The sequence below is a fragment of the Streptomyces sp. NPDC096205 genome (genome assembly GCF_044763135.1).
GTDB lineage: Bacteria > Actinomycetota > Actinomycetes > Streptomycetales > Streptomycetaceae > Streptomyces.
On the sequence record NZ_JBIWFS010000005.1, the window covers coordinates 114757 to 170450 of the forward strand.

Consider the following 55694-nt stretch of genomic DNA (forward strand, 5'->3'; position numbering starts at 1 on the left):
CCGAGCGCCGCCTCGTATAGGTGCCGGCTCACGTCACGCCCCGTGCCGATGCGGACGGTCGGGATCGGCGGGACGGGCGAGCCGCCGAGGTGGAGCAGGGTGGCCAGCTTGTCGTTGCCGATCAGCGAGGTCTCGGGCGGGAAGGGCAGGTAGAAGCCGGCCTGCTGCAGCACCGCGCTGAGGGCGTACTGGTTGAAGATGTCCATCTGCTGGTACGGCAGCGAGTAGAGCGCCGTGATGAAGAGCGTGTCCTCGGGCGTGACGACTTCGTCGTCCACGTAGACGCGGGGCCGGCCCCGCTGCGTGCAGTCGACCGCGACCGCGTCGGGCGAGTGCCGGGTCCAGCTCATGCCGAGGTCCTCGGCGACCTCCGCGTAGAGGTCCCAGAACATGGCGTGCCAGACATCGGTCGCGCGGGTCGACTCCCGGTCGGGGAAGATCCAGCACATCCGGCGCAGCGGGCCGGCGTCGGGGCGGGGCGGGGGGAGATTCACGGGCTGTCCTCGGGTGCGGTGGGGGCGGAAGGTGCGCCAGGCCGAGTCCCCGGGGCGGTGCCGGTCCGGCTGTCCTGGTCCGGGGTGATGCCGGTCCGGCCGTCCTGGCCCCGGGCGATGCCGGTCCGGCCGTCCTGGTCCGGGGCGTGCTCCGTCCACCAGCGGCGGCCGGACTCGGGGAGCGTGTCCAGCGGGTCGTAGTACGGGTGGCGCCGGGTCAGCGTGGCCCCGGGGTCCGCGTCGGGCGACTGCCGGACCTCCAGCTCGGTGCGGTAGTTCTTCGTCCAGTACGAGATGCCGCGCTCGCGGTCGTAGGCGACGGCCTGGTGCACCCAGCGTTTGCCGACGTGCGGTACGTCGCACACGATCCGCGGGGTGGCGTAGCCGGGGAGGTACCCCATGATCGCTTCCTGGAGCCACTGGGCCTGGTGGAGCGGGGTCCGCCAGTGCTCGGCGTGGGGTATCACGTCGCAGAGGTAGAAGTAGTACGGGAGGATGTTCGCTTCGCCCTGCAGTGCGAAGCAGAGGTCGAGCAGGTCCTCGGGGGTGGCGTTGACCCCGCGCATCAGCACGCCCTGGTTGCGGACGTCGCGGACGCCCGCGTCGAGGAGGGCGCGGGCGGCCTCGGCGACCAGAGGGGTCACGGACTGCGCGTGGTTGGCATGGGTGTGCACCGCGAGGTTGACCGCACGGCGCGCCGCGACCGCCGCGACCCGCCCCAGGCCCTCGACGACCTCCGGCTGGAGCCAGTGCTGCGGCAGGCCCACCACGGCCTTGCTCGCCAGCCGGATGTCACGTACCGAACCCAGGTCCAGCAGCCGCATGAGGAACGTTTCCAACTGCGGCCAGGGCACATTGGCGACGTCTCCGCCGGACACCACCACGTCGCGCACGGCCGGCGTGCGCTTGAGGTAGTCGAGCATCTGCTCCTGCCGGTCCCGGGGCCGGAGCACGAGTTTGGCCTTGGTGACCTGGGGCGTGGAGGTGCCGACCAGATCCATCCGGGTGCAGTGCCCGCAGTACTGCGGGCAGGTGGCGACCAGTTCCGCCAGGACCTTGGTCGGATACCGGTGGGTGAGGCCCTCCACCACCCACATCTCCGCCTCGTGCAGCGAGTCCCGTCCCGCCTTCGGATGGCTCGGCCACCGGGGGTGGCGGTCCGAGCGCACCGGCAGCATGTACCGGCGGACCGGATCGGCGAGGAACGCCTCGGTGAATGCTGCGGGCACCGGATCGGCCCCGGGTGCCATGGTGTTGAGCATCTGCGGGGTGAGGAGCATCGCCATGGTGGCGAACTCCGCCCGGTCGGCCGCGAGATCGTCGTAGAAGCGGTCGGTGAGCAGGTCGCCGACGACGGCCCTGAGCTGACGCGGGTTCTTCACGCAGTGGGCCCTCTGCCACTGGGCGTCCCGCCATTCGCGTTCCGTGACACGGCGCCAGCCCGGCAGCCGTCGCCAGTCCGGCTCGGTCAGCGGGCTCCGCGCGTACTGGTACGGCTGCCGGATCATCTGACGCCCCCGGCCTAGCGGCCGGTCAGGAGGGTGGCGAAGCGGGTCCGCAGCTCTCGCTTGAGCACCTTCCCGGTGGGGCCGAGCGGGAAGTCCTCCGGGGTGCGCGCGACGCTCACCGCGGCGAGCGGGGTCAGCCCTGCGGCGGTCAGGGCCTTGTTGGCCGCCTCCTGGACCTCCTCCGCCGTGCTCCCGTCGGCCTGCTCCTGCAACCGGACGACGGCGACGGGCAGTTGGCCACGGCCCGATCCGGCGGGGACGCCGATCACCGAGCAGTCCTGCACCAGGGCGGCGCAGTCGGCGAGCAGCACCTCCTCGATCGGCAGGCTGTACGCCGGCCCGTCCGCGGTGTCGATGACGTCGACCGTGCGGTCGAGGTGGTAGAAGCGTCCCTCGGCGTCACGGCGGGCCACGTCGCCGGTGAGCCAGTAGCCGTTCACCTCGAAGGTGCGGGTGAGCTTGTCGTCGTTCCAGTATCCGGGGGTCCGGGACGGCGTGACGACGCCGAGCATCCCGACCGTGCCGTCGGGTACCTCCTCGCCGTGTTCGTCGAGCACCGCCGCCTTCTCGACCACCTCCAGGGGCTTGCCGACGCAGCGGTCGTCGCGCTCGCTCTCCGGTGTGGTCAGCTGCCCGAACAGGGCCATGCCCATCTCGGAGGAGCCCAGTCCGTCGACGAACTGCGAGCCGGGCAGGGCGGGCTGCTCCTCCCTCTCGCGGGGCAGCAGCCAGGGCCTGATCAGACCCGCCGGCCGCTCGCCGAGCTGCACCAGCCGCCGGATGTGTCCGTAGTGGGCGCTGTCGCCGGTGTTGAACCAGGAGTGCACCTTCGCGGCGCCCTTGACCGGGAGTTCGCCCGTGGCCAGTTCCACGAAGGTGCGCGGGAAGGAGGCCACCATGGTGGGCTGGAAGGCCTCCATGACCGGCTCGACGACCGCACGCCGCCAGTCGGACATGACGACGGTCGGCAGGCCGAGCAGGGTGGCGGTGAGGAAGTAGCTGAGGCCGCCCGCGTGGGTGTGCGGCATGAGCGACATCAGCCGGTCGTACGGCTCGGCAGGGAAGCGCACCATGCGCGGCTGCTTGCCCTCCCAGAACTGACGGTGCGCCAGCTTGGTGGACTTCGGTGTGCCGGTGGTGCCGGAGGAGTGGATGAGCGCGACCACGTCGTCGGCGGCGTGCCGGTACGGGTACACCTCGGGAAGCTCCGCCGCCTCCGCGTCGAAGGCGTGGAGTTCGGCGGCCATGGCGATGAAGCGGGGACGGCGGTGCGGCGTCTCGCGGTACGCCGCGGCCAGCCGCGTGGGGTCGTCCGCGACCACTCCCACGACACCCACGTGGTTGAGGTAGCGCACCATCACCTCGTGCCGCATGGCGTCGTTGACGAGGGCCGGTACGGCTCCGAGCGCGGACAGCGCGAGGAAGTGGAGGACGGGCTCCAGACCTTCGCCGACCACCACGCCGACCGGGTCACCGGGCCGGACGCCGTTGGACCAGTACCACTTCGCGTACTGGTCGCGCAGGGCGGCCAGGTCGAGCAGGCTGTGGCCGCGCAGTTCGACGGCGCCCCGGTGGTCGACGCGGTGGGTGTAGGCGTAGGGGACAGCGCGGTTCGGGTTGACGGCGATGGCGCGGTCGAAGAAGTTGCCGGCTCCGAGCCCGGGCTCGGCCATCAGTTGCTCTCTGGCCGCGAGAGGGGCGATGGAGGTCTGGTCGCTCATGACGTTCTCCCGTTTCGGTGTCGCCGGGAGGTGGCCCTGGTGGGGCCGGGGCCCGGCGACTGGTCGAAGGCTTGCTGTACTCGGCGGAACGGTGGTTCGGCTGCCGTGCTGCTGTGCCTTGCTGCGGTGCCATGCGGCGTACGGCCTGGGGCGTCCGGCCCGGCGTACGACCGGCTCAGTGGCGCCCCGGTCGGGGCGGAAGCCGGGTGGGGGCGTAAGGGAAGGAGGGGAGGGTGGACGGCGGCGCCCGCCCGGGGCGCTGGGAGAGCATGAAGGGCCGGGGCAGCGGCGTACGACGGCCCCGCCGGGTTGCTTGAGCGGGCCGCGGCGCTACGGGCGGGCGAGGACCTCCGCCGCCACCCGGCGGCCGGAGCGGATCGCCCCCTCCAGCAGACCGAAGAACTCGCTGCTGGTCTCCGTGCCGGCCCAGTGCACCCGCAGGTGCGGTGCCGTCAGCGTCGGACCGTGCCGCAGCCAGTCCCCCGGCCCGAAGAGCGCGGCGTAACACCCCTTGCTGTAGGGGTCGTTGACCCAGTCCGTCACATGGACACCCACGGGTTCGGGCAGCATCGGGAACAGCCGGGCCGCCTGCTCGACCGCCGTCGAGCGCTGTTCCCGCGGATCGAGCGCCGCGTAGCGGTGGGCCTCGCCGCCCGTGACGAATCCGGTGAGCACGCCGACCCCGGCTCCGGCCGGCGAGTCGTCGACGGTGGACAGCAGCGGCCCTTCGGCGTTCACCGACCACCCCGACAGGCCGTGGTCCCGCCACAACGGCGCCGGATACACCAGGTGCACCTTGACCGCGCAGCCCCGCGCCGTGCGGTCGCTCGCCCGACGCACCGGCAGCCCGGGCCGGTAGTCGACGGCGTCGGCGAGCAGCGGCGGCAGCGCCATCACCGCGACATCGGCGCGGTATTCCCCGCGCGCACTGCGCACCGTGACGCCCTGGTCGTCCTGGTGTACGGCGAGCACCGGCGCACCGAGCCGCACCCTGGAGCCCAGCCGGGCGGCGAGCCGCTCGCACACCTGGTGGGCGCCTTTGTCGATCCGGTCCTGCTGGGCGCCGCCCTCGAAGGCGTTCAGATAGCGCAGGCCTCCGCCCGACCGCAGGTAGAAGGCGACGTGCAGCATGGACACCCGCGCCGGGTCGGCCGCCATCATCTCGCCCAGGAAGAGCGGGAAGAAGAGCCGGGCGTCCGGGTGCGTGAGGTGCCGCTCGGCCCATTCCCCGGCGGTCAGGACGTCCAGCTCCTCGGCGCCCGGGGTGAGCCACGGCGCGTCGCACCGTACGGTGGCCGTGAGGTCGTCGAGCCTCTCGAAGAGGTCGCCGAGCGCCACGGCGTTGAGCGGAGGGAACCGGCCGTCCCGCGTGGTCTCCTCGCTCCCGAGCGCGAAGCGGCTGGCTCCGTACATGGTGGTGGGCGTCGCCTTGAGATCCAGCTCGGACATGAGGGCGTGCAGTTGGGTGTGCCGGTCCCCGAGGTACGCGGCGCCCGCGTCCACCCAGCCCTCTGCTGAGACCTTGAGTCCATGGGCCCGGCCGCCGACCCGGTCGCGCGCCTCGAGGACGGTCACGTCGACCCCGCCGGCCGCCAGCTCGGTCGCGGCCGTCAGCCCGGCGTACCCGGCTCCGACCACCACCGCGCTGGTGACACCACCGGAAACCCACGGGGCACCCGGGTCGCGAGGCGTATCCGGGCCGGTCACCGGGCGGCCGCGATCTTCGCCGCGAGCCGCTCGGGGGTGGGCGCGTCGAGGAAGTCCTCGAAGGTCAGCTCCACCCCGTAGGAGCGGGCGACGGCGCTGAGCACACGCGTCGCGACCAGCGAGTCGCCACCGAGGAGGAAGAAATCGGAGTCGGCGGAGACCTCGTCGGCCTCCAGCACGCGCCGGAACATCGCCACCACGCCTTCGGTGTCGGCAGGGGCAGGCGCTCTCCCGGCGGCTGAGGCAGTGGTGTCAACGCTCATCAACGGTCTCCTTTGACCTGTTCACGGTGGCGTATCGCTGGTGTGAGGCTCTTCTGTCGACCTTGCCGCTCGTGGTCAGCACGAGCTGCGGGACGACGGTGATCCGGCTCGGCACGAGATGGGCGGGCACCCGCTCGCGCAGATAGGACCGCAGGTCGACGTCGAGTTCCCGGGTCCCGGTGTGGGGCCGGGGCACCACGTAGGCGACCAGCGCGGTGCGGCCGGCGGCGGTCACACCGGTGACGGCCACCGTGTTCACCGCGGGATGGCCGGCGAGGTGCGCCTCCACCTCGGCCGGATCGACACGGATGCCCCGGATCTTGATCTCGTCGTTCAGCCGGCCCTCGTGGGCGAGGAGGCCGTCCGGCGTCCTGCTGACCCGGTCGCCGGTACGGAACCGGCGCTCGCCGTCCACCACCACGTACGCCTTCTCGGTGGCCTGCGGCATCCCGAGGTAGCCGAGGGCCACGGCCGGACCGCCGATCAGCAGCTCGTCGTCCTCGCCGATGTCCTCGACGACATGGGCCAGGGCCCGGCCGATCGGCGCCCTCGTGCCGGCGTCCCAGTCCCAGCCCGGGACGGAGGCGCGAGGGCCGTGGAGATCGACGGCGTGGGTGATCAGGGTGGTCTCGGTGCACCCGTAGGTGTTGACCAGGCGGATCCGGCCGGTGTCGAGACGGCTCCAGTCGGCCAGCCGCGCAGGGCTGACCGCCTCCCCGCCTATGACCATCAGCCGGACGCAGTCCGCAAGGCCCGTCCCTTCCTCCGTGAGGTGGAGGACGAGCTCATGCCAGAAAGCCGTGGGCAGGTCGAGGACGCTGACGCGCTCGCGCTCGACCATCCGCAGGAACCGCGGGAAGGACCCCGAGTGTGCCTCTCGGTCGAAGACGAGGGTGGCTCCCGAGGTCAGGGTCGGAAGGATCTCCTCCAACGAGGTGTCCCAGTTGAGCGAGGCGAACTGCAGCACCCTGTCCTCTTCGGTGAGGCCGAACAGTCCGCGGAGCGAGCGCACGGACGCCGTGATCGCCCGGCGGGGGGTCACGACCGGCTTCGGGCGGCCGGTGGAGCCCGAGGTGAAGAGGATGTACGCGGCGGCTTCGGGGTCCTGGTCCCTGTCGGGCCCGGAGCCATCGCTGCTCGCCCCTCCCTCTTCCCAGCTGAAGTGCGAGGTCGGCAGCCCGAGCCGGAGATCCGGTGCCGTGTCGGTGGTGACGGCAGCGCGGCATTCGGCCGCGGACACCATGTCCTGCTGACGCGCCGGCGGAAAGACCGGGTCGACGGGACAGTAGGCGCCCCCGGCCGCCAGCACGCCGAGCATCGCCACCACGGTTTCCGGGCTGTGCGTCGCCGGCACGGCCACCGCTCCGGGCCGGGGCCCGAGCCGCTCCGCGAGGGCGTACACGAGCCCGTACAGCCGGCCGTACGTCACGACCCCGCCCTCGTGCACGAGGGCCGCGCGCTCCGGGTCGCGGAGAGCGGCTTCCGTGAAGGCCTGGACGAGGTCCGGGGTGTTTCCAAGGGTCTCGCACTGCATCGACTTGTTCGCCCCAAAAAAGCTTGAAAGCGCCTGTCCGTGCCCGACGAACGGGGACTCTACAGCCGAACATGTGTGGCCACAACGGAAGTTGAAAGGAATAGTGGGTTCCTTGTGCACGCGCCTTCACCGCCCGCGCTCCAGCAGGTCAGGGCCCCTGCGAAGGCTCCGCTTCCACTTCTGCGGAGCCCTCGCTTCCGATCCACGAGGCGCCCGGAATGCGGTCGGTGGAGGAATACCTCCCGGAGGCGGCCCCACCGGGGTCGCGTGCCTGGTGCGGCTGAAAACGGAGGGCCAGTTCGCAAATCCGTAGGGGCGTGGTGGCCCGCACATTGCTCTGGTTTGTTCTCCGTCTGCCCACACACCAAACCGCCTGCGGGCCCGCGCCTGTCCAGCCGCACCGGAGTGGTCCTTCACACCGGCGGTCCCGCCGCTCGGCACACCACGTCGCCCGGGAGATCACCTGACGCATGCCACCCCTGACCGCGCGAAACCCGGGAAATCGAAGAAGCCGGGAGGCGTACCGGCGGCTGCCCATGCGGCCGTATCCGAGCACCCGACGACACCAGCGGCACGGACCCGTGTGCCCATCCACGCGCCTTCTCGCGGCAAGACCGATCGCCGACTCACCGGCGGCTGCGGGAAGGGCCGCCCCGGCAAGTACTGCAGGGACGCCTGCCGTCAGGCCGTCACCGGCTTCGCCCGATGCTTCGTCTGTTCGCGCCGCTCCTGCAGCGTCACCGGCTCCTGACGCGCCGACGGTCGCGGCCCGCGGTAGACGGACCCGTCGCCGCAGCGGCAGCACTGGCAGGAACCTCTGACGCATGACGGGCGCGGGGACGACGGCGGGCATGGGTTCGGCGGTCCCCTCTGCAGGTCCGCCCCATAATTCACGGAATTCGCGGGGAGCCCTGGAAGGCACCCGGCCCCGGCCTCGACGCGCCGCCTGTCGGCGGGTCGTCTCCTCCGGCAGAATCGCCAGGCCGCACTTTCCTAGGGGGGACCACGATGGCGATACCCGAGCTCACGGGACTGCCACTGCTCGGCTCACTGCTCGACCTCAAGAACGACGCCCTCGGCACCTTCCTCAGAGCCCAGCGCGAGCACGGGGACGTCGTGCGGATCAGCGCGGGGCCGCCCGGCATGCGGGCAACCGTACACTGCGTGTTCTCCGCCGAAGGCGCCCAGCAGGTCCTGGCCTCGGACGCCGCCAACTTCCGCAAGGACAACGCCTTCTACCAGGAGATCCGCGAGTCCTTCGGCAACGGGCTGCTCACCAGCCAGGACGGCGACTATCTGCGTCAACGGCGGCTCGTCCAGCCGCTCTTCACCCGCCGCAGCGTGGACACGTACGACGGCGCCGTCGCCGCCGAGGTCACCCGGCTCACCGACGGCTGGCGGGAACGGGCCGAGGAGAGCGTCGACGTCGTCCAGGAGATGACCGGGCTCGCGCTGCGGGCCGTCGCCCGAATCCTGTTCGGTACCGACGTCGAGGAGACTGTCGGCATCGTCGAGCGCTGCTTCCCCGTCCTCGGCACGTACGTGACCAGCCGCGGCTACGCGCCCCGCAAGCTTCCTCGCCACTGGCCCACCCCGGCCAACCGGCGGGCCGCCGCTGCCCACGAGGAGCTCTACGCCGTCTGTGACCGGATCATCGCCGAGCGACGGGCGGCCGGAGACACTGGTGCGGGGCGGGACCTGCTGACCCTTCTGGTCGCGGCCGGCAGCGACGAGGACGGCGGCTTCGACGCGGCCGAACTGCGCGAGCAGGTCCTGGTGTTCCTCCTCGCCGGCCACGAGACGACCGCCACCTCGATGGCCTTCGCACTGCACCTCCTCGCCCGCCACCCCGAGGAGCAACGACGCGTACACGAAGAACTCGACCGGGTCCTGGCGGGCCGCACGCCCGACGCCACCGACCTCGACGCGCTACTCCACCTCACCCGGGTCCTCAAAGAGGCCATGCGGCTCTTCCCAGCAGCCCCGGCCATCGGCCGCCGGGCCGTCACCGCCACCGAGATCGGCGGCCGCACCATCCCCGCCGGCGCCGACGTCATCGTCTCCCCCTGGGTGACCCACCGCCACCCCGCCTACTGGGACGACCCCGAGCGCTTCGACCCCGACCGCTTCACCCCCGAAGCCGAGGCCGCGCGCCCCCGCTACGCCTGGTTCCCCTTCGGCGGCGGCCCCCGCGCCTGCATCGGCCAGCACTTCTCCATGCTGGAATCGGCCATCGCCCTCGCGATGATCCTGCAGTCCTACCGGCTGGAGGCCGTCGACACCCACGTCCCACTGGGCTCCGCCATCACCCTCCAAGCCCTCGGACCCGCCCGCTGCCGACTCAAAACCCGCACCTGATCGACGTGCTGAGGGGCGTACCGCCACCGCACCCGAGGCCGGGTGCGGACCGCTTCGCGGCGATCGGTGAACTCGAGGTCGGTGTCGTCCGGGGTCCCCCTCCGTGGGCCGAGCACCCCCTGCTGTTCCACGGAGGCCGAAACTGATGGTCGGGCTCTGCAGGGTGCGCTGTTCGACCGGCGGATACTGGGGGTGGGCAGCCCGGCGGGGTGTCGCCGTCGAAGCGCGGCGGCCTCGGCGATCGTGCCGACCGTGACCAGGCGGGGCGCTCGCCGACGATCAGGACGAGAGCACCCCGAACGGAAGTGAGCGAACCCCCATGCCTCTGCGGCTGTGGGGCACCGACCCGTGGACCCAGGACTACGTCACCCAGTGGCCGCCGGGCGAGGTGATGGCCGTCGGGCCGCTGCAGGGCACGCACCAACCGCCGTTCGACGTCTGCCGCTCCGACCAATGGGTCACCGGAATTGCGGTAGTTCGCCGGGGCCGCCCGCAATCTGCCGGGCGCGGCGGCCGGGGCAGGACTGCAGGGCCGCGACCAGACTCCTGGTCGACCGCCGCGTCCACGACTCCTTCCTGACCCGCTTCACCGAACGGACGTCGCGCCGGAGGCCCGGGTCCCCGGACGACGAGCACGCGGACTTCGGCCCGCTGGCCAACGCCGCCCAACTCCACACCGTGGGCGGAATGCTGGAGCGCCTTCCGGGCCACGCCGAGATCGTCACGGGCGGAACGGCTGTGGACCGGCCCGGCTACTTCCACCAGGCCACCGTGGTCGCCGGAGTACGGCAGGAGGACGAGATCGTGCAGGGCGAGGTGTTCGGCCCGGTCGTCGCCGTCCAGTCCTTCACCGACGAGGCCGAGGCCGCTCGGTTGGCCGACGGCGTCCCGCAGGGGCTCGCCGCGAGCGTGTGGACGCGCGACCACGACCGGGCCATACGCGCGTCACGGGCCCTGCGGACCGGCATCGTCTGGGTCAACACCCATGACACGACGGTGTCCGAGATGCCGCACGGCGGGGCGGGTCACTCCGGCTACGGCAGCGACGTCTCCCTCACCGGCCTGCTCGACTACACCCAGGCCAAGCACGTCATATTGTGACGCCTTGTGGCCGCCACCCGGCCGGGGCGGGGAACGTCCTGCCGGGCACTGCTCTGAGTGCCCGTGTGCTGTTCCAGGTCGTGCCCAAGAATGCCCCGCCGGACGACACCAGCAGCAATCGGTGGGGGCTGAGCACGCTCTCGGCGTATCGGCGGCAGCTCGCCGAGGACGCGCGACCACGTGCGCGTCACCCGGATGGCCTCACCTCTGCGGCACGCGGTCTCTATGGCAGCGAAGGTAGAAGAACAACACCGCTCTCACCGTGGGGGACATGTATGTATGAGATGCACGTCGGCGCCGCCGCCACCGGCACAGGCCTGGTGTGGCACGTCGTTGCCCCGGGTCACTCCGCGACACTGTGCGGCCAGTCCCTGCGCCGCGAGGAGCCCTCGGATACGGACCGTCATTGCATGCCATGCATGACTCGCTTCCAGGACCTTGTCCACAAGGATGCCCGCAGCTGAAGCCACCAGTGGCTGGGTGGCCGCTCGTGACCCGCTACGGACCAAGATCTTTTCCGCTGTCCTGTGCCGAGGTGTGTGCATGCGACCCCGGGCAAGCCGCGGGCATGCGCGCGCACGGCCGCCTCGCCTACGAGGAATGGCTGATCGGGCTGCTCTCCGATCTCCGCGACGATGCCCCTCTAGCGGCACAACGGCTACCCGACCCGTGTGGGTGCTGCGGCGCCGCAATCGCGCTCGGCGAGCCGACCGTATGGAGGCCGACCCGCTCCAGTGCCACCAGTGCTCAACCGCAGGGGTGCACAGGTGGTGTCAAGTGCTGGAATTCGGGTGACGGTCCAAGGCCGGTCAGCAGGCTGCCCCCGTGTGCGCGGGGACGACGCTTCCGGGTCGTGTGGCGTCGTGGGGACCTTGGGGGTACCCCCGGCGTCCGGGGGTAGTTGGTCGTGCAGGGTGACCAGCCTCGGGATCCCGATCGCCTGGAGGTCGAAGCGTACGGGCACGGGGGATGGCATCGAACGGCCTCCGCTCCCGGACCGGCCGGTTCCCGCCCGGCACCTCCGGCCGACGAGCAGAGCACTGTCGTCCTCGCCCTGACCGGGCGGATCACCCGTCTGAAGTAGGTGAACTACGAGTACGACGCGTCATCCGGTCGTTGCAGCGCGATCTTGGGCTTAGTAGCTTCCACCAGCTGCTTGCCCGCGAGAACATCACCTGTTGCCGCAGCTGCGGCCAGTCCGAGGTCGGCGGAGAACGCGGGCCCAACGCCCGCGGCTTCGTCTACTTCCACACGCAGTGCACGGACTCCGCGCAGCCGGCCACGGTCGGATTCTCCGCTACGGCGGCTTCGACGGCTCGCCCGAGACCGGCCTACCCTGGTCCGCCCCTCCGTTCGGCCCCACCGCTTGGAGCCATCCCGGTGACGCACACCCGGCTCGTGCCGACCGCGTCGACCGGGACGGGTAGGCCTCCGCACACGACACTGCTCCGCGAGTCATGAGGAGACCAGACATGTACGCAGTGATCCGGCGGTACGAAGGCGTCACCGATCCGGCCGAAGCAGGACGCAGGGTCGAGGCCGAGTTCGTGCCGCTGCTGCGCCAGGTCACAGGCTTCGTGGCCTACTACTGGGTCGACGCAGGCGACGGAGTGATGGTGTCGACGAGCGTCTTCCAGGACCGGGCCGGCGCCGATGAGTCGACGGAGCGAGCAAAGGACTTCGTCCAGCACAGCCTCGCCTCCCTGCTCCCCCATCCACCTCAGGTCACCGCGGGTCAGGTCGTGGCCCACGCGTAGCGAAGTGCGCGGCCCGGCACGGTCGGGCCGCCCACCGTGTGACTGCGACCGCGCGCGCCGACGCCCGCGGGCCGTGAGCCTAGTGGGCATACTCCTCGACCCGTGTGTGGAGTTTCCCAGTGAGGTGGGGGTGGTCGCCCCTCGATGCCGACTGCAGGAGATCCGCGCACACCACGAGCATGGCCGCCCGGCTGGACGAGCTCTCCAGCAGTTCGCGGAACTCGTATCGCATCCGGGCGGCGGTGTTCGGAGTAGGCCACCATCAGGGCGGCGTCGTTGCCGCTCGGTGCCAGCCCCCAGCCTCCCCAGTCGAGCACGGTCCCGCTGGTCGTGATTCCAACCAGGGCGGCTGCGATCCCAGAGTCAAAGCTGTCCCAGAGGAACCCCCGCCGCACCGGCCTGGACGTCAGGTGTCGGGCTACATCCGACAGGCCCGGGAACCTCTCCCTCAGCACCGACATGCAAACCACTGCCGGCAATCCGCGGCGGTGTGAACTCGACAACCCTGGTCCGTCCCCGTGGTGCGCTCCGCGTCCTGGGTGCGCCCCGCATGGGCGGAGGTGTCCCGCGGTGGTGGGTGTCTTGGACGCAGTGCAGACGTTTCGGCGGACGACCGGTAGCCGGGCGTCGCCGCAAGGCATCGGCGCCGCCTTCCTCCCACTTCCACCGCCGTACGCTCTCGTCGCTGACCACCAGCATCCGTGCGATCACAGCACTCGGGCGCCCTTGCTCGAACAACTCGGCCGCCCGCACACGTCGAGCCTCGGTCACCAACCGCTCAACGAGATCCGTCATGCTCGGTTCAGTGAGCGATCACGCCATAAGAAGCGGTTGTCAGTTTGGGGCGATGGGGCCGCGGTAGGGGAGGGTCTGGCTGTAGACGACGCTCGTGGTGGTACTGCCGAAACCGGCAAGTTCGTCCATGAGGACCTCCAGGTGTTCCATGGAGGTCGCGGCCACCTTGAGGGTGTAGCAGTCGTTGCCGGTGGTGCGCAGGCACTCCAGGATCTCGCGGCGTTCATCCAGGAGGCGGCGCAGCGGTTCGTGGCGGTTGCCCGGATATTTGAGGCTGACGACGGCGAGGACGGGATAGCCGACCTTGGCCAGGTCGATCTCGGCACGGTAGCCCGTGATGATGCCCAAGGCCTCTAGATTGCGGACGCGTTCGGTGGTGGCCGATGGGCTGAGGTTCACACGGCGGCCCAGTTCGCTGAGGGAGACGCGGGCCTCCCGTTGCAGTTGTTCGATGATCGCCCAGTCGACGTGGTCAAGATTCCCGGCCATGCGGCGAAAGTACCAACAAAATCACGGAGAAGCAGCAGCTATGCAGGGAGGTTTCGGTTCCGTGCGCCATGATCGCCGGGATAGCCTCGGGCCATGCAACTCGGCGTCAATGTACCGAATTTCGGCCCGGGAACCGATCCCGGCATCCTTCGTGAATGGGCGCGGCTCGCGGAGGGGCTCGGCTTCGGCGCCCTCATGGTGTCGGACCATGTGGCGGTCACCCCGGACGTGGCCGAGCGGTACCCGGAGCCGTTCTACGAGCCGTTCACCACTCTGTCGTGGCTGGCCGGTCTCACCACCACGGTGCGGCTGGGCACGACCGTGCTCGTCCTGCCGTACCGGCATCCCCTGTTGGTGGCCCGCATGGCTGCCGATCTCCACCAACTGAGCGGCGGTCGCTTCGTCCTCGGGGTGGGCGTCGGCTGGGCCCGGCAGGAATTCGAGGCGTTGGGTGTGCCGTTCACCGCCCGTGGCCGGCTGACGGACGACTGTCTTGGCATCCTCCGGGAGGCCAGGGACGCGGGGCGCCAGGAGGGCGACGTTCCTGTCTGGATCGGCGGCCACAGTGAGGCGGCCCTGCGGCGCGCCGTGAGGTTCGGTGACGCCTGGCATCCGCTGCGGCTCCCCCTCCCTCACATGCGCACGATCCTGCGCCGGCACGCTCTGCCGGGGTTCGCGCCCCGCATCGCCCTGCGCATCACCAGCGCACCGGTCGACGTCTCCGACCGGCCCGCCGGCGTCGGCACCGTCGAACAGATCCTCGACGATCTCGACCAGTTGCGCCTGCTGGGCGCGGACACCGTCGTACTCGACCCCTACCACGGAGACCCGGAAGAGACACGTCGGCCCGACGCGGCATGGCGGGCACTCACCATCGTGGCCACCCACTGGAGCACTCGATCATGATCACCTCGGCCGACGAGGCCCTCCTGCGGCGTGCCATCGGCATCGCCGCCCACGCAGTCACCCTGGGCGACGCGCCGTACGGTTCCCTTCTGGCCGGACCGGACGGCACCGTGCTCGCCGAGGCCCACAACACGGTCCGGCGGGACAACGACATCACCGCCCACCCGGAACTCAAGCTCGCCCGCTGGGCGGCCCGCGAACTCGACCCGGACATGGCTGCCCGTACCACCTTGTACACCAGTTGCCAGCCGTGCGGCATGTGCGACGGCGGCATCGTCCGCTCTGGCGTCGGCCGGGTCGTCTACGCCCTGTCGACCGAGCAACTCGTCTCGCTCAACCCGCCGTCGGGCGCCTGGCCGACGGTGTTGCACGACGGTCCGGCCCTCCACGACGAGGCGCGCGACCCCGTAGCGGCCTATTACCGGCCCACCCGATGACCACGATCGGCAGTCCGTCCGGCACAAGCTGTTCATCGTGCCCGGCGCGCTGCACATCCCGGTGATCAGGGCGCAGGTGTCCGCCTCACACCGCCCAGTGAGCGCGGCGACCTCGCCCGGCACGGTCAGGTCGGCCCGGCCCGCGACGGCCAGGTCGACCGCCCCTCCCCCGTGGTCCGGCACGCTGCGCGACCCATGGCCCGGGGCACGCCGCGACCGCCGATTCACCCTCGTATCTGCCGCGCCCGCCGTGCCGGCTGCGCCCGCCTGGGACAGAAAATTTCGCCCGACTCCCGGGTGGGTACGGCGTCGGGGGTACTCGTGGCCTGGCACACGGGGGCCGCACAACCGCGAGGTGAAAGGCATGACTACCTCTCCCGGGTCATCGATGGAAACACATCCTGACCTCATCGACATGCGTATGCGCCACGAGATGGCCGAGCGTGCGGCCACCACCTCCCGGGCTCAGACCGTGGAGACGATGGCCCTCCTGGCAGGTCTGTATCTGGCGGCGTCCCCCTGGATCGCGGGGTTCAACGGGCTGACGACCCTGGCCGTCACCAACCTGATCGTGGGCATCGCCTACGCGCTGCTGATGAGCGGCGGGTTCGGCCGCGCCTACGAACGCACCCACAGCATGGCGTGGGCCGCCTGCGGGCTGGGCGCGTGGACGATCGTCTCGCCCTGGGTCGTGGCCGGTGATGTGAGCACGACCAGGAGCGTCGTCAACAACGTCATCGTCGGCGCGATCTGCCTGCTTCTGGGGATGGCGGCCAGTGCGGCCTCCGGTGATCGGGGCACGTCGCGCGGCCGTGGCCGTATGACAGACCGGTAGGTCTTCCTCGGATCGGTACGGCCCCGCGGCCGGCGCCCCTGACTCACCCGGGGCACCGGCCGCGGCAACGCCGTGCCGTCAGCGGGTGAGCAGACTCGCCAGGCCGCCCGCCCCCGCGGCCGCGGCGATCACGGCGCACGCGCATGCGCCGTGCCGTGCCGTCTGAGCAGACGGCGCCGGAGGGTGACAAAGCGGTCCTCGTACTCGCGCCGCAGCTCCGCACTGCGGTCCACGGTCGCCCGGAGCATCCATGGCGGGCCACTCCCCCGGCGGGTCGCCCGCGGCAGGCGGTGAGCCCGTAGCGAGGGACCGTGTCTGTCTCAGCGCCGGCCCTCCCTGGATCCCTGGTAGGCGGCGCGGCGGGTCGCGGCCAGGGCTGGGCCGGGCGTGAAGTCGCGGGCGTCGTGTGCGTAGATGTCGAAGCCCGTGCTGTCGTTGGGCCGTCGTGGCAGAGGCGTGCGGACGGTGAGCACGGCGAACCTGCGCCAGGAACGGCCGGGCTCCTCGGCGCACAGGTCGAAGACGAGAGGCCCGGCGCTCAGGGTCCGGGCCAGACTCTCCGGGTCCGCGTGCACGCGGCCGTGCCGGGTGCGCCGGGGGAAGGCGGCCAGGACGCGGGGAAGCCCCCTTAGGAGGTAGGGCAGGAGGCTGGAGTACGGACCGGCCAGCGCGTCCGCCCGAGGCAGCGGCAGATGCCGGGTGACCGGTCCGCGGCCGCTACTCGTGAGCAGCAGGTCCAGGGCCCGGCCGGGCCCGTCGGCGTCGTCCACGCGGACGGCCAGGCCCAGCCCGTCCGGCAGCCGCCGCGGCAGACCGGCCGCCCGCGACAGCCGTACCGTGGCGGTGCGACCTCCAGGTCGGCGGTGCACAGTAGCCCGTCCGGATGCAGAGCGGGAGCCCTCCGCAGCCGGGCCACCAGCCGGACCGCGGCCTCGACTCCCCTCATCCGCCGCGGCGGCACACGGTCACGGACCGGACCAGCCGGCTTCCCACTCGGCATCGCCGCCCCCGTCCTCGCCCTCGGCCGCCGCCGCCGCGCCCAGGCCGCCCCGCTCGGTGCCCGACGCACGGGGACGCCGAAGCCCAGTCCGTGTACGCCGCGGACGGGGGTGCTGGGCAGCGCGCCCTGCGCCACGCCGCCCGGTCCAAGGACCCGCTGCCGCTTCCCGGCGGCGTGCAGCGCGCCCGCCTCCTCGGCGGCCAGAAGGCGACGTTCCCAACGCCCCCGTTCTCCCCATGCGGTCACCGTTGACGGGGCCTGAGCGACCGCTTAGTATCCCGCTCTGCCGCCCTTTCCGATCGGATACATGACCATGGATTCCTTGCTGCTCTCACGTCGCGACCTCGACTTCCTGCTCCACGACTGGCTGGACGTCACGTCACTGACCAGCCGCGCCCGCTACGCCGACCACGACCGGGACACCTTCGACGCGGTGCTGAACCTCAGCGAGGCCATCGCCACCCGGCACTTCGCCCCGCACAACAAGAAGAGCGACGCCGAGGAGCCCCGCTTCGACGGAGAGCGGGTGCACATCATCCCGGAGGTCGAGGAGGCGCTGCGGGTCTTCGCCGAGGCCGGCCTGACCGGCGCGGCCATGGACTACGAGATCGGCGGACAGCAACTGCCCATGGTGGTCGCGGGCGCCTGCATGGCCTGGTTCCAGGCCGCCAACGTCGGCACGTCCGCGTATCCGTTCCTCACCGTCGGCAACGCCAACCTTCTCCAGGCGCACGCCGGCAAGGAGCAGATCGACACCTACGCACGGCCCATGATCGAGGGCCGCTTCTTCGGCACCATGTGCCTGTCCGAGCCACAGGCGGGCTCCTCGCTGGCCGACATCACGACCCGGGCGGTGCCGCAGGACGACGGGACGTACCGGATCACCGGGACCAAGATGTGGATCTCCGGCGGTGACCACGAGCTCAGCGAGAACATCGTCCACCTGGTCCTGGCCAAGATCCCCGGCGGTCCCGCGGGCGTGAAGGGCATCTCCCTGTTCATCGTGCCCAAGTTCCTGGTCGAGCCGGACGGCACTCTCGGTGAGCGCAACGACGTGGTGCTAGCCGGCCTGAACCACAAGATGGGCTACCGCGGCACCACCAACACGCTGCTCAACTTCGGCGAGGGCCGGCACACGCCGGGCGGCGCCCCGGGTGCGGTGGGCTACCTCGTCGGTGAGGCCCACCACGGGCTCGCGTACATGTTCCACATGATGAACGAGGCCCGCATCGGCGTCGGCCAAGGCGCCATGGCGCTCGGCTACACCGGCTACCTGCACGCCCTCGACTACGCCCGCACCCGCCCGCAGGGCCGCCCGCTGACCGGCAAGGACGCGAACGCCCCGCAGGTCCCCATCATCGAACACGCCGACGTACGCAGGATGCTGCTGGCGCAGAAGAGCTACGTGGAGGGCGCCCTCGCGCTCGTCCTGTACTGCAGCCGCCTGCTCGACGAGGAGCGCACGGCCGAGCAGGAGTCCGAGCGTGCCCGCGCCAGGCTGCTGCTGGACGTCCTCACGCCCATCGCCAAGAGCTGGCCGTCGCAGTGGTGCCTGGCCGCCAACGACCTCGCCATCCAGGTGCACGGCGGCTACGGCTACACCCGCGAGTACAACGTCGAGCAGTTCTACCGGGACAACCGTCTCAACCCCATCCACGAGGGCACCCACGGCATCCACGGACTGGACCTGCTCGGGCGCAAGGTCGTCATGAACGGCGGCACGGGTCTGCGGCTCCTCCTCGACACTCTCGGGGCCACCACCGCCCGCGCCTCGGCGGCCGGCGGTGAAGCGGCCGAACTGGCCGCGCGGTTGGAAGAGGCCATGGCCCGTGTCGAGCGGACCACCGCCCGGCTGTGGTCGACCGGGGACCCCGGGACCGCGCTCGCCAACGCCTCCGTCTACCTGGAGGCCGTCGGCCACGTGGTGCTGGCCTGGATCTGGCTGGAGCAGTTCCTGGCGCTGGGCGACGGCACGGACGACTTCCACGAGGGCAAGCGGCAGGCGGCCCGCTACTTCTTCAACGCCGAACTGCCCCGCACCGGGCCCCAGTTCGACCTCCTCGACAGCCTCGACCGCACGGCGGCGGACTGCCGACCCGAGTGGTTCTGACATCTGCTCGGTCACGTCGGCGCAGGGGCGTAGGTCTTCGACACCGCTCCGGCCCGGGCGAGGATTTCCCAGGCGAGGAGGATCGCGACCGGCGTCGTGTAGATGCCCGGCGGCCAGCGCAGCCGCTCGCGGAGTGCGCTGAGCGGTGTGCGGCCGCGGGCGTCGCGCGGCAGGAACACCTCGCGCTCCCGCGCGCTCGTCGTCTCGGCGTCCGGGCCCTTGGTGACGGCCGCCGCCTTGAGGCCGACCTCGGTCATGCCGCCACCGCCGGCACGCTGCTGTAGTGCGAGGCGTCGCCGACGAGCTGCTCGCTGCGGCGGCCGTCGACACCGGTCGGCACCTTGCCTGCGATCGTCACCCGGTTGAGGCGGCGCGGGTGGTCGTCGTAGTTGTCCACCGCGTAGTGCTGGGTGATCCGGTTGTCGAAGATCAGCAGCTGGTTCGGGGACCATGTCCAGCTCAGGATGTTCTCCGGACGGGTCACGTACGACTGGAGGATGCGCAGCAGATCGGCCGAGTCGCTGCTCGGCAGGCCGACGATCCGCTTGGCGAACCCGCCGATGAACAGCCCGCGTTCGCCAGTGGGCGGATTGAGTCGCACGACCGGGTGCTCGGCCTCGTAGGGCGTCGAGACGAAGACCCGGTCGTACTCCTGTCGCTGCGCCGTCGTGGCCGAAGGTCGGGCGTAGTCGTACTGGTTGGTGTGCACGACGCGCAGCGTGTCCGCGAGGGCGCGCAGCGCTTCGGGCAGGTCGCGGTAGGCCGCGGCGGCATTGGCGATGAGCGTCTGACCCCCGTAAGGCGTGGTCACGATGGACCGGAGCGTGGTGAGCTGCTGCGGGTTGACCACGAAGGTGACGTCCGTGTGCCACTCGTTGGCCTTGGACGTCGAGCTGTCGACGGCGAGGACGTTCGTCGTGCCGTCGACGGCCGGCACGTTCGGGTGGGCGGTGGTGAGTTCGCCGAACCACCCGGCCACGCGCTCCTGACCGGCGTTGTCGAGGTCGACGTCGGCGAAGACGATCGCCTTGTGCTCGTTGAGGGCGTCACGCAGCGCCGTGACCGTCGAGTGATCGGGTGGCGCCGCGAGGTCGACGCCCTCGACGACCGCGCCGATGCGGCCGGTGAGCTTTCGGATGGACGGAGACATGAGGGGATCCTTCCTGGGCAGATGGGCATGCCAAGGCGTGCTGGGGACGGGGAGGCAGGTGAAAAGGGTTGGTTGCGCAAGGGTGGCCGCCCACGCGGCACACCGGACTGGGCCGGGCGGAGAGAAGAGGCGTCCCCGCAGAAGACGCGTAGTGGCAGGACCGCTGCAGCCGCGTTCTCAGCGACCGCGTCGGCGTGCGCGAACAGGCTCCCGGCTCATACGAGAAGGAGATGACAGGAGAGGGGAGCCCTCAGGAGACGGATCCGACGATCCCTTGCCGCGTCAGCGACAACAAAACGCGCTGGAGACGTGCGCCAGATCGATGTGGCGCCGCCGAGTGAGGTCCACGCGCGGGTTCATAACTGATCGTTTCAGGATGAGGTCCGGAGTCGTCGCAGGCAGATGATGCTGCAGGCGAGTTGGAGCAGGCCCAGGTGGAGGTCGGCGCGTGTCTCGTAGCGGATGCGCAGGCGCTTGAACTGGTGGAGCCAGGCGAAGGTCCGCTCCACCACCCAACGCCTCCTCCCGAGTCCGGAGCCGTGGGCGACACCACGGCAGGCGATCCTCGGGACAATGCCGCGGCGACCGAGGATGCGGCGCGGCGCGTGTCCCAGACAAGGGCTGATCGTTTCTCCGGTATGACCATGACCTTCAGGCGGATCCTTGCCGCGGCGGCCCTGGGCGTCTCTGCGTCCTGCGTCAGCGCCGCTCCGGCGTCAGCCGACGTGATCTCCGACATCGGGTTGGCCGACATCGCGTCGAACAGTCAAGGCAACAATGCCGGAAACTCGGGCTCGGTCAACAATCATTCGGACAACAACGGAAATACCCAGCAAGCCAATAATCACGAAGCTTCGGAAATCACCGCCATCAGTGCCAATCCGATCCTCGACAACCCGCTCGCCATCGTCTGAGCCCATCTCCAGCAACCACCTCGTGACCGCGAGCTTCGTTCCGGCCCTTGCGAAGGCGATGTCGAAGATGCGAGCGGAGTGCCCCGCTGGCCGTCAGAGACCCGTGCCTGTGCTCTTCCTCGTGCTTCCCGCCGACGGGCCGGCCAGTCCCCGCGAGATGGCCGGAGGGCACCCGTACAGGTGAAAACCGGGAACATGCCTATGGCATCACGAGCAACTGCCGACATGCTGGGCGAGGCATCTTCATCCCCCTCGCATCCACCGCGCGCCCGGCTCTCGGGCGTGCGGTTTCGGGTGCGCGCAGCAGCAAGGAGTGGGCGGTTGTCTGAGCAGTCGAGCACGCAAGAGGTCAGTTTCGGAGCGCAGATCTCCCGGGAGTCGCATCCGGAGGTGACGGTCCCGGAGCACGAGGAGTGGGAGCTGACGAACGGCTTCGCGTGGGTCTTCCCGGGCCTTCGCGGCGGCGGGATGAACCGGCCGGTGATCATCGCCGACGGGTTCAACCTCGGCAGGAGCGACCTGGGCAAGTTCTACCAGGGCCTGGAGGCGGACTTCCCGTTCGTCACCACTCTGCGCGAGCGCGGCCAGGCGGTGATCCTGCTCGGTTTCACCGACCGCACCGCCTCCATCCTGGAGAACGCCAAGGCCGCGCGGGAAGCCGTGATCCGCGCCAACGCCGCCAGCGGATCCGGCGGGAATCTGGTCGTCGGCGGGTTCAGCATGGGCGGCCTGATCACCCGCTACACACTGGCCAAGATGGAGGCCGACGGGGAGAACCACGGGACCGAGGTCTACTTCTCCTACGACAGCCCCCACCGCGGCGGCTTCCTGCCCATCGCCGCCCAGGCCCTCACCCACCACACCCCCATCCCGGACAACCCGCTGCGCCAGATGGTCGACAGCCCCGCCGCGCACGAGATGCTCAAGTACTGGTACGACCCGGCCAGCCGCAAGGTCATCACCCACCCGGAGCGGGAGAACTTCCTCAACGCCCTGAGCAGCGTGGGATGGTGGCCGAGCAGGCCGCGCCTGATCGGCGTGGCCAACGGCGCCGGCGACGGCACCGGCATCAAGGTCACGGCCGGCAAGCCGGCCCTGGAGATCACCAGCAATGTACTGGCCGGCTCCACCCTGTTCATCCAGGGCGAGGGCACCGACATCCTGGTCGCCGAGATCAAGTTCGCCAGCAGCACCACGCCGCCCATGGTCAGGCAGATCACCACCAGCGGTCTGACCGAACTCGACTCCGCGCCGGGCGGCACGCTGAACACCTACGAGATCGTCCACAACGCCATGCGGCTCGGCGGCTCGACGTCCACCGTCCACTTCCCCAAGGTGTGCTTCGTCCCCACCGTCAGCGCCCTGGACCTGCGCGACCCCGACGACCGCGAGAGCCTCTACACCCCCGTCAAGACCATGAACCCGGACGACAGCGGCCTCACCGAGTTCACCTACGCCGACGCCACCACTGACCACACCGGGATCGTCCCCGACCTGTGCTTCTGGCTGCTGGACCGCCTCCAGTAACCCCACGGACCGAGGGGAAACCCTTCCCGCTCCCTTTCGGATCTCGCCGGACCGCCACGCGTCGCCAGGTGCGGCTGAGCGCGCCGGCGGAACGCCCTCGCCCCAGGTTGGGCTGGGGCCTTCCGCCCGTGCGGCCGAAGGGAGCCTCCCAACCACCGACGGAGCGAGGAGAGTTGCCCGTCGCGCCCGGCAAGACCTCAGGGAGAGCTTGGCGGCGGACTGAGTGCCCGTCTCTCGCCCGCCGCTCCGCCCGTACATCCGACACCCCGCTACCGGGGCCGCCGCCGGAAGTCGTGAGGCACGGCGCGGGGACCGACCACACCGCCCTCAGAAACCCCGTCCGCCGGAGGCAGGCCGAACCGAGGCGCGAAGGTACGGCCCCACGCCACTGCACCGGAATCAGCGCGGAATGTGGACGGCGTGCGCGAGCACGCGCTGGTGGCCGCAGCCGACTGCACACCGGTCGGTGATGTCCTGCCGGACCCGGTCGCCCACCTGTCGTCCGGGGTGGCCGCCTACGGTGCGCTCACGCGGCTGGCCGACATCCGCCCCGGCGACACGGTCCTCGTCACCGGGGCGGCCGGCGCGGTGGGGAGCCTGGCCGGTCCGGTCGCCAGGCTGCTGGGCGCCGGAAGGGTCATCGGCACTACCCGTTCCCCGGCCAAGGCCGACCGGCTGCGCACCGAGCTGGGCTACGACGCGGTGGTCGTACCCGGCCGAGGATTCCCCACGCTCATCCGGCAGTTGAGCGCGGCGGCACCCGACGGCATCGACCTCGTCGTGGACACCGTGGGCGGCGCGCAACTGGCCGCCGCGCTCAGGGTGGCCCGCCGCGGTGCCCGCTTCGCTCTCGTCGGCTCACTGGACGGCCAGTTGTCACCGCACCTGGACGGTGACAGCGCGCCGGTGGAGATCGACACCTTCCGCGTCATCACCCAGGGGATCACGCTGCGCGGCTACAGCGGCACGGACCATCCCGGGGTGGCGGAGGAATGGGCCGACCGGTTCGGCGACTGGCTGCGTTCCGGTGCGATCTCCTTTCCGCACGTGCGTATCCCGGGCATCGAACGGGCCCCTCGAGCGTTGCAGGAACTGTTCGAGGGGCGGCACTTCGGCACGGTCGTCGTGGAGCTGCCGTCACACTGAAGCACCGCCGCCTTGCGTCAGAGGCGAGCGGGCGGGCACGGAGTGAGACGAGGTCGGGATGCGGATCGGAGATGCGGCGGCGGCAGCCGGAACCACCCCCGCGGGCCCTGCGGTTCTACGAGGAGCGCGGCCTGCTGGCCCCGCCGCCGCGCACGGCCGCGGGCCAACGCCGGTACGGTCCGGACGACGTGGCCCGCATCCGCGTCATTCGTGAACTGCTCGCCCTCGGTCTGACCGTCGAGGACCTGCGCGGCATCGCCGACCGCATCCAGCTCCTGGTCGAGGATCCGCAACGGCGCTGTGCCGGCAACGACCCCGCCGCCCGCGGCTCCGGCGTGGTCGCACGCCGGCTGGCGGCCATCGACGCCGAGATCGACCGCCTGACCGGCCTGCGTACCCGCCTGGCACGGCAGACGGGACGGACCTGAGCCCCCGTACGAGGCTTCCTCGCGGCTCGATCCCCGCGGGGCCGGACTCACCGGCAGCCGTGGGCCAGGCACTGCGCGACGCGGCGGCATCCGAATGAGCCCGGGCCCGCCAAGGCCCCGTGCGACGGCGGGGCCTCGGTACGGGCATGGCCTGCGTTGCGTCGGCACCACGGAGTGGGCGTCGCGCTGCCGGTGAGCGCTCGGAGAGTCAGCGTGGGGCGAGGAGCCGTCCCGCGTTCTGCAGGACGTACCCTGCCACGTTCGTGCCGAGCGTGATCCCCGCCTCGTCGGCCGACCGGGTGTGGATACCGGAGAAGACCCGGGCGTCCACGTTCTCGGCCGAGAGCTGCTTCCAGGCGGTGTACGTCCTGGTCACCCCGGGCGCGGTGGGGCTGGTCAGGTCGAACGGGGCGGTACGCGGCCCGACCAGCGCCGACAGCACGGTCTGCGCGGTGCCCGCGTAGGTGTTGTGGCCGCTGGGGTAATCCGGATGCGCGGGGGTGGTGTGCAGCGGCGTCCAGTCCGGGTCCGGGTCGATGGTGCCGGTGCGGATCGCGGTGACGGGACGCCAGCGTTCGTAGGCGTACTTGCTGTCGGAGGTGGCGATCTGAGTGTCCACCAGCGCCACGTGGAAGAGCGCGACCAGCCGCGCCTGCCCGGCGATCCCCTGGTCCGTGCGCGAGAGCGCCACCCGCAGCGGCTCGGTGTAGAGGGTGAGGGAGGAGCCCAGCCAGAACGTGGCCGTCTCGGTCTGGCGGGCGCTGCGCACCGCGCTGTCCGCGGCGCCGTACGCCCGCACCTCCGCGAGGTCGGCGGCGTAGCGCAGGGAGTCGAGGGCGGGCGGCGGGGCGAGCCGGAACTGGTGCTGCGACTTCAGCAGGAACGGCTTGGCGAGACGGTTGCCGTACTGCGCCGCAGGGGCGTAGGTAGGTGGCGTCGGCTGCCATACGCCCGGCGCCGCGGGCTGCACGGGATAGGGCGCGTTGACCGAGGCAGGGTCCAGGCCGTCGCCCTCCCTCGACTTCAGGACAAGATCGGCCTGCTTCTCCCCCGCCGCGACGCCCCGCTCCTCAGCCGGGCCATCGGGGATCGCATCGAGGGTCTCCTTGTACGTCGCGTCGAGCTGCTCCGCACGGCTCGGGGCCAGCGTCACCAGCGCACGGTGTACGGCCCCGGCGAGCGCCGCCTCCTGATACGCAGCGCGCTCGACGCCCGTGGGCACACTCCGGGTGGCCCTGGCGGCCGCGAGCCAACTGATGGCCCACGTACGGCTGTTGGTGATCTGGGTGGGTGCCCCGGCCGCCGCGATGGTCTCGGCGGTGGCGTCGTACCAGGCGAGGGCTGTGGACGTACGCCCGGCCGCCGAGGCCTGTGGAAGGGCGACGGACGCGGACAACAGCGCCGCCGCACCCAGGACTACGAGGGCGGGCCGCATTCTGGTCGAACTCACGTGATCTCCTTCGGTTTCGGTAGGGGTGAAAAGGCCGCCGAGGCAGGAAGAGGGCGAGGTGTGGCACGCGCGTCACGTGGGATCAGGTCGATTCCAGGCCGGCCGTCTCCCGGGGGACCGAAGGCGGCGTGCAGATGGACCGCCGGAACGGCGCTGAGGCAGATGGCCGCCGCGATGCGCTGGCCATCTGCAGCACACCACCGCCCAACTCCCGCAGCCTCGGCCGGCGCATACGGCAACACCTGGGTCCGGTCGGGTGAGGCGGTGAGCCCTCCTGTGGTGCCGGACATCAGCTGCGCCCCGGTCAATGCCATCGGCAGGACCTCCGTCGGCACGAGAGCGTTCTCGATCTCCGGCCGCTGCTCCTCCGGCAGCGCGAAGAAGCGGCGGGCCTCGCTCAGCACCTCCTCCCGAAGTGCCGCGGGGACTCCGTGCCAGGTGACGTAGAAGAAGCCCACCTCGTGGGCGGCGGAGCGGAGTTCGGCGAGAAGGGCGACTCGGTCTGCGTCCGGGGCACGGAAGCGGGAGACGTCGACGACGGGCCGGGCTGTGGACTGGGCCATGGAAGGTTCCTTCACGGCAGCGTGGATGCGCGCGCCCCACACCTACGCGAGAAGAGCGGCTGGTTGAGGGCGAGAGAAGGCTGCAGGCAGAAAGAGAAGAGCGAGATTGCGAGCCGTCGAACGGCGATCAGCAACAGACCTGGTCGAACTGGTCGGCGCGGCGGCTCACCCAGAACGGGTCGAGCAGCACCGTGTGCGCCGTGCCCATGGTCTCCATGGCCGGATCAAAGCACACCCGGAAAGATGCGTCCACCATGGGTCGCAGCGGGTGAGACGCCCATGCGCCCATGGTCGACGTTGACATTCACAGAGGCGGACGACACACGTTGAACGGGAAAGCCCCCGGGCCGGCCCCTCGGCTCATGACTGAGTACACATGGCTGACAAGAAGCTGTCACACACGGGCCGGAATGCGGGCTCGGCCGAAGCCCGTTCTGAACTGACATGACTCTTGGAGTAGCGCTCAACGCGTCCGACGCGCCGAACCAGGTCGACGCCACGGTCCAACTGGCCCAAGAAGCCGCGGAGTTCGGTCTCAGGTCGGCCTGGTTCGGGCAGACCTTCGGCGCGGACTCGCCCCAGCTCGCGGCGATCGTCGGGCGGGCGGTGCCCGGACTGCAGGTCGGCACCTCCGCGATCCCCGTCTTCGGCCGCCACCCGCTGCTGGTCTCCAGCCAGGCCCAGACCGCCCAGGCCGCGACCCACGGCCGCTACCACCTCGGTCTGGCTCTGGGCACGAAACTGCTGACCGAGGCGGGCTTCGGCCTGCCCTTCGATCGGCCCATCGCCCGACTGCGTGAATTCCTCACCGTTCTGCGGCAGTTGACCGAGACCGGCACGGCCGACTTCCACGGCGAGCTGCTCACCGCAACCACCCCGATCCCGGCGCGGGTACCAGGCGCCGAGAGCGGTGTCCCCCTGCTCGTCGCCGCGATGGGGCCACAGGCTCTGCGGGCCAGCGGCGAGCTGGCCGACGGGATCCTGCCCTACCTGGCGGGACCGCGCGCCCTGGCGGACCACATCGTGCCCGCCCTGACCGCCGCGGCCGAGGCCGCGGGCCGCCCCGCGCCCAGGATCGTGGCCCTGGTGCCCGGCGTGGTCACCGACGACGTCGACGCGGTGCGGGCCAAGGCCACCGAAAACCTCGCCTTCTACGAACAGATCCCGTCCTACGCACGGGTCATCGAACTCTCCGGAGGCCGGCGGGCCGCCGACCTGGCCGTGATCGGCGACGAGAAGACAGTCGAGGCCGAGATACGCCGTTACCGCGACGCCGGCGCCACCGAGGTCGTCTTCTCGAGCACCGAGATCGCGGGAGAAGCCGACCGCCGACGCACCTGGCGACTGCTCGGCGAACTGGCCGGCTGAGTACACCCGTCGGCTCACCAACCCCCTGCACCCCCGCATCCGCTGCCCGAAGGCACCCCCGGCACAAAGGAGATTCCCCATGACCACCGAGGCCACCACCACGGACCTCCACGCCTTCACCGAGACCTGGCTGGAGTGGTACCGCGCCCAGGAGGCCCGGCTCGCCGCCCCTCACGGGTTCCTGGCGATCACCGGACTGCACTGGCTCGACGACCGACCCCAGCGCTTCCCGGACGCGCCCGGGGCGTGGCGCACCGGCCCCGAAGGCGTCGTCGTAGACCTCGACGAGGGCGAGGAACTGGTCGTCGACGGGACGCCGGTGCGCGGCGAGCACCGCTTCGGCGTGCTTCCCGAGCGCGGCGGTGTCGACGCCGTGTGGGGAGACGCCCTCATCGAGGTCGCCAAGCGCGGCGGCCAGGACATCGTGCGCCCCCGGCACCCGGACGCGCCGCTGCGCACGGCTTTCACCGGAACGCCCGCCTACGCCCCTGACGCGCGCTGGGCCGTGACGGGCCGCTACGTCCCCTTCGACACTCCGCGGCCGACCACCGTGGGCGCCGCCGTCGAGGGCCTTGAGCATGTGTACGACGCTCCGGGCCGGGTCGAGTTCGAGCTGGAAGGGCGCCCGCTGTCGCTGACCGCGTTTCCCGGCCCTGGTGCGGGACGGCTGATGGTGCTGTTCACCGACGCGACCTCCGGGGTCACCACCTACGCTGCCAACCGGGCCCTGACACTCGATCCGCCCGCCGCCGACGGCACGGTCGTCCTGGACTTCAACCGCGCCGCGAACCTGCCGTGCGCCTACACGGACCTGGCAACCTGCCCGCTGCCCCCGGCCGAGAACCGGCTGCCGGTGGCGATCGAGGCCGGCCAGAAGATCCCCCGCGAGCGTGGCGGTTCCTGACCGGGACCACTCTCGCCCCGGACTCCCTCAACAAGGCGGGCTTATGCGCAGTCGGGCACCGCGATCCTGCTCGGCGCCCCTGGTCGGGGCACGAAGCCTGGTCAAGGAGTTCAGGGCCCCCATGGTTGGGTCGGCGAGTCGGGCTCGGGCAAGTCCACCACCGCCCGTCTGGTGCTCCGCCTCGCCGACGCGACCGCCGGACAGATCCTCTTCGACGGCACCGACGTCACCACGGCCAGGTGCGCCCAGGCCAGGCAGCTGCGCCGCCTCAGGCAACCGTCCACCAGATCCCGTACGCCTCACTCGACCCCCGCTTCTCCATCGGCGAGGTGATCACCGAGCCGCTGCGCGGCTTCAAGGTCGGCGACCGTACCTCGCGGCTGGCCCGGGCCCGCGAACTCCTCGACCCGGTGGCCCTGCCCGCCGCGACCCTGGAGCACCGGCCGGCGGAATTGTCCGGAGGGCAGCGCCGGCGAGTGGCAATCGCCCGCGCCCTCCCCCCTTCATCTCCCACGACCTGACCGTCGTACGTCAGATCGCGCACCAGGTCGCCGTCATGCGGGCCGGCCCCGTCGTCGAGACAGGCCCACCGGAGGGACTGCTCGCGGCGATCCCCGGCGACCGCGTCCCCAACCCCGCCGCCGAGACCACCACGAACTGAGGACCACGGTCACATGAGCACACCCACCATCACCACACTGGCCCTTCTCGCCCCGGGCAACTTCGCCGACGACGACCCCAATACCGGCCTGGAGGAGACACCCCAGCTCTTCGAGTACGGCGAGTACGGCGAACGGCTCGGCTTCGACTGAGCCTGGATCCGTCGGCGTCACCTCGAACACGGCGTCGGCTTACCGACGAAGGCCATCGGGGTGCAGTGGCTCTGCTCCCCGATGGCCTCTCAGCAGAACTGTCGCCCTCGACCGGCTCGTCGGCGATCTCCAGCGCTGAGTGCTGCGGTGTGCGCCCTTAGAAGGTGACGTTCCAGGAGTCGATCCTGCCGGTGTCGCCGCCGGCATTGTCGTTGACCCGGAGCTTCCAGGTGCCGTCCGCGACCTCGGAGGAGGCGTTGACGGTGTAGACCTGGCTGATGTTGTCGGTGCTGCCGCCCGAGCGGTTGTGCACCGTGTAGACGGTGCCGTCCGGGGCGATCAGGTCGACCTTCAGGTCGCCGATGTAGGTGTGCACGATGTTCACACCGACCTTGAGGGTGGCCGGGGCGTTGCCGGCCACCCCGCTGACCGTGATGGGGCTCTCCACGGTGGTGTTGTCACCGATGGCGAAGTCCGCGGTGTTCTCGAAGTACTTGCCGGGCGGCGGGGTGCTGCCGACGGCCTTGAGGGCGTCGACCTGCCCCTCGCCGAAGAAGCCGTTCTTGGCCGTGGTGCCCTTGCAGCGGCTGTCCGACGGGCAGGCGACATCGTTGGCCTGGGTGGCCAGCTTGTCGCGCAGCTGCGCCGGGGAGATGCCGGGGTTGGTGCTGGCCAACAGCGCCGCCACACCGGCGACGTGCGGCGAGGCCATCGAAGTGCCGCTCTTGGAGCCGTACTTGCCGCCCGGCAGGGTGCTGTAGATGCCGGTGGTGTCTCCGCCCGGGGCCGTGACGTCGATGACGTTCAGGCCGTAGTTGGAGTAAGAAGCCTTTGCCGTGGTGCCCATCGCCGAGACCGTGACGACGCCCGGCAGCTCGGTCGGAATGTCCAGGCAGGCGTTGGTGATGGTGCGGGTGACCGGCGTCGAGTCGTTCGGGCTCTCGGTGTCGGTCGTCTTGTTGGCCAGGTCGATGTTGGAGTTGCCGGCCGCCGCGACCTGGAGCGAGCCCTTGCCTTCCGCGTACTCCTGGGCGCGCCTGACGCCCTCGATGATCGCGGCCTGGTCGGCGTTGTCCGGGCAGTTGAACTGCCACGGGTCGGTGTAGTAGCTGTTGTTGGTGACCTTGAAGCCGTGGTCACCGGCCCACATGAAGCCGCAGACGGTGTTCTCGGCGAAGAAGAGCGAGCTGCCGGGCTCGGCGATGCGCACCGAGGCGATCTTCACGCCCGGGGCCACACCGATGACGCCCTTGCCGTTCTTGGCGGCCGCGACGGTGCCGGCCACGTGCGTGCCGTGGGTGCCGACGTCGCGCCAGGCGCCCGTACGCGTGTCCGGCTTGCCGTACGCGCAGGACACGGAGTCCGCGGCGTCGAAGTTCGGCGCCAGGTCCTGGTGCTGATCGTCCACACCGGTGTCCAGGATGCCGACCTTGACGGAGGCGGAGCCCGTGGTGACGGCCCAGGCCTGGTCGGCCTTGATCTGGGTCATGTCCGCACGGACCGGCTCGCCCTCAGGGGTCGAGGACTGCGCCGGGTTGGCGGGAAGCGCCGGGTTGTAGGCGTCCGCCGGCACGTCGGAGGTGCGGGTGGCGCCGACCTGCTGGACCCCGCTCACAGCGCGCATCGCGGTGGCGAAGGAGGCGGACGCGGAGTGGGCGGTGATGACCCCGATCGCGTCGTAGTACTGGAAGACCGTTCCGCCGTTGGCGGTCACGGCGTTGCGGACCGCCGTAGTGTCACCCGGGGCGGTGATCACGAGGTACGCGCGGGTGCCGGCGACCCAGGTCGCACTCGAGGAGGCGGGGGCCGCGGCCCGGGGCGCTGCCGCGGGGGCGGGGGCAGCGGCGCCCAAGCGGGAGACGGGGTCGGTGTCGGCGAGCGCGGCCGGGGCTCCCAAGGCGAGCGTCGCGCCGAGTGTGGCGGCCAGCACGAGGGTACGTCGACGTCGGCTGGATCTGTGGGGTATCAATGCGTCCTCCGAAGACCCGGTGGTCAGGCCGGGTCGTACGAAACAAGTGATGGACGCAAGATGTCATGTACGCGGCCGGTTACGGAAGGGGCTTTTGCAGCAACGGAGTTCGTATATCGGTGGCCGAATAGCGACTATAGGTGCAAGTACGGAGCATGCGGCCGGCCGAGGAAGGTGACAGACCGGTACGCCGTCCCGCTCTCGGGGTGGTGCGTGGGCGCCGGCGCGGCGGTCGCGTCGGAGGCCGGGGGCGGGACGGGGTCACGGTCGCGCCCGCTCCGGAGGGCTCCATCCCGTGTTGCCCGTCGCCGGCCAGTTGCTTGTCCCCGAACGGCAGACGCCCCGCGAAGGACTTCTGCGCTACTTCCGCAGCAGGCGTCGCCGACGGCGATGATGTCGGCGATCAGACGCTCGACGCGGGCGTGGTCCGCGCCGGCGGCCGCGGCGACCGCTCGGCGATCTGCAGCATCGCGGACCCGTCCTTGAGCCGGCGCGCTCGCCGCAGTCATGCCGCCGCCGGTCGATCGGCCGCAGCAGCGGGGCCGCGTCCAGCACGTCCGCGATCCGGTGCTGGGCCGGGTCGGCGTAGCGGACGGCGTTGGTCAGGACGGCCGGGATGCCGAGGCGGTCGGCGAGCTGGAGCGTGTGGGCGGCCGGGCGTACGGAACCGGGGCCGGTGTCAGGCGGGCCCCGGCACACGACCTCCCGCCGCAAGCCGTCGCGACCGCCTGACGCACGGTCCGAGCAACTGCACGGCAAGATCGCGCACGGCCGGCGGCAAGCGCCCGCAGCGGCTCCGATGCCGGGCAGAGCAGGACCACCAGGCCCCCGCCCGCGTACTCGGTGAGCATCTCCCACGATGCCGCGACGGGGCGCCAGCGCGGAGAGCCGCGGCGGGCACGGAGGGACACCATCCGGCACAGCCGCCCGCACCCGGCCGCATCCCGCGCCAGGAACGTGGCACGGAAGTCGGCGTCCGTGACGTGTGCGCCGCCGCGTACCCGGGTGCGGCGCCGCACCGCGGCCCCGGCGGGTGTGCGGAGACACCGAGGTCCACGCCGAACACCGGCTTCACACCGGCGTCAGCTACGGCCTTCGCGAAGCGGACGGCGCCGGTGACCATGTCGCGGTCGGTCAGCGCGAGAGTCCCGACCCCCCGCTCGGCGGCCCGGGCCACGAGATCATGCGGGTGCGAGGCACCGAAGCGGGCCGAAAACCCACCCGCTACATGCAGGTGCGGCACCCCTCCACGCAACGCGACCTCGCACCTGAAAGTGTCTGTGTGTCCCCGGCTGTACGGGACATGTGGGAAGCCATCGCGCGACGGCGGCATCCCAAACCCCTGGCAGTCGGCCGCGCGCCGTGAGATCGTCCGCAGGTGACCGACGCTGCTGGTGGGGCAACGACCGTGAGACGACCGGACGACCGCATCGGGTCCGCCCTGCGCTTTGCGACGGAACTCGTCGCATGGGTGGCCACCCCCTGGGCTCTGGCCGGCCACTCATGGCTGCTTGCCGCTCTGTCCGTGGTGGCCCTGATCGGCCTTCCGACATTGTTCTCCACTCCGGGGGACAAGGCCAACGTGATCATCGCGGTGCCGGGCTGGGTGACGATCCTGCTGGTGCTGCTCCAGCTCGCCGCGGCCGTGGTCTCCTCGTGGCTGGCCTGGCCCGCCTGGGCAGCGGTCCCCGTGACCCTGCTGGCCGCCGCCACCCTCGTCATGGAGCGTCGACGCTGGCGGTGGCTGGTCTCCGCAAACCGACTCGCCAATTGAAGCGCTCAGTCACAGTTGCTGTGATTGGGCGCGATGGATGGCCCTTGAGCGTTCCGGCTGGCCCAGGTGCGCGATGGTGGATCCCGTGAGAGCGCCTACCGCGCCCGGCAGGTCGTTCACCTGCTGCGCACCCACGACGGTCCCGCTCCCCAAGCGACGGACGTGCTGTGGGGTCTGTGTGCCAACGACAATCGGGGCGCCGCCCTCGCCGTACCGCTCCTGATCCTCATCGCCACCGATGCCCACCACCCGCACCGTGCCGCACCGCTCGCCATGCTCTCCGGCCCGGCCCGCGCCAGGTACTTCGGCGTCGCCTCCCGCGAGGAACTCCTTCTCCACCGCACCGATCCTCGGCACCGCGCCCCGACGACTACGGTTTCGAAGTGAGCGGCTACCCGGCCGGCTGGTCGGTGGCCGCCGCTCGGACCGCGATCACCGCCGACACACCTGCACTCCTGACGGCCCTCGGCGACAGCGACCGCACCATCCGCATCGACGCCGCCTATGTGCTGGCGACGGCCGCCGACCCCGACCACAGCGTCCGAACCGCCCTCGCCATCAGGCTCGCCGCGGAGCGTGACACCATGGTCCGCGCCGGCCAGCTCCTCGCCGTCGCCGAGATCACCCGGGCCCACGCACACCCGCCCGCCATCGCCCGGCTCCGCGATCCGCGGCACGACCGGACGGAGGCCCCCGAGGCCCGCCTGGCCGCGGCCGTCGGATGGCTCTGCCTCAACGACGCAGCCGCTCCCGAGGACCTCCACCAGACCATCGACAACCTCGCCACAGACGAACGCGCGCACGATGATCCGAGAGGCCGCCCTCACGCAGCAGCCGGCGGACACCGGCCTGGATGGCGTTACCTGACCTATCGGGATGTCTCAACCGGCCGGTGTCTCATCTGATCCGGGTTGTCGACGCCGCCAGCCCTTGCGTTTCCCCCCAGCGCTGAACGACCAGCCCGTCTACGGATGAAGTGACCCATCGGCGAAGCCCCCGTGGCTAGGGTGGTCACCCGTACGGGGGTCTAGTTGCACTGGCAGTGAACGGCAGGACGCGGGGGGGCTTGCGGTGGGGGCTGTATTCGTCGACCGAGTCGAGCACATCGAGGCGCTGGAGGGGTTCCTGTACGAGGTCGCTCAGGGCAAGGGCGGAGTGTTCGTCATCCAAGGTGAGCAGGGCATCGGCAAGTCCGCTCTCCTGAAGGAGGCCGTCCGGCGGACTCAGGGGCGCGCGGACGTGGCCGGTTGCCGGACCGTCCAGGTGAGATGCCTCAGCTGGATCGGCGCCGACAACGCGTACGGTCCCATCATCGATGTCCTGATGATGCTCCAACCGCCGCGCCGGTCGGTGTTCCGTCTCTTCGGGCGGTCCACAGTTCAAGCCGTCCCGGAACTGGTGTCCTTGGTACCTGCATTGGGCCCCCTGCTGAAGGCCGCCGCGCAGATCACTCAAACCGCTCTGGACTCCGGGTCGGCGCAGGGCGACAGTCTGATGCCCTATCGGCAGAGCGTGGCCCGGACCGTGGCGACGGCTCTGGCCGACGCTGCGGCGCGCGGCGGCCCGACGGCGGTCTTCATCGACGACGCCCAGTGGCTCGACCCCAGCAGCCTGCTGGTCCTGGAGCATCTGGTGGAACTGCTGGAACGCGGAGGGCAGGCCATCGGGTTGGTCCTCGGGCACCGAAGCGATCCTGAGACAGAGCCTGGCATCGTCACCGACGCGCTGGCGCGCTGGGAAATCCAGGGGTTGCTGACCCGACGCAGGCTCGGTGGCTTGCCCGAGCACGCCGTCACCGACCTGGTCAGGCTGCATTTCGCCGGCCGGGTCGCCGCGACCGTCCCCGCCAAGTTGATCGAATTGACGAAGGGGCACCCCGTCTTCGTCACGCAGTGTCTGCGACTGATCGGTCCGGACGGGGAGTTGACGGGTCCGTTGCCCGAGACGGTAGGGCCACTGGTGCGCCGTCGGCTGGCCGCCCTCGACCCGGCCACGATGGAACTGCTGGTGATCGGTGCGACCCAGGGCGAGACGTTCGAGACCGGCGTGGTGGCACGGGTGGCCGGACAGCCGACGGACGAGGTCGTGCGGCGGCTGCACGAGCTGAGCCGACGGCACGGGCTGATCGTCGCGGTGCCGGCGCCCGACTGGGCCTTGGACTCCTTGTCCGACCACTACCGTTTCGAGAACACGCTGCTGCAGATGGCCGTGCGCGCTGAACAGAGCCCCGCTCAGGCCAGGAAGCGGCACCACCTGATCGCCAACGCCTTGGCGGGATCGGCGAACGGCAGCGGAACAGACACCCTTCCGCTGCCGGTACGACTGGACATCGCACGTCACTACTCCTTGGCCCAACAGTGGGACGACGCCGAGCGGGAGCAGTTCGCTCTTGCGCGGGCGCTGGCCGTCGGCGGGCTCTCGTTCTCCGAGGCTGAAGCCTTGTGCCGGCAGGCGGTGGAAAGTGCCCGCAGGCTTCCTTCTACAGCCGTTGAGCGCGATGGCCGGTTGGCGCGGGCGATCGAGCTCCTGCTCTCCCTGACCGAGGTCACCTGGCAGAGCCGCTCGGGTACGGCCGATGGCGAGGGTCTCGATGCCTGGGCGCGCGAGGCCGAGGAGGCCGGCCGACGCAGCGGCGACCTGCCCTTGATCGCCCGCACCGCGTTGCTGCACGGCAAGTGTCTGCTGCGTACACAAGGTCTGCAGCCCGCCCTTGACAAGCTGGAGGAGGCCGTGGGGCTGGCCCGGGACTGTAATGACCCGTCCGCGTTATTCGTGGCCCTGGCCGAGTACGGGAGTCAGCTGCCCAAGCGCGACCTCGCAGCAGGGCTGAGGGTGCTGCGCGAGGCGGAAGAGTTGTACGAGCGTGCGGATCTCCACAACAGCGGTGACCCTGTGGTCGGCCACGTCCGCAACCTCGCTGAGATGCAGTTGGGCGTCACCCTCTTCGACGCGGGCCACCTCGTCACGGCCAGGGACCGGCTTGCCGGCTCCCTGCAGCGGCTGAGAACCGAGCCCGTGCACGCCGAGTTGCCCGTCGGCCTCAACTATCTGGCGCAGGTACAGCGGGCGATGGGATCCGAGAGCGAAGCCCGCGACGCCCTCGAAGAGGCGTTGGCGTTCGAGGAGGCGCGCGGTGGAGTGAGCGGCTGGCACGCCAACAATGTGGCTCTGCTAGCTCTGTTGCTCAGCGGCGACCCGGCCGAGCGTGATCGCTGCAGGGCCATGGTGGAGGCGGCCTGGCAGGAGACCCGAAGGACCTGGCTCCTGGATCTCGTGCCCATCGTCAGAAATCTGTATGCCGAAGTCGTGCTGAATCTGGCGGGCAGCGATCCCGCGGAGCTGGCCGTGGCGGACCGGCTGGCCGAGGAGACCGTACGGGAGACCTCTCAGACGGGAATGGTACGAAGCGGAGTGGCGGCCTTGATCCTGCGCAGCCGTATCCACCTGGCGCTGGCGGACGCCGCCGCGGCGGCCGGGTTCGCGCGCGAGGCGGTGGCGATCCTCGACCGGGTCGGTGACATGCCTGCGCTACGCACGGAAGAGGTGCTGTATCACGCGTCGCTCGCCCTCCGGGCGACTGACAGTCCGGCGGAGGCAGGCGTCCTCGCGCTACGGGCCCGCACCGAGGTGTTCCGCAAGGCGGAGCTGATGACCAACCCGGTGGACCGGGACCAATTCCTGCGCGGGGTCGCACTGAATCGGGCGATTCTCGCAACACCGGCGCCTCTCGACTCCGTCCGAGACCATCCGCAGCGGATATCTGGCCTTGAATAGGCTCCGTCGATGAGACAGGTGGCATAGCTCGCATAAACGGCGAGCTGGTGGTGTAAGTAGGGCCGACTCGCGTTCGAATGGCTTCAGCAGGCCTCGCCCGGCACGGGGCTGGAGCGGTTGGGGCGGCGCACCAGTGCGCGTATCGGAAGTGGATCAGGCCGTAGTGGCGAGTTCGACGAGGTGCCGGGCCGTGCCGGCAGGATCGACGATCTGATGGAGATGTTCGCCGGGCAGGTGTGCCACGCGCCAGCCGCGTTCGCGCGCCTCTACGGCAAGGTCGTCATACGGAGGACCGAACAGCAAGTAGGAACAGGGATGATCGTCCCATCCGTCGGGGACCGGGATGTGCTGCTCGTAGTAGGACAACGGCAGGGTCGGCTGCTCCTCAACGACTGTCTGCCGCATCGTCGGATCGGAGAACATGGGGGCGACGTCTGCCTCGTCCCACCAGTCGGTCCAGCGCGGCAGCCTGCCGTTCACGGCCATCGGGCGGAGGAACTCCAGCAACTCGGGTGAGGCGACAGGGGTGGGTCCGGTTCGGGCCGGCAGCGCGGCATCGACGAAGACGGAGCTGGTCACCGGATGGTCGAGGCCCGAGTGAATCGCCGGGAGGAACAAGCCTGCGTTGCTGTGTGCCACCAGCGTGACGGGGCTGCCGGCCGGGACCTGCCGGAGGTCGTCGCGGACGGCGCTGACGATGCGAGGCCAGAAGGGCGGAGCACCGGCGCCTACGTCCAGCAGGGACGGCACCCGTACCTGGTATCCCGCCGCCGTCAGGTGTTCGGCCACAGGGCGCCAGGTTGAGGGGCCCACGGACGGACTGTGCACGAGAACGAAGATCGGCTGCATGTGACGATCCTGGCGCCCTAGCCACCAAAGCCGCGACTGTCTTGGCCGACAGCAGAACAGTGGGCTTCGAAGACGCTCACGCGACACCACAGCACGGCCGTTCTACAACCTTTCGTTGATGGCGGCGGCAAGGACAGCGACCTCGTAGCGACCGCGAGCTTGTCGTGCCTGCCCAGACCGAGACGCGGGACACGGATCTTGCTCAGGACGGGCTCGAACTGCGGGGAGTCGCCCCGCTGCCCGGCCGAGATCGCGATGGACATGGGCTTCTGGGCCCTGTTCGACGCCCAGGTGCAGCTCGGCGGTCAGGCCGCCGCGCGAGCGCCCGAGCCCGTGGTCGTCCGGCTCGACGGTGACGCCGCCGGGCGGCTCCTTGTGCTGTCCCCCGTTTCCCGCCCCGGCGGCGTGCTGGTGGGCCCGGCACACGTGGAGTGACGTTGATGTCCCAGGTGATCAGCTCCTTCGCGTCGGCCTGGACCTGGAGCTCGGCGAAGATCCGATGCCAGGTGCCGTCCCGCTGCCACCGGCGGAACAGGTCGTAGGCGCGGCCCCAGGGCCCGCACTCGACGGGAGCCCGCCACGGGATGCCATTGCGGACCCGGGACCGTATGCCGTCAATCATCTGCCGCCTGGCCACACGTCGGCGGCCGCCCAGGCTTCGTGCCCTTCGGCAACAGCGCTTCCAGCACCTCCCATTGCGCGTCCGTCAGGTCTCCACGTGCCACGAACCGAGATCATCTCCCGCTCAAGCTCCACTTTCGATACGCGCCCTGATGCTCCAACCGTAGATCGTTATGTGCCCTGGCCTCGGGGCTGTCTGCCGCTGGCGGAAACTCAGATGGCCTCAGCGCACGATCTGGATAGAGTCGGGCGATGCCTGAGCTGAAGCAGTTGCATGCCGTCCACGCCCCGGCGGTCCTGGCCTTCGAGCTGGCGAACCGCACCTACTTCGCTGCCTCGATCCCCGACCGCGGCGACGACTTCTTCGACCAGTTCGCCGACCGGCACAACGCCTTGCTGGCCGAACAGGAGGCCGGCATCTGCGCCTTCTACGTGCTCGTCGCCGAGGACGGCTCGGTACTCGGCAGGTTCAACCTGTACGACTTGGAGGACGGCACTGCCAGCCTCGGCTACCGCGTCGCGGAGCAGGTCGCCGGCCGTGGCGTGGCGACCGCGACCGTCCGGGAGCTGTGCCGGATAGCGACCGCGCGCCACGGGCTGCGCACGCTGCGGGCGGCCACCTCACACGACAACGCCGCATCGCAGAAGGTCTTGACCAAGGCCGGGTTCATCCCTGTTGGCCCCGCCACCCCGGCCGATCTCGGCGGCAAGTCAGGCACCTGGTACCAGCGCGACCTCCAGCCATAGATCTTGATCTTGCTCGTGGGCCGGCTGCGGGAAGGCTGCAGCCACCGCTGATCATCGCTGTTTGACGGCTAACGATCTTGCGGCAGTGGGGGCACAGCGTAGACCCTGCCCACTGGCAGGAAGCGTTCGAGGACCTGATGAACCGGAGCATGCAGCACCTGCTCGGCCGGGCCCGATGGGACGCCGACGCCGTGGGCGATGACGTGCACGCGTACGTCCTGGAGCATCTGCACAACGAGGGCGCAGATGCTAGTGGTTGACGAAACCGGGGACGTGAAGAAGGGCACTCACACCGTCGGCGTCCAGCGCCAGTATTAGTACCTGACGGCGTCGACCCGCTGCCAGAACAACTCAACCTCACAGATGACGAACGCGAAGCCCTCGAAGGGTCACCGCCCTCGCCGAACGCCTCGCGGGCGTCCCCGCCCCCTCTGGCCCAACCCCGAGGGACCTCGGAACGACCAGTACCTTCGCCCCTCTGATTCAGCTCATGAGCACCGGTTCCGCGAAGGCGCCGGGTCAGCACGATAGGCGAGATACCGATCGAAAATCTCCTGGCTATCAGGAGTGAAGGTCCACTGCTGCAAAGCCCGCCGCAGTTCGGACTCCGTCAGCCACCCGTGCCAGGCCACCTCACCCGGATCAGGGGCGACGATCTCCGGAAGCACTGCATCGCACACCCCAAGCCAGTGAGGGCTGAGCCCGACCCGGTTGAGGAACTTGAACCGAAGGCACACTGTCGCAGGCGTTCCCAGCTCCTCACTGAGCTCGCGGGCAGCTGTCTGCTCATAGGACTCGCCGACTCCTGCAGCGCCCCCGACCCCGAGCTCGTAGTGCCCTGGGAAACGGGACAGCTGCTCGGCACGCCGATGGACGAGAAAACGGCCTCGCCCATCACGGCACACCACCGAAGCAACTCGGTGCAGCCAGCCCTCCCGAACGGCCTCCCACCGACTGACTACCCCGAGCACACGGTCCTGAGCGTCAACACGTTCCACGAGTTCATCCACGACGCACACGATCGCAGAAGCCACTGACATCCCCTTCGCGCTCTCCGTACACGACCAGATCAGTGCGGCTCACTCAGGACATCGGGGCGGCTTCTTGAGCACGGTCACCAGGAGGACGGAGGTGAGGTCGGGTGGTCACGGCAGGAAGCTGCCCGTTCTCGATCACCTGCGGTGGCAGTGGCAGCCCCAAATGCTCACCGACGACCTTCAACACCCGACGCCGCGCTTCGAGGGACGACAGCCCTTCGGGGGCAGACGGGCAAGATCCCTCTTCTGAACAGCTGAACCTCGGCGCACCAGGCACCTTGGCGACCAGCTCGTGCTTCGGGCCGGCACCGGCCTCCCGCTGCCGCTCGGCACCACGCCGTTCACGAAGCTCCGACTCACACCGGGCGAGCCACGGATCGGCCAACTCTTCGATCATGGAGCCGAGATGTGCACGCGAGACGCCGCAGAAGGCAGGACGGTCAAGGCCACACGGGCCCACTTCTTGGTCACACTCGAAGCACCGGAAGGAGCATCAGGGCCTCAGCAGTCCGCCCACCCACCAGTCGTGCGGCTTGCCGTCGTTGGCGATGCCCCGATTGCGCAGCGTCCCTTCGAGGGTGAAACCGAGTTTCTCGGCGACGGCACGCGAGCCGGTGTTCCCGGCCATGGCCCACCACTCGATGCGGTGGACGTCGAGGGTGTCCCAGCCCCAGTCACACAGGGCCCGAGCGGCCTCCACCGAGTACCCGCGTCCGCGCTGTTCCTTGACCGCCCAGTAACCGAGCTCCCAGACGCCGCGGCTGATGAGTGTCAGGCAGTACGAGCCGACCAGGGCGCCGGTGTCCTTGCGGAACGCGCCGAGGGTGTAGTCCCTGTCCTCGGCCCACTGAGCGGGAAGCTTCTCACCGACAAGCTGCTCCGCGTCCGCACGCCGGTACGGCACCGGCACGGGGGTGTAGAACTGGATGTCCTCGTCCTGGCAGGCTTCGTACACCGCATCCACGTCGGCAGGTGTGAAGGCCCGCAGCACCAGACGGTCGGTCTCAAGCGTCACTGGATCCATCGCGGCAGTATGACCACCATCAACAAGCGGCGACCATCGAATATCCCGGCCCAGCACCGCCCTTCACAACTCCCCCGGCCTGGTCAACGGTCGCCGCACCCCAGCTCAGCTGCCCCCGACACGGAGTTACCGCAGGGAAACCACCGCCTACGCCACGTCGTCCGAGGGTCCGAATTGACGCTCCCTCAGGTAGCTGCTGGCCGCTGCTGCGGTCGATTGCAGACGGTGAGCGGGCTCCTTCAGCATGTCGTCGGTCGTCGCACAGGGTGCTGTCGCGAGGGTCTCCACGTCGTTCGTCACAAAACGACCTTGGATACCCTCCTTCTCGTCTCCGCAGGCACCCCTTGGAGCACACCACCAGGAGGAACCAGTGTCGCACCCGCATCTGCTCACCCCCGAGGAGAAGCTCGCCGACGCGAAGAAGCTGTTGAACCTCCCGCGTATCGTCGTGATCTGCGGCTCAACCCGCTTCATGACCGAGATGAACGAGGCCGATCTGCGGGAGACCAAAGCCGGAAAGATTGTCGTCAAACCGGGCTGTGACATGAAGTCGCCGCACGAACTTTGGTCTGATCCTGTCGAGGCCGAGGCACTGAAGGTTCGACTCGACGATCTGCACCGGGCGAAGATCCGGCTTGCTGATGAGGTGCTCGTAGTCGGCGACTACATCGGAGACAGCACCCGAGCCGAAATCGCCTACGCCCGGTCGCTGGGCAAGCCCGTGCGGTTCACGCACCCCGAAGTCGACCCTGACGCCTGACCGTCTCACGGTGGCTTCGGCCGCCGCCCACCCCACACCCTCGCAGGCACCCCTTGGAATTGATCACCCAGGCCGTGTCTGACAATTGATGTTGTGGCTGGTCAGGGTGAGTTAACAGCTGCGGGGCGTGGGAGCGGATAGCTCCGATGCTGCCGGGTGTCCACGGCCCTGGTGGGCTCACCGAAAGGCGCCTCGCTCACCGTGCGCGCGGCGCCGGACGAGGTGGTGGTTGAGCGCGGTGGCGGGTCCTGCCACGCTGCCTGCCGTGGTGGCGGGCGGTCGGTAGGCCTGTGCAGCCCGGAGCCGGGCGGCGGTGATCGCTCCGACGGTGGTGCGGACCGGGCTCGGCAGGGGGCGGTCGCTGATGACGTGCTGAAGCTGGAACCCGATGCTTTCGCACGCAGAGCTCGGTGCGCCGATGCGCAGGTCACTGGCGCGGGTCTGGTGGTGTCTTTCTGCGCGTTCGTGCACGGTGTCGGCCGGGGTGCGGCAGTGGAGTGTTCGCGTATCCGTCGGCGGGTGACGAGGTGAGCCTCGAAAGCCGCCACAATACGGACCCACGGTCAGGTCGGCGGTCGGGCCGACCATGACCCCGGCCACGGGCTTCGTGTCCCCATCGTGACCGTGGTCGGGGGTTCGCGGTCGATGGTCTGGACGGTCATCGCGGCTGGTCCCCGTCGCCCTGGCCGTCGCCGTCACCGCCACCCGAACCACCCTGAGGGCGGCTACTGCGGCCAAGCCCCCGGCCGTGCGCACCATGGCGCAGGCCCGATCCGGCCGGCTATGCCGAGGAGGGGCTGGACGGTGGCCGGGCGACAACGGCAAGCATCCGGCAGTGTGGAAGCCGTAGTCGCGCAGCACGGTGCCCGGGAGGCGGTGCTGCAGGCGTCCGGTGGCGTGGGGTAGGTCCGTGGCAAAGCAGCGATCTTCCCCGCGGCATGCCAGCGCCAGGCGCGGGTACAGTGATGGCGGGCGCGGTGAGATCACGAGGAGTGGATGTTGACCGCCGTCAGCCTTGAGCACACCACCGTCCCCGCCGACGCGGGAGAGGTGACCCTGCTGATAGCCCGCCGGGTGGAGCCCGGCCACGAAGCCGCTTTCGAGCGGTGGGCGAGGGGAATCCTCGAGTGCGCCGCCACGTTTCCCGGACACCTCGGGTACGGGTTCTTCCGCTCCTCCGGCGGCGACGCGCCATGGTTCCTCGTGCACCGTTTCCAGGACGCGGAGGCATGCCGGACCTGGCAGGAGTCGCCCGAGCGGGCGGCCTGGTTCGCCGACTGCGACGGGCACCACCACACCGAGGTCGCCCGGCGGGAACTGACCGGCATGGAGACCTGGTTCGCCAAGCCCGGCTCGACCCGGCCTGCGCCCCCGCGGTGGAAGATGGCGATCAGTGCGACCCTGGCGATCTACCCGGTCTCCGTGCTGGGCAGCCTCTTCCTCATGCCCCACCTCACCGCGCTCCCCGTTCTGCTCAGCAGCGCGGTCGTGGCCTGCGTCTTCAACGTGCTCATGACGTACGCGGCGATGCCTGCCGTGAGCAGGTTGCTGCGTCGCTGGCTCGCCTCATAGCGCTGACGACGAGCGCGCGAGGCTGTGATGCTGACGCCGTCTGGGGGCCATGGGACCGCGCGCGGCTGGATGGCCGGACCGACACCGAGTTGCGACAGCTCCTGCGCGGGAGTGCTGTCAGCGCGCCGAACATTCGGTGAACAGCGGCTGGTCGGCAGGGAGCTGCACGAGGTGTCGTACAGGGTGGAGTCGGTGCCGGGCGAGGGCCGGGGCGACCGCGGAGAAGCCGGTGCGGTCGCCATATGAGCGACATCTCGCCCGGTCCATCGCCCGGATGCTCGTGCCCTCGGGCGCGCTGGCCGGCACCGGTTTCCACAGGAGATGCTGTCCGCCCTGGGCATGCACCTCTCGGTAGCTCGGCCCCGGCCGTCCGGCGCGGCTTCACACGAGGGTGGCCTGTCCCTCGTCGGCGTGTGTCAGCTGCGTGAGGAGGTCCCGGAAGCGCTCCTGTCCCAGAAGCTCACCGCTCTCCTGTGCACGCTCCGTGTTTCCCCCGCGATCGATGGCCAGCCAGTGGAGCATGAAGGCCGGAAGGTCTCCCGGGGCGCCGCACTCCTCCATGGCCGCTCGCCGCAGTTGCGGCACCCGGTTCAGCACCGCCTCCAGATAGTCCAGCGTCAGTTCGGGAATCCCGTGCCGGACGTACATGCGACGCACCGCCTCGGCGTCCGTGTCGGTGTCCACTCCGACGTGGTCCCTGAGCGTGCGCAGGATGTCCGCCGCGTCTTCGGCCGCGATCGGCCCGAGCCGTCCCTCCGCCCTTTCCACTGCCAGAATGAGCTGGATCGTCGTTTCACCGCAGCGCAGGTCCTCGCCCGTGGAGGCGTCGACGATGTCGTCCACCACACAGCCGACTGTCGACGCGCCCGCGACATAGTCCATGAAGACCTCGCCGTCGGTCAGGTGAGCCCCGTAGCCGGCCAGCAGACGGCTCATGTCGACGAGGAAGTGGATCCAGTCCGTGGCACGGTTGAACACCACCGACTGGTAGTCGTCCGCTGTGATGTCGTCCACCGTCAGGGGGGAGTGACCCGCTCCCCCGCTCGAAGCTTCGGCACGGCGTAGATCCATCATCGAGTGATACGCGAAATAGTTCGCGAAATGGGCGACCTGCCGTACCGCGCGGTCGCGCATCTCCCGCTTGAACGGGTGACGGTCGGGCACCACTGCCGAGAGTACGTTCAGCGTTTTGGCCACCACGATGACACCATCGTTCGCGAACGACCGAGGATGCTGGAGATGCCACGCTGCATGGCCGTTGCGCAAGCGTGCGCCGTCCATCCAGTCGTCCATGACGATCGTGGCTGTGGTCAGCCAGTCCGCTGCCGCTGCCACCGCGTACACAAGGCGCATGTGCGCCGCGCTCTGATACTCCGGCGGCGTGATCCGCCGGTAGAAGTGGATCACCAGCGCTGCCCCGTAGTGGTGCTGCCACGACAGGGACCACAGGCTGCGCATGAGATGTTCGGCCCACGCCTCGTTGTGCTTCCCGTTGAACGCCGAGCCGTTGTAGCCGAACAGCGGAATCGCGGCCAGGTGATCGTGCACTTCGCGGTAGGGCCCGTCCACCTCTTGCCGCAGCGCCCCCAGGTCCAGCGCCCCGTACAGGTGGAACCGCTCCGCCGTCAGGTTTTCCGCCGGCGGGGTCACCCGGCGGGCGTCCGAGCCGTCCGGCAACGCCAGACAGCCATCCACGAAATCAGCGGTCCGGCGATTCGCAGGGTCGTAGCAGCCCACGAAACGGGGCTCGTCCAGACGGAACAGTGCACGCAGATCCTCTTGGGAGGACACAGGCTTTCCCTTTCCCGACGACGGCACGGCAGACGATGGCCGCTTGTCCCACCGCGTCCGGAGTGAAGGCAGCCGCCCAGTTGACTATCAACAGACTCCGCAGGTCACCGGGCGCCCCTGTGCTGTGTCACCCGCTCAGCGGAGGGACTTCACCGCATGAACGATCTTTCACCAGGGACGCCCACGGCGGCAGCCGGCGGCAACGCCGGTGAAGCGGGTTACCGCGCCGGGACGGCGTTGCGTGCGATGGCGTCCGCGTACCAGCGGGCGCTGGACTTCAGAGTGCGCCGCTGGGAGGCGAAGTCGACGTGGACGATGCCGAAGCGCTTGCTGTAGCCGTAGGCCCATTCGAAGTTGTCGAGGAGAGACCACAGGAAGTAGCCGCGTACGTCGGCGCCGTCCTCGATGGCGCGGTGCACGGCCGCCAGGTGGGCGTGCAGGTAGGCCACTCGTTCGGGGTCCTTGACCTCGCCGGAGGGGTCGGCGTAGTCGTCGTAGGCCGCGCCGTTCTCGGTGACGAGCAGTGGAGTGTCCGGCAGGTCGTCGCGCAGGCGCAGGAGGAGTTCGTGCAGGCCGTCCGCGTCCACCGGCCAGTCCATCGCGGTGCGCGGGCCGGGGGCGGGCACGAAGCGGACGTGCTGTTCGGCGCCCGCCCACGGGGAGGGTGACTCGGACGTACCGGCGGCGACCACGGCGGGCGAGTAGTAGTTGATGCCCAGGGAGTCGATGGGGGCGGAGGCCGTCTCCAGGTCGCCGTCGGCCACGAAGGACCAGTCGGTGATCGGGGCGGTGTCCTGGACCAGGTCCTCGGGGAGGCGTCCGTGGAAGACCGGGTCGAGGAAGATCCGGTTGCCGACCGCGTCGATCCGGCGGGCGGCGTCCACGTCCTCGGGCGCGTCGGTGTGGGGGCGCAGGGCATGGAGGTTGAGGGTCAGGGACACCTCCGCGGGAGCGGGGAGGGCCGCCCGCAGGGCGCGGGTGGCGAGTCCGTGCGCGAGGTTGAAGTGGTGGGCGGCGCGCAGTGAGGCGAGCGCGCTGGTGCGGCCGGGGGCGTGGACGCCGTTGCCGTAGCCGAGGAAGGCCGCGCACCAGGGCTCGTTGAGGGTGGTCCAGGTCGCGACGCGGTCGCCGAGCGCCTCGGCCATGAGGCCGGCGTAATCGGCGAAGCGGTACGCCGTCTCCCGGTGCGGCCAGCCGCCGGCGTCCTCCAGTTCCTGCGGCAGGTCCCAGTGGTAGAGCGTGGCCACCGGGCGGATCCCTGCCTCGCGCAGTTCGTCGGTGAGCCGCCGGTAGAAGTCCAGGCCCCTTTGGACGGCAGGTCCGCGGCCCGTGGGTTGCACACGCGGCCAGGCGATGGAGAAGCGGTAGTCGGTGACGCCGAGGCGGCGCAGCAGGGCTACGTCCTCGCTGAGGCGGTGGTAGTGGTCGGCGGCGATGTCACCGGTGTCGCCGTTGCGCACCTTGCCGGGCGTGCGGCTGAAGGTGTCCCAGATCGAGGGGGTGCGGCCGTCCTCGGCGGCGGCGCCCTCGATCTGGTAGGCCGCGGTGGCGGTGCCCCACCGGAAGGCGCTGGGGAAGCGGAGCATCGCGGTGCTGTCGGGGTGTGCGTCGAGCGCGGTCATGAGGAGGGGACTCCAGAGGGGTTGAGGTCTGAAGAAGGGTGTGAGGTCTGGGGTGAGAGGGTGCGGCGGACGGGCCGGCACTGAATGCCGGGCTGATAGGGCGGCGACTGCTGCCTGGGGACCCGCGATGCCGGACTGACGGGGCGGCGACTGCTACCCGGGGGCCCGCGATGCCGGACTGACGGGGCGGCGACTGCCGCCCAGGGGGACCCCGATGCCGGACTGTCACCGCCGCGCGGATCAGCCCTTGACGGCGCCCTGCATGATGCCGCCGACGATCTGCCGGCCCAGCAGACCGAAGACCAGGAGCACGGGCAGCGTGCCGAGCAGGGTGCCTGCCATGATCACGGACTGGTCGTGGACGTAACCGCCGCCGAGCTGGCGCAGGGCGACCTGGACGGTCGGCTCGGAGGAGGACAGGGCGACGATGGGCCAGAAGAAGTCGTTCCAGGCGGCCATGAAGGTGAGCAGGCCGAGGACGGCCATCCCGGGCCGGGCGACAGGAACGACGATCGACCAGAAGATCCGGGCGGTGGACGCGCCGTCCACGCGGGCCGCCTCGATCAGCTCGTCGGGGAGCGACTGGACCAGGTACTGGCGCATGAAGAAGACGCCGAAGGCCGACACCAGGCCCGGCAGGATCACCGCCTGGAGCTGGTTGACCCACTGCAGCTCGGCGATCAGCATGAACAGCGGGATCACCCCCAGCTGCGGCGGGATCATCATGGTGCCCACGGTGACGGCCAGCAGGGCGCCCCGTCCCCGGAAGCGGAGTTTGGCGAAGGCGAACCCGGCGAGGGTGCAGCACAGCACGGTGCCCAGCGTGATCGAGCCCGACACGATCAGGGAGTTGAGCAGCGCCTTGCCGATGTCCGCCTCGTCCAGCACCGCCTCGAAGTTGCGCATCAGGTTCGGGCCGGGCAGCAGCGAGGGCGGCACCTGCGCCATGTCGGCGTTGGAGCGGCTGGCGGCCACGATCGTCCAGTAGAACGGGAACGCGGAGATCAGCACGGCGACGATCAGGATGGCGTAGGCGAGCTTTCCGCCCTGCATGGTGCGGCCCGCCCGGGAGCGGCGCGGGCGCTGTGGCCGTATCCGGTGCTCGGGGGGTGCGGCCGGCGGGCTGGCCAGTGCGGTCATCGGACGGCCTCCTTGCGGGAACGGCGGCGCGCGAGAAGGGCGTTGAGCCCGACGAGCACCACGATGAGCAGGAACATCACCCATGCCACGGCGGCGGCGCGGCCGAGGTGGAAGAAGCCCCAGCCCTGTTCGTACATGTAGAGGCCGAGCGTCTGGTACTGGTGCGAGATGCCGCCGGAGATCGAGCCCTCGAAGAGCAGCGGTTCACCGAACAGCTGGGTGGCGCCGATGGTGGAGACGACGACGGTGAAGACGATGGTGGGGCGCAGTCCGGGCAGGGTGACATGGAAGAACTGCCGCCAGCGGGACGCCCCGTCCATCTCGGCGGCCTCGTACAGCTCGGCGGGGATGGACTGCATGCCGGCCAGGTAGATCAGCGCGTTGTAGCCGGTCCAGCGCCAGATGACGATCGAGGAGACGGCGACCTGGGAGGCGACGGTGCCGGTCTGCCAGTCGATCGGGCCGACGCCGACGAGTCCGAGTACGTAGTTGACCAGGCCGTAGTCGTGGCCGAACAGCTGGGCGAAGACCAGCGTGGCCGCGGCGACGGACGTCGCGTACGGCAGCAGCATCGCCGTGCGCAGGAAAGTCCGGCCGCGCAGCTTGTAGTTGAGCAGATGCGCCAGGCCGAGCGCCATCACCAGCTGGGGGACGGTGGAGAGCACCCCGATGGTGAACGTGTTGCGCAGCGAGAGCCAGAAGTAGTCGTCCGACAGCAGCGCGGTGTAGTTGCCGAGACCGCGCCACTGCATGTCGCCGGGTGTCTGCAGTTCCACCCGGTACAGCGACACGAAGGCCGTGTAGATGAGCGGGAAGAGCCCGAAGGCGGCGAACAGGGTGAAGAACGGGGCGATGTAGGCGTACGGCGAGAACTTCTGCCAGGCCCGCCGGGCGGCGTGGGGCCGGGGCGGCGCCGCCTGCTTCGGTGAGGCCGGTGGGGCGGAGGCGGTGAGGGTCACGGTGCGGCCCTTCGAATGGTCGGAGCGGGGTGCGTGGGGTGCGGCGGGCCGGGTGGTGCCGGCCCGCCGGCGATTCCCGGTCAGCCGGTGATGTTCGCGACGCCCTTCTTGGCGTTCTCCCAGGCCTTGTCCGGGGCCAGGCCCTTGCGCTCGACCTCGCTCAGGGCGTTGGTGATCTGCTGGTTCACGTTCTGGTCGTGGATGCCGAGGACCTGGACGGGAGCGGCCTTGGCGGCGTCACCGAAGATCTGGCCGATCGGCGCGTCGGAGAAGTACGGGTCCTTCGCGTCGGCGATCTTCTCGATGGCGCCCGTGGCGGAGGGGAAGCTGCCCTGCTTCTGGAAGAGCTTGGCCTGCTGCTCGGGCGCGGTCAGCCAGGCGATCAGCTTGTAGGCCGCTTCCTTGTTCTTGGCGGCCTTGGGCACGGCGAGGTAGGAGCCGCCCCAGTTGCCCGCACCGCCGGGCAGCGCGGCGACGTCCCACTTGCCCTTGCCGGTCTCCCCCGCCTGGCCCTTGATGTAGCCGAGCATCCAGGCCGGGCAGGGCAGGGTCGCGAACGACCCCGCGGCGAAGGCCTGGTTCCACTGCGGCGACCACTGGTCGAGCTCGGCGCTCAGACCGCTCTGCGCGGCCTCCACCGAGGTGTTCCAGGCCTCCTTCAGGGCCGGGTTGGTCTCCCAGATCAGCTTCCCCGAGGCGTCGTAGTAGCGCTCCTGCTCCTGGCCGATCATGACGGAGAAGAGACTGCCGACGCTGTCCAGCCAGGCGCTCTTTCCGGGGGCCTTCTTCTTGTACTGCTTGCCGAGCTGGAGGTAGCCGTCCCAGGTGGACCACTTCTGGGCCAGTTCCGCCCGGTCGGTGGGCAGGCCGGCCTTGGCGAAGAGGTCGGTGCGGTAGCACATGGCCTCGGGGCCGACGTCGGTGCCGAGGCCCAGGACCTCGCCGTTCGCGCCGGTGGCGGCCGCCCACTTGGCCTCGGCGAACTCGCTCTTGAGCTGGTCCGCGCCGTACTCGCGCAGGTCCTCGAACTTGTCGGCCTGCTGCTGGGTGACGGAGGCGATGCGGCCCACCTCGACGGCCTGGACGTCCGCGAGGCCGCCGCCGCCCGCGAGGCGGGTCTGGAGGGACTTCCAGTAGTCGGCTTCGTCCTCGGTGTCGGTCTGCTTGATGGTGACGCCGGGGTTGAGCTTCTCGTACTCGGCGTAGAGCCCGGCCTCCTTGTAGCCGAAGGAGCCGAAGAGGTCGACGGTGACGGTGACCTTTCCGTCGGCGCTGGAGGCGCCGTCCGACGAACCTCCGCAGGCGGCGAGGAGGGCCCCGGCGAGGACCACCGCCCCCAGTCGGACGGTGCCCTTCTTGGCGGCTCGGGCTATGGGCATGGGAAGCCTCCTTGGCTCCTGGTGGAACGAGCGCCGAACGGTTCTTGAGAGCGCTCTCAAAACGTGGGTGGAGCGTGCCCGCACCAGACCTGCCACGTCAAGACTTGAAGAGATAACGAAGCGGCGACACACCGGAATTTCCGGTATACCCCCATAGACGCCTCGCCTTGCGCGATGTATTGACAGCCGATTACAGGAGTCTTACGTTTCGGCCACCTGAGAGCGCTCTCAGGCCGGGTTCTCAAACTCTCCCCAGCGCGGTTCCGCCGCGGCCAGGGGCACCCCGGTGTCCCTGGCCGCGGCCTGCCACTGACGAGCCCGTCCCTCTCGACGACATGAGGTGTTCCCCATGCCAGCTCCCCGACCACGGCCGACGGCCGCAGTGGTCCTGGCCGCCGCCCTGGCGGCCGTGGGCCTCGGCCCGGCCGCGACTCCGGCGACGGCCGCCACCGTCCCCGTAGGAGCCGGGAGTTACTCCGACACCCGCCCGTCCGGCACCACCGGCCCCACGAACAACACCGGCGCGCCGGTCACCCCCAAGGTCACCCAGGCCGCCCAGGGCAAGCCCGTACCCACCAACGACTGGTGGTCCTCCCTCGCCTTCCAGCGCTACGGCGACAACCCGTACTCCACGCCCATGTACGGCCACCCCCTCACCTACCAGGCCGTCTCCGGCGGACTGGAGGTCGGCTACCCCACCAGCCCGGCCGTCGTGGGCGAAGGCCGACAGTACGAGTACGCCCACAAGCGGGACCTCACCCTCGGGCTGAGCGGCCTGAACTCCCCCGACGCCAAGGCCGACGCCTGGTCCGACTGGACCGTCACCCCCTACTGGTCCGACGGCACCCGCACCCTGCGGACCACCATCGGCCACGGCCTGCCCTTCGTGTACGCGCAAGGGTCCGGCGGCAACGCCCAGATCACCACGGCGTCGACGCCGACCGTCTTCTCCGACCAGGGCAACGTCGTCGGCATCACGGTCGGCGGACACCACTACGCCCTCTTCGCGCCGACCGGCACCGACTGGAACATCTCCGGCACGACGATCACCGCCGGCCTCGGCGGCAAGGACTACTTCTCCCTCGCCGTGCTGCCCTCCACCGACGCGCTCGCCACGTTCCGCAAGTACGCCTTCAGCTTCGTCACCGGCTCCCAGGTCGACTGGAGCACCTCCGGCGACACGGTCAGCGCCACGTACAGGCTCACCACCGAGGCCAAGGAAGGCACCGAACGCGGCACCCTCCAGGCCCTGTACCGGCATCAGTGGCTCCACACCACCGACGCCCTCACCGCGTACACCTACGTCTCCCCCCGCGGCACCATGAAGGTCCGCGAGAGCGCCTCCTTCACCACCCGCCAGAAGGCCGCCCCGGTCCTGCCCGCGCTGCCGAGGACCAGCGCCGTCGACACCTCCCGGCTGCGCGCCTATCTGTCGGAGGTCGCGAACTCCTCCGACCCGTTCTCCGGGGCGACGGACACCTACTGGACCGGCAAGGCGCTGGGCAAGCTCGCCCAACTGGTGCCGCTCGCCGACCAGATCGGTGAGACCGCGGTCCGCGACAAGCTCATCGGCCTGCTCAAGGGCCGCCTGCAGGAGTGGTTCACCGCGGGCGGGGCGAGCGAGTTCTCCTACGACACCAACTGGAAGACCCTCATCGGCTACCCGGCCTCCTACGGCAGCGACGCCGAGCTCAACGACCACCACTTCCACTACGGCTACTACGTCTACGCCGCCGCGATCGTCGCCCAGTACGACGCCTCCTGGGCCGCGGACTCCGCCTGGGGCGGCATGGTCAAGGCCCTGATCCGCGACGCCGCCAACCCGAGCCGCACCGACAGCGCCTTCCCGTTCCTGCGCGGCTTCGACGTCTACGCCGGGCACAGCTGGGCCTCCGGCCACCAGGGCTTCGCCGCCGGCAACAATCAGGAGTCCTCCTCGGAGTCCACCAACCTCAGCGCCGCGCTGGTGCTGTGGGGCTCGGCCACCGGCAACACCGCCCTGCGCGACCTCGGCGGCTATCTGCTCGCCACCGAGGGCGAGGCCATCGCGCAGTACTGGTTCGACGCCGACCAGCAGGTTTTCCCCGGCACCTTCACCCACGACACGGCCGGCATGGTCTGGGGCAGCGGCGCGGCGTACTCCACGTGGTGGACCGCCAACCCTGAGGAGATCCACGGCATCAACGTCCTGCCCGTGACCGCGGGCGGTTCCCTGCACCTGGCCGGGGACAAGGACGCGATCCGGCGCAATCTCGCGGAGCTGGAGCGCGAGAACGGCGGGCCCGCCGTCGAATGGCGCGACATCCTCTGGGAGTTCCAGTCGCTGGCCGACCCGGCCGGCGCGAAGTCGAAGTGGGACGCCGGCAACGCCGGATACACCCCGGAGCAGGGCGAGTCCAAGGCCCACACGTACCACTGGATCACGGCTTTGGACGCGCTCGGCGCTCCCGACCCCTCGGTGACCGGCGACCTGCCCACCTCCGCGGTGTTCACCAAGAACGGCGTCCGCACCTACGCCGCCCACAACTACGGTTCCACGGCCCGCACGGTCACCTTCTCCGACGGCAAGACGCTCTCCGTCCCCGCGCGGTCCACCGCGACCGGCACGGGTGCCGACACGGGCACCGGCGACCCCGGGACATCCACCGGCAGCGTCTTCCAGCTCCGTACGGGCGGCACCCTGACCACCGCCACCGGCGCCACGGCGGGCGCCGACACGATCGCCTCCGCCGGTGGCCGCAACTACGACGGCACGCCCACCAACCCGCTCGTGTACCAGGTCACGGGCGTCAACGGACAGCTGAAGTCGGGCGCCACGACCGCCTTCCGGCTCCCGGTCGACTCCGGCACGGCCGTCGGGGTCGCCCCCCAGGCCCGGATCAGCTACGACCTCACCGGCGACGGCACCTTCGACCGTGTCGAGACCTACCGGTACTTCGCCACCGACCCGGTCACCGGGTGGGAGGAGTACAACCAGGGCGCCGGCCTGAAGTCGGCCACCGGAACCCTCGGCAACCTGGCGAACGGAACCGTACGGCTGGAGCTGTGGAACGCGATCGGCAGCGCCGCCTCGCAGGTGCGCACCGGCACGGACACGTCCGTGGTGGTCATCCCCTACGAGTGACGCGTACGGCAGCACCCGGCAGATGATGGCGGGCGCGGGGCCCTCGGGCCCGGCGTCCGTCGTCGCCGTACACGCATGCCCTGGGCCGCTGGAGCAGCCCGGGACCGGCGGGGGTGGCCCGGCCCGGTCAGGCCGAGGCCCGGCGGATCAGCGTCGTCGGGGTGATCACGGAGGCGGGCACCTCCTCGTTCGGCGCGTCCAGCAGACGCATCAGCAGCTTGACCATGATCCGGCCCATGCCCTCGATGTCCTGGCGGACCGTCGTGAGCGGCGGCTCCGCGGCCTGGACCACCGCGGCCATGTCGTCGAAACCGACCACCGCGACATCCTGCGGCACCCGCACTCCGCGCTCGCGCAGCGTACGCAGCGCGCCCATCGCCATCGTGTCGTTGGAGACGAAGACCGCGTCGATCTCGGGGCGCCGGTCCAGCAGCTCCCCCATCGCGCGGGCGCCGCTCTCCTCGGTGAAGTCGCCCTCGCACAGCAGCAGCGGATCGGCGTCGACCAGGACATCGCGGTAGCCGTTGATACGGTCCGTCGCCGAGGTCTGGTCACGCGGACCCGTGATGTGCGCGATGTGCGTGCGGCCCAGGGAGATCAGATGTCGCACCGCGTCCCGGGCGCCTCCTCGGTTGTCGCAGTCCACGAACGGAAGACCCAGGTTCTCGCTCCCCACGGGACGGCCCCCGAGCACCGCCGGCACCCCGGTCCGGGCGATCAGGGCCGGCAGCGGGTCGTCGTCGTGCACGGAGAAGGCGAGCGCGCCGTCGACGTGCCCGCCCCCCAGGTAGCGTGCGATCCGCTCGTGATCGCCGGGGCCCTCCGCCCACAGCAGCACCAGTTGGACATCGCGTGCCGTCAGCTCCCTGCTGATTCCCCGTACCTGCTGCTCGAAGAACGGGTCGGCGAACACCCGGAACTCGGGCTCCGCGATGATCACCGCGACCGCACCGTTGCGCCGGGTGACCAGGGTGCGGGCCGCGTGATTGGGCACGTAGTCCAGTTCCTCGACCGCCCGGCGCACCTTCTCGACCAGTGCGGGGCGCACGCCCGCGCCCCCGTTGACGACCCGGGAGGCCGTCGCACGGGACACGCCGGCGCGTGCCGCGACGGCTTCCAGCGTGGGACGAGGCCTCACGGTCTGCTCGGGCAAGGCGGGCGCTCCTCCTGTGTGCGTCTGCAACTGCGATCCCTCCGCGGTGGGCCGCCGCGGGGCTGACATGGATCTGTGCGCACCACAATAGACGCATGCGGCGGCGTTTTGAGAGCGCTCCCAAGGGTGGGCGGACACGGGGGACCATCCAGGCGTACCTGGGCCGCCCAGGGAAGAGCCCTCGCTGCTTTAAGTTCCGACTCGCTACTCTGTGTATTCACATCGCGGCGAGCTTTGGGGTACCTGTGACGCAGATCCGGATTGCCACGTTCAACCTGGAGAACTTCGACGAGCCTGCCGCGGGCGTGCGCCCGCTGCTGGCCGACCGCATCGCGCTGATGAAACCGCAGATCACGCGGCTGCGGGCGGACATCGCCTGCTTCCAGGAAGTCCACGGCCAAGAGCGTCCCGGGCAGCCGCGCGACCTGCTCGCGCTCAAGGAACTGCTCGCCGGCACGAACCTCGACGGCGCGTCCCTGACCAGTACCAAGCCCGCGAACGACGCGGTCTTCGACGTCCGCAACCTTGTCATCGCCACCCATCTGCCGGTCATCAAGCATCAGCAGCTGAAGAACGACCTGGTCAACGAGCCCCACTACCAGCGGCTCACCGCCAACCCACCCGATGCAGCACCGATCGCGATCGGTGTCGAGCGGCCCATCCTGCACGCACAGATCGACATCGACCACGCAGCCCCCGGACGCCTGCTGCACGTCATCAACGTGCACCTGAAATCCAAGATCCCCAGCGACATCCCCGGTCGGCTGACCGGTCTCCACGAGGACATCTGGAGCAGCGCCGACAGCTGGGCAGAAGGCAGCTTCGTCTCGTCGATGAAGCGCATGAGCCAGGCGCTGGAAGTCAGGCGCCTGATCGACCAGATCCTCGACGACGACCCGGACGCGTGCATCATCGTCGCCGGTGACTTCAATGCCGAACCCGAAGAAGTCCCGGTTCTGGCCATCTGCGGCAACGTCGAGGACACCAACAACAGCGAACTCGCCACCCGGGTCCTGATCCCCATCGAGCACACCATCCCCGGCGAGGCCCGTTACACCCTCTTCCACCACGGCCGCGGCCAGATGATCGACCACATGCTCGTCACCCGCAACCTCCTCGCCC

48 protein-coding genes and 6 pseudogenes (2 of these 54 only partly in view) are annotated in these 55694 nt (G+C 70.2%); 27 read left to right on the forward strand and 27 right to left on the reverse strand.

All coding sequences use genetic code 11. The annotated features are described in order from the left end of the window. The 6 genes from ACIQ6Y_RS19775 to ACIQ6Y_RS19800 form a co-directional block, all read right to left on the reverse strand. On the reverse strand, positions 1-494 hold the 5' end (the start) of the coding sequence (locus ACIQ6Y_RS19775) for a RimK family alpha-L-glutamate ligase (protein WP_404040380.1). Its footprint begins 550 nt before the window's first position; only the first 494 of its 1044 coding nucleotides appear in the window; the start codon lies at positions 492-494; the stop codon falls past the left edge of the window. Then, positions 491-2002, reverse strand: a complete 1512-nt coding sequence (locus ACIQ6Y_RS19780; RefSeq protein ID WP_404040383.1) for a KamA family radical SAM protein — start codon at positions 2000-2002, stop codon at positions 491-493. Before ACIQ6Y_RS19780 ends, ACIQ6Y_RS19775 begins: the two co-directional genes overlap by 4 nt. Before the next feature lie 14 nt (positions 2003-2016). After that, on the reverse strand, positions 2017-3723 hold the full coding sequence (locus ACIQ6Y_RS19785; protein ID WP_404040385.1) for a class I adenylate-forming enzyme family protein: 1707 nt from the start codon (positions 3721-3723) through the stop codon (positions 2017-2019). A gap of 330 nt (positions 3724-4053) precedes the next feature. Next, a complete protein-coding gene (locus ACIQ6Y_RS19790; protein ID WP_404040388.1) occupies positions 4054-5364 on the reverse strand; it encodes a flavin monoamine oxidase family protein in 1311 nt (436 codons plus the stop codon). A 62-nt stretch (positions 5365-5426) separates the two neighbouring features. Further along, positions 5427-5693, reverse strand: coding sequence for a phosphopantetheine-binding protein (locus ACIQ6Y_RS19795; protein WP_404040391.1), 267 nt, complete (start codon positions 5691-5693; stop codon positions 5427-5429). Beyond that, positions 5683-7227: an amino acid adenylation domain-containing protein gene (locus tag ACIQ6Y_RS19800; RefSeq protein ID WP_404040394.1), complete on the reverse strand. Its 1545-nt coding sequence runs from the start codon at positions 7225-7227 to the stop codon at positions 5683-5685. Before ACIQ6Y_RS19800 ends, ACIQ6Y_RS19795 begins: the two co-directional genes overlap by 11 nt. A gap of 1008 nt (positions 7228-8235) precedes the next feature. Between ACIQ6Y_RS19800 and ACIQ6Y_RS19805 the strand changes: the two genes are divergently transcribed. From ACIQ6Y_RS19805 to ACIQ6Y_RS19820, 4 genes and pseudogenes are all read left to right on the forward strand, one after another. Beyond that, positions 8236-9585 carry a cytochrome P450 gene (locus ACIQ6Y_RS19805; protein ID WP_404040396.1) on the forward strand — a complete coding sequence of 450 codons (1350 nt, stop codon included), beginning with the start codon at positions 8236-8238 and terminating at the stop codon, positions 9583-9585. 453 nt (positions 9586-10038) lie between these two features. Next, complete coding sequence (locus tag ACIQ6Y_RS19810; protein ID WP_404040399.1) at positions 10039-10686, forward strand: aldehyde dehydrogenase family protein; 648 nt, start codon at positions 10039-10041, stop codon at positions 10684-10686. 1155 nt (positions 10687-11841) lie between these two features. Continuing rightward, positions 11842-12014, forward strand: a pseudogene (locus ACIQ6Y_RS19815) (DUF6891 domain-containing protein); the annotation flags it as partial. Positions 12015-12158: 144 nt separating this feature from the next. Further along, positions 12159-12443 carry a hypothetical protein gene (locus ACIQ6Y_RS19820; RefSeq protein ID WP_404040401.1) on the forward strand — a complete coding sequence of 95 codons (285 nt, stop codon included), beginning with the start codon at positions 12159-12161 and terminating at the stop codon, positions 12441-12443. Between the two features lie 363 nt (positions 12444-12806). Here ACIQ6Y_RS19820 and ACIQ6Y_RS19825 read toward each other — a convergent pair whose 3' ends face one another. After that, positions 12807-13238 (reverse strand): helix-turn-helix domain-containing protein, encoded by a 432-nt coding sequence (locus ACIQ6Y_RS19825; protein ID WP_404040404.1) that lies wholly within the window; start codon positions 13236-13238, stop codon positions 12807-12809. A gap of 39 nt (positions 13239-13277) precedes the next feature. After that, positions 13278-13727 (reverse strand): Lrp/AsnC family transcriptional regulator, encoded by a 450-nt coding sequence (locus tag ACIQ6Y_RS19830; RefSeq protein WP_404040407.1) that lies wholly within the window; start codon positions 13725-13727, stop codon positions 13278-13280. A 93-nt stretch (positions 13728-13820) separates the two neighbouring features. On the opposite strand from ACIQ6Y_RS19830, the gene ACIQ6Y_RS19835 reads away from it, so the two are divergent. From ACIQ6Y_RS19835 to ACIQ6Y_RS19845, 3 genes are all read left to right on the forward strand, one after another. Then, a complete protein-coding gene (locus tag ACIQ6Y_RS19835; protein ID WP_404040409.1) occupies positions 13821-14633 on the forward strand; it encodes an LLM class flavin-dependent oxidoreductase in 813 nt (270 codons plus the stop codon). After that, complete coding sequence (locus ACIQ6Y_RS19840; RefSeq protein WP_404040412.1) at positions 14630-15070, forward strand: nucleoside deaminase; 441 nt, start codon at positions 14630-14632, stop codon at positions 15068-15070. Before ACIQ6Y_RS19835 ends, ACIQ6Y_RS19840 begins: the two co-directional genes overlap by 4 nt. 364 nt (positions 15071-15434) lie before the next feature. Beyond that, complete coding sequence (locus ACIQ6Y_RS19845) at positions 15435-15905, forward strand: SPW repeat protein (RefSeq protein ID WP_404040414.1); 471 nt, start codon at positions 15435-15437, stop codon at positions 15903-15905. A gap of 320 nt (positions 15906-16225) precedes the next feature. Here ACIQ6Y_RS19845 and ACIQ6Y_RS19850 read toward each other — a convergent pair whose 3' ends face one another. Then, the gene (locus ACIQ6Y_RS19850) at positions 16226-16774 is read right to left on the reverse strand and encodes a phosphodiesterase (protein ID WP_404040417.1); all 549 of its coding nucleotides are present in this window, start codon (positions 16772-16774) and stop codon (positions 16226-16228) included. A 444-nt stretch (positions 16775-17218) separates the two neighbouring features. Between ACIQ6Y_RS19850 and ACIQ6Y_RS19855 the strand changes: the two genes are divergently transcribed. Beyond that, positions 17219-19015, forward strand: a complete 1797-nt coding sequence (locus ACIQ6Y_RS19855; protein ID WP_404041522.1) for an acyl-CoA dehydrogenase — start codon at positions 17219-17221, stop codon at positions 19013-19015. An 11-nt stretch (positions 19016-19026) separates the two neighbouring features. On the opposite strand, the gene ACIQ6Y_RS19860 is transcribed toward ACIQ6Y_RS19855, so the two are convergent. The 3 genes and pseudogenes from ACIQ6Y_RS19860 to ACIQ6Y_RS19870 all read right to left on the reverse strand — a co-directional run. Further along, positions 19027-19272, reverse strand: a complete 246-nt coding sequence (locus ACIQ6Y_RS19860) for a hypothetical protein (protein ID WP_404040420.1) — start codon at positions 19270-19272, stop codon at positions 19027-19029. Continuing rightward, positions 19269-20165: a TauD/TfdA dioxygenase family protein gene (locus tag ACIQ6Y_RS19865; RefSeq protein ID WP_404040423.1), complete on the reverse strand. Its 897-nt coding sequence runs from the start codon at positions 20163-20165 to the stop codon at positions 19269-19271. Before ACIQ6Y_RS19865 ends, ACIQ6Y_RS19860 begins: the two co-directional genes overlap by 4 nt. Before the next feature lie 371 nt (positions 20166-20536). Continuing rightward, positions 20537-20764 (reverse strand): annotated as a pseudogene (locus tag ACIQ6Y_RS19870) (transposase); the annotation flags it as partial. Here ACIQ6Y_RS19870 and ACIQ6Y_RS19875 point away from each other — a divergent pair. From ACIQ6Y_RS19875 to ACIQ6Y_RS19890, 4 genes and pseudogenes are all read left to right on the forward strand, one after another. After that, positions 20705-21079: a hypothetical protein gene (locus ACIQ6Y_RS19875; RefSeq protein WP_404040426.1), complete on the forward strand. Its 375-nt coding sequence runs from the start codon at positions 20705-20707 to the stop codon at positions 21077-21079. The pseudogene ACIQ6Y_RS19870 and the gene ACIQ6Y_RS19875 overlap by 60 nt on opposite strands. Before the next feature lie 321 nt (positions 21080-21400). Further along, positions 21401-22606: a hypothetical protein gene (locus tag ACIQ6Y_RS19880; protein WP_404040429.1), complete on the forward strand. Its 1206-nt coding sequence runs from the start codon at positions 21401-21403 to the stop codon at positions 22604-22606. A 417-nt stretch (positions 22607-23023) separates the two neighbouring features. Then, positions 23024-23752, forward strand: a pseudogene (locus ACIQ6Y_RS19885) (zinc-binding dehydrogenase); the annotation flags it as partial. A gap of 58 nt (positions 23753-23810) precedes the next feature. Further along, a pseudogene (locus tag ACIQ6Y_RS19890) lies at positions 23811-24180 on the forward strand (MerR family transcriptional regulator). A gap of 208 nt (positions 24181-24388) precedes the next feature. On the opposite strand, the gene ACIQ6Y_RS19895 reads toward ACIQ6Y_RS19890, so the two are convergent. The 3 genes from ACIQ6Y_RS19895 to ACIQ6Y_RS19905 form a co-directional block, all read right to left on the reverse strand. Further along, complete coding sequence (locus tag ACIQ6Y_RS19895) at positions 24389-25630, reverse strand: vanadium-dependent haloperoxidase (RefSeq protein ID WP_404040432.1); 1242 nt, start codon at positions 25628-25630, stop codon at positions 24389-24391. Beyond that, positions 25627-26193, reverse strand: a complete 567-nt coding sequence (locus ACIQ6Y_RS19900; RefSeq protein ID WP_404040435.1) for a 2-oxoglutarate and iron-dependent oxygenase domain-containing protein — start codon at positions 26191-26193, stop codon at positions 25627-25629. Before ACIQ6Y_RS19900 ends, ACIQ6Y_RS19895 begins: the two co-directional genes overlap by 4 nt. 127 nt (positions 26194-26320) lie before the next feature. After that, on the reverse strand, positions 26321-26449 hold the full coding sequence (locus ACIQ6Y_RS19905) for a hypothetical protein (RefSeq protein ID WP_404040438.1): 129 nt from the start codon (positions 26447-26449) through the stop codon (positions 26321-26323). A 188-nt stretch (positions 26450-26637) separates the two neighbouring features. On the opposite strand from ACIQ6Y_RS19905, the gene ACIQ6Y_RS19910 reads away from it, so the two are divergent. From ACIQ6Y_RS19910 to ACIQ6Y_RS19925, 4 genes are all read left to right on the forward strand, one after another. After that, positions 26638-27561: an LLM class F420-dependent oxidoreductase gene (locus tag ACIQ6Y_RS19910; protein WP_404040441.1), complete on the forward strand. Its 924-nt coding sequence runs from the start codon at positions 26638-26640 to the stop codon at positions 27559-27561. 79 nt (positions 27562-27640) lie between these two features. Continuing rightward, positions 27641-28465, forward strand: coding sequence for a DUF1684 domain-containing protein (locus ACIQ6Y_RS19915; protein WP_404040443.1), 825 nt, complete (start codon positions 27641-27643; stop codon positions 28463-28465). Positions 28466-28704: 239 nt separating this feature from the next. Continuing rightward, on the forward strand, positions 28705-28986 hold the full coding sequence (locus ACIQ6Y_RS19920) for an ATP-binding cassette domain-containing protein (protein ID WP_404040446.1): 282 nt from the start codon (positions 28705-28707) through the stop codon (positions 28984-28986). 153 nt (positions 28987-29139) lie between these two features. Then, positions 29140-29277 (forward strand): hypothetical protein, encoded by a 138-nt coding sequence (locus ACIQ6Y_RS19925; protein WP_404040449.1) that lies wholly within the window; start codon positions 29140-29142, stop codon positions 29275-29277. Between the two features lie 157 nt (positions 29278-29434). On the opposite strand, the gene ACIQ6Y_RS19930 is transcribed toward ACIQ6Y_RS19925, so the two are convergent. Further along, positions 29435-31207, reverse strand: a complete 1773-nt coding sequence (locus ACIQ6Y_RS19930; protein WP_404040451.1) for a S8 family serine peptidase — start codon at positions 31205-31207, stop codon at positions 29435-29437. 718 nt (positions 31208-31925) lie between these two features. Further along, positions 31926-32579 (reverse strand): PHP domain-containing protein, encoded by a 654-nt coding sequence (locus tag ACIQ6Y_RS19935; protein ID WP_404040453.1) that lies wholly within the window; start codon positions 32577-32579, stop codon positions 31926-31928. Positions 32580-32654: 75 nt separating this feature from the next. Here ACIQ6Y_RS19935 and ACIQ6Y_RS19940 point away from each other — a divergent pair, with 75 nt between their 5' ends. From ACIQ6Y_RS19940 to ACIQ6Y_RS19955, 4 genes are all read left to right on the forward strand, one after another. Continuing rightward, the gene (locus ACIQ6Y_RS19940) at positions 32655-33020 is read left to right on the forward strand and encodes a hypothetical protein (protein ID WP_404040455.1); all 366 of its coding nucleotides are present in this window, start codon (positions 32655-32657) and stop codon (positions 33018-33020) included. A 66-nt stretch (positions 33021-33086) separates the two neighbouring features. After that, positions 33087-33407, forward strand: a complete 321-nt coding sequence (locus tag ACIQ6Y_RS19945; RefSeq protein ID WP_404040458.1) for a hypothetical protein — start codon at positions 33087-33089, stop codon at positions 33405-33407. After that, entirely contained in the window at positions 33404-33925 is a 522-nt protein-coding gene (locus ACIQ6Y_RS19950) for a hypothetical protein (RefSeq protein ID WP_404040461.1), read from the forward strand. The genes ACIQ6Y_RS19945 and ACIQ6Y_RS19950 overlap by 4 nt, the downstream gene beginning before the upstream one ends. Before the next feature lie 166 nt (positions 33926-34091). Next, positions 34092-36794, forward strand: a complete 2703-nt coding sequence (locus tag ACIQ6Y_RS19955; protein ID WP_404040464.1) for an AAA family ATPase — start codon at positions 34092-34094, stop codon at positions 36792-36794. A 153-nt stretch (positions 36795-36947) separates the two neighbouring features. Here the strand turns inward: ACIQ6Y_RS19955 and ACIQ6Y_RS19960 are convergent, their stop codons facing one another. Beyond that, positions 36948-37643: an alpha/beta hydrolase gene (locus ACIQ6Y_RS19960; RefSeq protein WP_404040466.1), complete on the reverse strand. Its 696-nt coding sequence runs from the start codon at positions 37641-37643 to the stop codon at positions 36948-36950. 198 nt (positions 37644-37841) lie between these two features. Here ACIQ6Y_RS19960 and ACIQ6Y_RS19965 point away from each other — a divergent pair, with 198 nt between their 5' ends. Next, positions 37842-38078 (forward strand): hypothetical protein, encoded by a 237-nt coding sequence (locus ACIQ6Y_RS19965; protein WP_404041558.1) that lies wholly within the window; start codon positions 37842-37844, stop codon positions 38076-38078. Between the two features lie 115 nt (positions 38079-38193). On the opposite strand, the pseudogene ACIQ6Y_RS19970 reads toward ACIQ6Y_RS19965, so the two are convergent. Continuing rightward, positions 38194-38265: pseudogene (locus ACIQ6Y_RS19970) on the reverse strand (hypothetical protein); the annotation flags it as partial. A 251-nt stretch (positions 38266-38516) separates the two neighbouring features. Here ACIQ6Y_RS19970 and ACIQ6Y_RS19975 point away from each other — a divergent pair. Both ACIQ6Y_RS19975 and ACIQ6Y_RS19980 read left to right on the forward strand, forming a co-directional pair. Continuing rightward, complete coding sequence (locus tag ACIQ6Y_RS19975) at positions 38517-39011, forward strand: GNAT family N-acetyltransferase (protein ID WP_404040469.1); 495 nt, start codon at positions 38517-38519, stop codon at positions 39009-39011. Between the two features lie 137 nt (positions 39012-39148). After that, positions 39149-39326 (forward strand): annotated as a pseudogene (locus ACIQ6Y_RS19980) (transposase); the annotation flags it as partial. A 173-nt stretch (positions 39327-39499) separates the two neighbouring features. Here the strand turns inward: ACIQ6Y_RS19980 and ACIQ6Y_RS19985 are convergent. Beyond that, the gene (locus tag ACIQ6Y_RS19985; RefSeq protein WP_404040472.1) at positions 39500-40051 is read right to left on the reverse strand and encodes an NUDIX domain-containing protein; all 552 of its coding nucleotides are present in this window, start codon (positions 40049-40051) and stop codon (positions 39500-39502) included. 490 nt (positions 40052-40541) lie between these two features. Then, positions 40542-41072: a GNAT family N-acetyltransferase gene (locus ACIQ6Y_RS19990; protein ID WP_404040474.1), complete on the reverse strand. Its 531-nt coding sequence runs from the start codon at positions 41070-41072 to the stop codon at positions 40542-40544. 370 nt (positions 41073-41442) lie between these two features. Here ACIQ6Y_RS19990 and ACIQ6Y_RS19995 point away from each other — a divergent pair, with 370 nt between their 5' ends. Further along, positions 41443-41832, forward strand: coding sequence for a hypothetical protein (locus tag ACIQ6Y_RS19995; RefSeq protein WP_404040475.1), 390 nt, complete (start codon positions 41443-41445; stop codon positions 41830-41832). A gap of 996 nt (positions 41833-42828) precedes the next feature. Further along, the gene (locus ACIQ6Y_RS20000; RefSeq protein ID WP_404040476.1) at positions 42829-43404 is read left to right on the forward strand and encodes an antibiotic biosynthesis monooxygenase; all 576 of its coding nucleotides are present in this window, start codon (positions 42829-42831) and stop codon (positions 43402-43404) included. A 381-nt stretch (positions 43405-43785) separates the two neighbouring features. Here the strand turns inward: ACIQ6Y_RS20000 and ACIQ6Y_RS20005 are convergent, their stop codons facing one another. The 5 genes from ACIQ6Y_RS20005 to ACIQ6Y_RS20025 form a co-directional block, all read right to left on the reverse strand. Further along, positions 43786-45195 (reverse strand): polyprenyl synthetase family protein, encoded by a 1410-nt coding sequence (locus ACIQ6Y_RS20005; RefSeq protein WP_404040478.1) that lies wholly within the window; start codon positions 45193-45195, stop codon positions 43786-43788. Between the two features lie 218 nt (positions 45196-45413). Next, on the reverse strand, positions 45414-46817 hold the full coding sequence (locus ACIQ6Y_RS20010) for a GH1 family beta-glucosidase (RefSeq protein ID WP_404040481.1): 1404 nt from the start codon (positions 46815-46817) through the stop codon (positions 45414-45416). Between the two features lie 240 nt (positions 46818-47057). Then, a complete protein-coding gene (locus tag ACIQ6Y_RS20015; RefSeq protein WP_404040484.1) occupies positions 47058-47957 on the reverse strand; it encodes a carbohydrate ABC transporter permease in 900 nt (299 codons plus the stop codon). Then, positions 47954-48916, reverse strand: coding sequence for a carbohydrate ABC transporter permease (locus tag ACIQ6Y_RS20020; RefSeq protein WP_404040487.1), 963 nt, complete (start codon positions 48914-48916; stop codon positions 47954-47956). The genes ACIQ6Y_RS20015 and ACIQ6Y_RS20020 overlap by 4 nt, the downstream gene beginning before the upstream one ends. An 80-nt stretch (positions 48917-48996) precedes the next feature. Beyond that, positions 48997-50295, reverse strand: coding sequence for an ABC transporter substrate-binding protein (locus ACIQ6Y_RS20025; RefSeq protein ID WP_404040490.1), 1299 nt, complete (start codon positions 50293-50295; stop codon positions 48997-48999). Positions 50296-50644: 349 nt separating this feature from the next. Here ACIQ6Y_RS20025 and ACIQ6Y_RS20030 point away from each other — a divergent pair, with 349 nt between their 5' ends. Continuing rightward, a complete protein-coding gene (locus ACIQ6Y_RS20030; protein ID WP_404040494.1) occupies positions 50645-53419 on the forward strand; it encodes a glycosyl hydrolase in 2775 nt (924 codons plus the stop codon). A 127-nt stretch (positions 53420-53546) separates the two neighbouring features. Here ACIQ6Y_RS20030 and ACIQ6Y_RS20035 read toward each other — a convergent pair whose 3' ends face one another. Then, complete coding sequence (locus tag ACIQ6Y_RS20035) at positions 53547-54572, reverse strand: LacI family DNA-binding transcriptional regulator (RefSeq protein ID WP_404040497.1); 1026 nt, start codon at positions 54570-54572, stop codon at positions 53547-53549. A 95-nt stretch (positions 54573-54667) separates the two neighbouring features. Here ACIQ6Y_RS20035 and ACIQ6Y_RS20040 point away from each other — a divergent pair, with 95 nt between their 5' ends. Beyond that, positions 54668-55694, forward strand: partial view of an endonuclease/exonuclease/phosphatase family protein gene (locus ACIQ6Y_RS20040; protein WP_404040500.1) — the 5' portion only. The gene runs 122 nt beyond the window's last position; 1027 of the gene's 1149 nt are visible here — the first part of the coding sequence; the start codon lies at positions 54668-54670; its stop codon lies off the right edge, out of view.

What these genes read in the sequence shown, in the direction of transcription:
- ACIQ6Y_RS19845 (WP_404040414.1), top strand. Translation starts at nt 15,435, where the DNA reads ATGACTACCTCTCCCGGGTCATCGATGGAAACACATCCTGACCTCATC.
- ACIQ6Y_RS19820 (WP_404040401.1), top strand. Translation starts at nt 12,159, where the DNA reads ATGTACGCAGTGATCCGGCGGTACGAAGGCGTCACCGATCCGGCCGAA.
- ACIQ6Y_RS19805 (WP_404040396.1), top strand. Translation starts at nt 8,236, where the DNA reads ATGGCGATACCCGAGCTCACGGGACTGCCACTGCTCGGCTCACTGCTC.
- ACIQ6Y_RS20000 (WP_404040476.1), top strand. Translation starts at nt 42,829, where the DNA reads ATGTTGACCGCCGTCAGCCTTGAGCACACCACCGTCCCCGCCGACGCG.
- ACIQ6Y_RS19905 (WP_404040438.1), bottom strand. Translation starts at nt 26,449, where the DNA reads ATGGTGGACGCATCTTTCCGGGTGTGCTTTGATCCGGCCATGGAGACC.
- ACIQ6Y_RS19910 (WP_404040441.1), top strand. Translation starts at nt 26,638, where the DNA reads ATGACTCTTGGAGTAGCGCTCAACGCGTCCGACGCGCCGAACCAGGTC.
- ACIQ6Y_RS19800 (WP_404040394.1), bottom strand. Translation starts at nt 7,227, where the DNA reads ATGCAGTGCGAGACCCTTGGAAACACCCCGGACCTCGTCCAGGCCTTC.
- ACIQ6Y_RS19915 (WP_404040443.1), top strand. Translation starts at nt 27,641, where the DNA reads ATGACCACCGAGGCCACCACCACGGACCTCCACGCCTTCACCGAGACC.
- ACIQ6Y_RS19835 (WP_404040409.1), top strand. Translation starts at nt 13,821, where the DNA reads ATGCAACTCGGCGTCAATGTACCGAATTTCGGCCCGGGAACCGATCCC.
- ACIQ6Y_RS19840 (WP_404040412.1), top strand. Translation starts at nt 14,630, where the DNA reads ATGATCACCTCGGCCGACGAGGCCCTCCTGCGGCGTGCCATCGGCATC.
- ACIQ6Y_RS20015 (WP_404040484.1), bottom strand. Translation starts at nt 47,957, where the DNA reads ATGACCGCACTGGCCAGCCCGCCGGCCGCACCCCCCGAGCACCGGATA.
- ACIQ6Y_RS19985 (WP_404040472.1), bottom strand. Translation starts at nt 40,051, where the DNA reads ATGTCAGTGGCTTCTGCGATCGTGTGCGTCGTGGATGAACTCGTGGAA.
- ACIQ6Y_RS19925 (WP_404040449.1), top strand. Translation starts at nt 29,140, where the DNA reads ATGAGCACACCCACCATCACCACACTGGCCCTTCTCGCCCCGGGCAAC.
- ACIQ6Y_RS19830 (WP_404040407.1), bottom strand. Translation starts at nt 13,727, where the DNA reads ATGGCCGGGAATCTTGACCACGTCGACTGGGCGATCATCGAACAACTG.
- ACIQ6Y_RS20025 (WP_404040490.1), bottom strand. Translation starts at nt 50,295, where the DNA reads ATGCCCATAGCCCGAGCCGCCAAGAAGGGCACCGTCCGACTGGGGGCG.
- ACIQ6Y_RS19935 (WP_404040453.1), bottom strand. Translation starts at nt 32,579, where the DNA reads ATGCCGCCGTCGCGCGATGGCTTCCCACATGTCCCGTACAGCCGGGGA.
- ACIQ6Y_RS20030 (WP_404040494.1), top strand. Translation starts at nt 50,645, where the DNA reads ATGCCAGCTCCCCGACCACGGCCGACGGCCGCAGTGGTCCTGGCCGCC.
- ACIQ6Y_RS19975 (WP_404040469.1), top strand. Translation starts at nt 38,517, where the DNA reads ATGCCTGAGCTGAAGCAGTTGCATGCCGTCCACGCCCCGGCGGTCCTG.
- ACIQ6Y_RS19785 (WP_404040385.1), bottom strand. Translation starts at nt 3,723, where the DNA reads ATGAGCGACCAGACCTCCATCGCCCCTCTCGCGGCCAGAGAGCAACTG.
- ACIQ6Y_RS19900 (WP_404040435.1), bottom strand. Translation starts at nt 26,193, where the DNA reads ATGGCCCAGTCCACAGCCCGGCCCGTCGTCGACGTCTCCCGCTTCCGT.
- ACIQ6Y_RS19855 (WP_404041522.1), top strand. Translation starts at nt 17,219, where the DNA reads ATGGATTCCTTGCTGCTCTCACGTCGCGACCTCGACTTCCTGCTCCAC.
- ACIQ6Y_RS19825 (WP_404040404.1), bottom strand. Translation starts at nt 13,238, where the DNA reads ATGACGGATCTCGTTGAGCGGTTGGTGACCGAGGCTCGACGTGTGCGG.
- ACIQ6Y_RS19960 (WP_404040466.1), bottom strand. Translation starts at nt 37,643, where the DNA reads ATGCAGCCGATCTTCGTTCTCGTGCACAGTCCGTCCGTGGGCCCCTCA.
- ACIQ6Y_RS19795 (WP_404040391.1), bottom strand. Translation starts at nt 5,693, where the DNA reads ATGAGCGTTGACACCACTGCCTCAGCCGCCGGGAGAGCGCCTGCCCCT.
- ACIQ6Y_RS20010 (WP_404040481.1), bottom strand. Translation starts at nt 46,817, where the DNA reads ATGACCGCGCTCGACGCACACCCCGACAGCACCGCGATGCTCCGCTTC.
- ACIQ6Y_RS19860 (WP_404040420.1), bottom strand. Translation starts at nt 19,272, where the DNA reads ATGACCGAGGTCGGCCTCAAGGCGGCGGCCGTCACCAAGGGCCCGGAC.
- ACIQ6Y_RS19780 (WP_404040383.1), bottom strand. Translation starts at nt 2,002, where the DNA reads ATGATCCGGCAGCCGTACCAGTACGCGCGGAGCCCGCTGACCGAGCCG.
- ACIQ6Y_RS19990 (WP_404040474.1), bottom strand. Translation starts at nt 41,072, where the DNA reads ATGGATCCAGTGACGCTTGAGACCGACCGTCTGGTGCTGCGGGCCTTC.
- ACIQ6Y_RS19865 (WP_404040423.1), bottom strand. Translation starts at nt 20,165, where the DNA reads ATGTCTCCGTCCATCCGAAAGCTCACCGGCCGCATCGGCGCGGTCGTC.
- ACIQ6Y_RS19810 (WP_404040399.1), top strand. Translation starts at nt 10,039, where the DNA reads ATGGGTCACCGGAATTGCGGTAGTTCGCCGGGGCCGCCCGCAATCTGC.